The organism is Hydrogenophaga sp. 5NK40-0174, assembly GCF_040372165.1.
In the GTDB taxonomy this organism is placed as follows: Bacteria; Pseudomonadota; Gammaproteobacteria; order Burkholderiales; family Burkholderiaceae_C; genus Hydrogenophaga.
The window spans coordinates 515,840-572,411 of the sequence record NZ_BAABWG010000002.1; the positions used below are offsets into that span (position 1 = coordinate 515,840).

The window sequence follows — 56,572 nt, forward strand, 5'->3', positions numbered from 1 at the left end:
CTGGCGGCCGGGTGAACCCAGGCCTTTCCCGTGTACCACCCGCACGCAGCGAATGCCGTCGCGGTGAGCCTCGTGTATGAATCGGCCCAGCGCCTCCCGGGCGTCGTCAGTGCGTAAGCCATGCAGATCGATCTGCTTCTGCCGACTCCAATGACCCTCGCGTAGTTTGCGCAAAATGTCAGGGCCCAGGCTGGGGCGCCGATAGCTCAGGTGTTCGTCGGTGTGCAGCAAGGTCTCTACGTCGAACTCGTCCGAGAGCGCTTCGCGCATCACCGCCTGCTCATCCTGCTCTTTCTGGCGTGGTCGTGTGGATGGCCTCTCAGTGGGCAGGTGCGCCCGTTGCCGATCGGGCAAGGGTCGCACCGTGCCGATGGCGTCTTGGAATAGTCTTTGCTCGCGTGCCTTTTCCCGTTTGGCCTGTTCAGCGCGCTCGCGCTCCAGCCGCGCCTGCGCAGCGCGCTCGGCCAATGCCTTGCGAATGGTCTTGAGCTCATCGAACGAACGGGCTTTCATGCAGTCATTGTGTCGCATGAAATCGAACGGGTGTCAGACAAGCCCCATTTCCGCCATGGATGCAGCGGTTTCTCGCGTCACGATGAAGTGGTCCAGCACCCGAACATCCACCAGCCCCAGCGCCGCCTTGAGGGACTGGGTCAGCGCCTCGTCCGCACTGGAGGGGCGAGCAATGCCGCTGGGGTGGTTGTGGGCCAGCACCACGCTGGCCGCATGGTGGTGCAGGGCACGCAACACCACCTCGCGCGGGTAGACGCTGGTCTGGCTGAGCGTGCCGCGGAACATCTCCTCCATGGCCAGCAAGCGGTTCTGGCTGTCCAGAAACAGCACGGAAAACACCTCGTGTGCCAGGTGGGCCATGTGAAGCTGCAAGTAGGAGCGCACCGCCTGTGGGCTGTCGAACGCGGCACGTTCTTTCAATTGCTCGGCCAGCGCACGGCGTGACAGTTCCATCACCGCCGCCAGTTCTGCCCGCTTGGCGGGCCCTAAGCCCTTGACGGCTTTGAGCCGGTCGGGTGGCGCGTGCAGCAGACCCGCAACCCCTTCGCACTGCTCCAGCACTTCCTGGGCCAACGCCATCACATGCTTGCCTGCCATGCCTGTTCGGAGCAACAAGGCGAGCAACTCCACATCGCTCAGGGCCTGAGCGCCTTTGGCCAGCAATTTCTCCCTTGGTCTGGCTTCCGCGGGTAGGCTTTTGAGCCCGATGGCGGGCGTGGAAACGGTCATTTTGGATCTCTCCCTGGTGTTTGGCCGGTTTCTCCCGGCGGCTTTCCAAGGTTTTTACAATAGAGCTTTCCCCGCGAGCGCGGGTGCGTCCACTGTCCAGAGGACGCTTTTGGGGGCAACGCCCCGGATCCAAAGGCTTTGAGCAACATGACCCAAGTCCAAGAGGGCTCTTTTCTGACCCTCCACTACCGCATGTCCGGCCCTCAGGGGCAGGTCATCATCGACACCTTTGAAGACAAACCCGCCACGCTGAGCGTGGGGGCAGGCGAGTTGTCGCCCGCGATCGAGGCCAAACTGATCGGGCTTAACGAAGGTGAACACGTGGTTATCGAACTCGAGGCTGGTGAGGCATTCGGCGAGCGCCAGCCTCAGATGGTGCAGTGGGTCGCCCGTTCCCTGCTCAACCAGCTGGGTGACCCGAGCGAGCAATACGCGACGGGGGATGTGGTGCAGTTCCCAACACCTGACGGTCTGGGTTCCTATGCAGGGTCGGTGCAAGAAGTCCGTGAGGACGGCGCTGTCTTGTTCGACTTCAATCACCCTCTGGCCGGTCAGGCGGTGAAGTTTGAAGTCCAGCTGATCGGGGTGCTCTGATGCAGGAAATTGTTCTGGCCGAGCCGCGTGGTTTTTGCGCCGGCGTGGATCGTGCGATTGAAATTGTCGAGCGCGCGCTGGCCAAGTTCGGCCGGCCCATCTACGTGCGCCACGAGATCGTGCACAACACCTATGTGGTCAATGACCTCAAGGAAAAGGGCGCCATTTTCATTGAAGACCTGGACGACGTTCCTGCCGGTGCCACCTTGGTTTTCTCGGCACACGGTGTCAGCAAAGCCGTGCAGGATGAAGCGGCCCGTCGCGGTTTTCAGATTTTCGACGCCACCTGCCCGCTGGTGAGCAAGGTCCATGTGGAAGTCGCCAAACTCCACAAGGAAGGCTACGAATTCTTGATGATTGGTCACAAGGGCCATCCGGAAGTCGAAGGCACCATGGGCCAGCTCGACAGTGGCATCCATCTGGTGGAGGACGAAGCTGACGTGGCGAGGGTTCAACCGGCGCAAACCGAAAAGCTGGCCGTTGTCACGCAGACCACTTTGTCGGTGGATGACGCCGCCGGCATTCTGGCTGCCGTCAAACAACGCTTCCCCAGTGTGCGCGAGCCCAAGCAGCAGGACATTTGCTACGCCACGCAGAACCGCCAGGATGCCGTCAAGGAGCTGAGCCAGGCTGTGGACGTGGTCATCGTGGTGGGCAGCCCCACCAGCTCCAACAGCAACCGCTTGCGCGAGGTCGCCATCAAACGGGGCACACCGTCATACATGGTGGACAATGCGGATGAGCTTCAGCCCGAATGGGTCAGCGGCATGGGGCGTGTGGGCCTCACTGCTGGTGCTTCGGCTCCCGAGTTGCTGGTACAGCAAGTCATCGACCGGCTCAAAACCCTGGGTGCGATCGCCGTCCGGCGCATGGATGGCCTGGAGGAAACCGTGAAGTTTCCGCTGCCCAAAGGGCTGAAGCTGGACGACGGCAGCGCCCCCGAACACATCAAATGAATTGCACTGGTCCGCTGGTCCAGACAAGCCTTCAAAACCCTATCTCTACCCATGCTTGATATTCTTCTCCTCCGCAAGGATCTGGACGCTGTTGTTGCTGGCCTGGAGAGCCGCAAGTCTCCGCAGCCCTACCTGGATGTGGCCGCCTACACAGCGCTGGAAAACGAGCGCAAGACGCTGCAAACCCAGACCGAATCCTTGCAAGCCCAACGCAACAGTGTCTCCAAGCAGATCGGTGCGCTCAAGGGCCAGGGCAAGCACGACGAAGCCGACGCGGCCATGAAGCAGGTCGCCGACATCAAAGACGAGCTCGAGCGTTCAGCGGCGCGCCTCGACGTTTTGCAGGCCGAACTGCAATCCATGCTGCTGGCCGTGCCCAACCTCCCACACGAGTCGGTGCCGGTAGGGCAGGACGAAGCAGGCAACGTGGAAGTGCGCCGTTGGGGCACGCCAAAGTCATTTGACTTTGAAGTCCGCGATCACGTGGACATCGGCGAGAAGCTCGGGCTGGAGTTCGAGACCGGCGCCAAACTGGCCGGTTCGCGCTTCACCTTCATGCGCGGCCCCATCGCCCGTTTGCACCGTGCGCTGGCGCAATTCATGCTGGACGTGCAAACACAAGAGCACGGCTACACCGAATGCTACACCCCCTACATCGTCAACGCCGACACCTTGCGTGGCACGGGCCAGTTGCCCAAATTCGAGGCTGACCTGTTCGCTGCCAACAAGGGCGGACAGGAAGGCGGCGAGGAAAGCCAGGCCTTGTACCTGATTCCCACCAGCGAAGTCACGCTGACCAACACCGTGCGCGATGAAATCGTGGCTGAAGCCGATCTGCCCATCAAGTTGACGGCCCACACCCCATGCTTCCGCTCTGAGGCAGGCAGCGCGGGCCGTGACACCCGCGGCATGATCCGCCAGCACCAGTTCGACAAAGTCGAGATGGTGCAGATTGTTCACCCCGAGAAAAGCTACGAAGCGCTGGAAGAAATGACCGGCCACGCCGAAGCCGTGCTGCAAAAGCTTGGCCTGCCCTACCGGGTGATGAGCCTGTGTACGGGCGACATGGGTTTTGGTGCCACCAAAACCTATGATCTGGAGGTCTGGGTGCCGGCCCAGGGTGTCTACCGTGAAATCAGTTCGGTGTCCAACTGCGATGCCTTCCAGGCCCGTCGCCTGCAGGCTCGCTTCAAGAATGCCAAGGGCAAGAACGAACTGGTCCACACCCTCAATGGTTCCGGCCTGGCCGTGGGCCGAGCCTTGGTGGCGGTGCTGGAGAACTACCAGAATGCTGACGGCAGCGTGACGGTGCCAGAGGCGCTGCGCCCCTACCTGGGCGGGCAGGAGTCGCTCATCCCGGCATGATGCTGGAAGCATTGGTCTGAAACGAAAAAGCCCCGCCAAGCGGGGCTTTTTGCATCTGGCGGAGAGAGAGGGATTCGAACCCTCGATACAGGAGAACCTGTATGCCGGATTTCGAATCCGGTGCATTCGACCACTCTGCCATCTCTCCGGGTCTAACCCGAAATTCTAGCATGTAGCGCCTGTTGTCGGGAAACCGCAGCCAGATGGAGCAGTCGGTGCGACAATGATTTCGGAAAGAACGTTCACACCCGCATGCTAGTCGATACCCAGCCCGCTACGCACCAGCCCGTCCCAGCCAGCCCGGAAGTCCGCGAGCAGTGGGTGGAGTCCCAGTTGATCGGCGTACTCATGGACAGTGCCATGCGGACCCTGGGCATTGCACTGGTGGGCATGCCGGTCATGGTGTACCTGCTGTGGGGCGAGGTCAGCGACGTGGCGCTGCTGATCTGGGTGGCCTGTGCCATCGGGGTGCTCTTGTATCGCTATCGCATCATCGGTGTGTATCGCCTGCTGTTTGACAGCGTGGAAGGCCCGTCGCGGATTGTCTTCATCAATCGCTACAAGTGGACCTGGGCAGCAGTGGGGGTGTTCTGGGGTGCCACCATCGGCTTGACGTTCAGGGAAGCGTCTTTGCCCACGCAGTATTTCTGTCTGCTGCTGGTCCTGGGCCATGGTCTGATGTCGCTCTCGTCCTTCACGGCCTACATGCCGATTCTGAAGGTCTACGTCAACTCACTGGTGCTGTCCATGCTGGCGGGCCTGATCGTGGCGCTGGCCGAGAACTGGGGAGATGGCACGAACACGCGCCTGATCCTTTCCATGGTGTTGTTGCTCGCCGTGTACTGGTACATGTTGCTCAGCGCCGGGGTGCGCCTTTACGAAGTGCACCGCGCCAGCTACGAGCTCCAGTTTTCCAATCAGGAGCTCATCGACTCGCTGACGCAGCAGACGCGGGCATCACTTCGGGCTGTGGCGACCAAGAACCGTTTCCTTTCTTCCGCAGCGCATGATTTGCGGCAACCAGTGCATGCCTTGAGCCTGTATGCAGACTGGCTGGCCACCGAGCCAGAAATGGCGCGCGATATTTCGCCGCGAATCCTGCAATCGACCCGGGCGATCAATGAGCTGTTTGACTCGTTGTTCGACCTCACGCGCATCGATGCCGGCAACTACAAGGTTCGCTTGCAAAACGTCGATGTCCAGCAACTGTTCACTGATCTGGTGATGCAGTTCGAGCCGGTGGCCGCCGCGAAGAACCTCAAGCTGCGCTCGCGCTCTCCCGAGCTGACCGTGTGGTCTGATCCTGTGGTGCTGCGGCGAATTCTGGGCAACCTCGTCTCCAATGCGCTGCGGCATACGCAAAATGGGGGTGTGCTGATCAGCGCACGTCGTCGAGACGACTTGTTGATGTTCGAGGTGTGGGATACCGGTGTGGGCATTGCGCGCCAGCACCAGCAAGCCATCTTCCAGGAGTTCTTCCGCGTGTCGCAGCATCAGGGCACGGAAGACAGCCTGGGCCTGGGCCTGACCATCGTGTCCAAGCTGGCAACGCTGATGGGCTATCAGCTGGCACTGAACTCGGAAGAAGGGCGTGGCAGTGTGTTTCGGGTCATTCTGCCGGCCTTCACGCAAGGGCCTCCACGCGAAGCCCTGCCTTCCATTCCGAACCCGATGAATGGAAAAAAGCCCACCTGAATTGGTTCAGGCGGGCTGATCTTGTTGAGCACAAGCGGCATCGACGGTGATCGACGCCTGCCGGTCAAGCAGCAGGAGGCGTCAGGGCTCCAGCAGCCCGGCAGTGCGTGCCAGGTGGCTGGCCTGAGACCGGCTCTTGACGTTGAGACGGCGGAACAGACGCCACAGGTGGACCTTCACTGTGTGCTCGCTGATCTGAAGCTCTTCGGCAATGTCGCGGTTGGACAAGCCGCGGTCCAGCATGACAAGCAATTGCTTTTGCCGCTTGGACAGCTTTTCCGGAACCGTTGGTGCGTTCTCGTCTTCCGGCTCGTCTGCCAGGAACTCCCGCAAGACCTTGCCGATCTGCGCAGCACCAGCAGACTTCTCCACATATGAGTCGGCGCCCGCCTCGCGAGCGAGATCCTCATAGTCTGATGCGGGCGAAGCCGACAGAACAATGAGCGACGTGTCGGGCAGCATCTGGCGGATCTCGCGCACACCTGACACGCCATTGGTGTCAGGCAGCTTGAGGTCCAGACAGACGAGCTCGGGCTCGCCGTGTTCGGCAATGGCCTTGCTGACCGCGGCCAGCTTTTCCAGTTCCACGACCTGGGTGGAAGACCTGAGGCGACGAAGCAACATGACAACGGCTTCGCGCATCAGGGGGTGGTCATCAATAACAAAAATGCTCATGCTCTTTATGGTCCGTTAACGCTAGATAACCAAGCATATCGGCAAATGTAATACCTGACGATAGAGAAAAATACCGGTCTTGCAAGACTGTTCAACTCTTTGACAGCTTTGTCCACAAGGCGGAAATGCCGTCCATCATGCGGTTGTACGTCATTCTTCTTCCGAAAAAATCGCCAAGGTAGCGGATACGTTTTCCTCAGAGGTATCCAGCGTAACTTTTTCGCTCATCGCTGCCAAGGCCGTTGATCCGAGCGTTTTCAGGTCGCGAATGTGGCCGGCAGCCTCTTTGGGGTCAGAAAAACCGGTACTGTGCAGAACCAAATCGCCGCTGGCGGTGGTCAGCTTGAAATAGAAAAGCCCGTCTTTCTCACGGTACTGCTTGAACGTCGGCATGGCGCTTCTGGTTTTCTTTTTGTCGCTGTCCTGACCAACGCTCAGATCGGACAGGGCCCGGATACCGACCGCGTGGCGCACACGCTGAGTGAAAGGGCCACTGATGGCGCGTGCTTTGCGGGCGCCCGCCAGCAGGATGTCCTCGATGTCTGCGGGGCGCTTCATCAATTCGTCATAGCGTTCGCGCATGGGCGCAATTTCCTGATTGAGGCGGGCAAACAGCTTGTCCTTGACCTCACCCCATCCGATGCCTTCCGCATACGCCTGTGCCAGCGCAGCGGTTTCCTCAGCGCTTGCAAAGGCCTGATAGAGCTGGAACAGCGCCGAGCCTTCCGTGTCTTTGGTCTCTCCTGGCGCACGCGAGTCTGTGACGATGCCCATGATGAGCTTGCGCAATTGCGACTCCGGCACGAACAGGGGTATCGTGTTGTCATAGCTCTTGCTCATCTTGCGACCGTCCAGACCGGGCAGCGTGGCCACATGTTCTTCCACCAGGGCTTCGGGCAGCGTGAAATGCTCACCATACAAATGGTTGAAGCTCGACGCCATGTCGCGCGCCATTTCGATGTGCTGGATCTGATCGCGGCCCACCGGCACTTCATGTGCATTGAACATCAGGATGTCAGCTGCCATGAGGACCGGGTACATGAACAGCCCAGCGGTCACTCCAGTGTCCGTGTCCTCGCCGGCAGCGGTGTTCTTGTCGACAGCCGCCTTGTAGGCGTGAGCACGATTGAGCAAGCCCTTGCCGGTGATACAGGTGAGGAACCAGGTCAGCTCCGGAATCTCCGGGATGTCCGACTGGCGATAGAACGTCACTTGCTCCGGGTCGAGCCCGCATGCAATCCAGGTGGCTGCAATTTCCTGGGTGGAGCGCTGTACACGCAGTGGATCCCCTGTCTTGATCAGGGCGTGGTAGTCGGCCAGAAAGTAGTAGCTGTCGACATCGGCCAGTTTGCTGGCACGAACGGTGGGGCGCACGGCGCCCACATAGTTGCCCAGGTGAGGAGTGCCGGAGGTGGTGATGCCGGTCAAAACACGCTTTTTGGTGGTCATGTCGAAGTGGAGAGCTTGAGCAATTGGTGTGTAGAGGCGATGGCGGGCTTTTCGCTGAAGCTCAGCCAAACAGCCATTGCAAGGGGGCTGTGAGCAGCAGCAGCATCTGCTGGGCGAGTCCGATCAAGGGTAGGAGCCACCACTGGGCGAGGATGCCCGTGTACAGAAGCGCAATCACGATGAAAAAGCCATAAGGCTCGATTCGTGCCAATCCCACAGCAGGACCCGGCGGGAGAAGTCCCACCAGGACGCGCCCACCGTCCAGCGGAGGCAGAGGGAACAGGTTGAGGGCGAACAGCACCAGATTGACGATCACGCCCGCTTCGCAAACCTTGAAGAAAAAGGGCTCGCTCAGCCCGACGCCTGAAAGCACGATGGCAGCCATCAGCCAGGCCAGGGCCTGAGCGAGGTTCGACATGGGGCCGGCCAAAGCGACCCACATCATGTCGCGGCGAGGGTTGCGCAGTTTCGACATTTGAACCGGGACGGGCTTGGCATAGCCGAACACGAACGCGCCCTTGGTCAGGAACAGTAGCAACAGTGGCATCACGACCGTGCCGATCGGGTCGATGTGCTTGAAAGGGTTGAGCGAGATGCGCCCAAGCATCTCGGCAGTGGGATCGCCCAGATGGCGAGCTGCGTATCCGTGCGCCGCCTCATGAATGGTGATGGCGAACAGGACGGGAATGGCGTAGACCGTGATGGTCTGAACAATGCTGGCGAGATCCATGAGAGAGAGCGCTAATCAGACGGCAGAGAAGACTATTGTCCCTGATTGGCCGCGACTGGCTCATGCAAGACCCAGATCCTCCGGTGAGCCGCCACCGCGGCGGATGATCTCAGGCTCGTCCCCATGCCCCATGGGGGTCAGATCCACCACCGTGGTGGGCGCCAGACTGCAAGCTCCTGCGTCGATGACAGCGGCCAGCTCATGCTCAAAGCGGTCACGAATCTCAGCGGCGTCGTTCAGCGGGTCGCTCTCGTCAGGCGGAATGAGGGTCGTGGCCAGCAAAGGAGCCCCGTGCGCCTCCAGCAAGGCCAGTGTGACCCTGTGGTCGGGCACGCGCAAACCCACGGTCTTGCGTGATGGGTGGCTTACCCGGCGAGGCACTTCCTTGGATGCTTCAAGGATGAACGTGTACTGACCCGGCGTGGCCAGCTTGAGCAAGCGGTATTGTCGGTTGTCGACTTTGGCGTAGCTCGACAGTTCACTCAGGTCACGGCACAACAACGTGAGGTGGTGTTTCTGATCCATGCCCCGTATGCGTCGCAAATTATCGGCCGCAGCTTTGTCATCCAGGTGGCAGACCAGCGCATAGCTCGAGTCTGTCGGAACAGCCACGATCCCTCCGCGCTGCAGCAGCTGGGCTGCTTGCGACATGAGCCGTGCCTGAGGGTTCTCGGGGTGAACTTCAAAGAACTGGGACATGCGTCAGGGATAAGGGAAGAAGGATGAGGGGCCGAGCATCACAAGGTCGATCGCATCAGTGCATCTTGTCTTCCAGCCGCTCCCAGATGGGCGTGACTTTCGCGGGCAGTTCCGGGAGGCTGCCCAGATCACACCGGCTCTCTTCCGGGCTGTGGAAATCGCAGCCACGCGAGGCGTACAGGTCAAATTCGCGGCAGAACTCTGCGTATTTGACAACCTCGCTGGCATTGTGAGCGCTTGTCTGCACCTCAACGCCTGCGCCGCCGAGCGCCTTGAATTCGGTGAAGAGGGCGTACTCCTCATTGGCGGTAAAGCTGTAGCGGGCAGGGTGCGCGATGACGGCCAGTCCTCCTGCTCCGTGAATCCAGTCCAGCGCATCGGACAGTTTGGCCCACCGATGCGGCACGAAGCCAGGCTTGCCGTCTGCCAGGTATTTGCGGAACACCTCGTTGGTGTCGCTGCAATGGCCGGCTTCGACGATGTACCGGGCGAAGTGGGTCCGGGAGATCAGCTCCATGTTGTCGACATACTTGAGCGCACCCTCGAAAGCGCCGGGAATACCCACTTTGGCCAGCTCCTCCGCCATTTCGCGCGCGCGAGCTTCACGGCCGCCTCGTGTCCCCTTGAGCCCGGCCACGAGTCTTTCGTTGTGGTGATCGAACCCCAGACCAACGATATGCACTGTTACCCCGGCAAAGGTCACCGAGATTTCGGTTCCTGTGAGGTATCGCATACTGTGGCTCTGTGCTGCGGTGATGGCCCGGTCCTGACCGCCCACTTCATCGTGGTCGGTCAGGGCCCAAAGCTGGACGCCATTGGCTTTGGCGCGGGCAGCCAGCTCCTCTGGTGTCAGGGTGCCATCGGAGACCACGGAGTGGCAATGCAGGTCGGCGTTCAATGTACGGCTCATGACGCCATTTTAGGTGCCCGGTGCACCTTCGCGCGTCACAGCGGGAGACTGCGCCTGCAGTAGGGGTAAAGAAGGCCCCCCTCACCCAGGGCACGGCAGCCCTTTACTGGGAGGAGCCTTCGGTCTGCGGTCGTCAGCCCGTATTGCGAATACCGGCCGCGATGCCATTGATTGAAATGTGGAGGCCGCGCCGCACCTTGTCAGTGCGGTCTGCCTTGCTGGCGCCTGCCCGGTAGCGACGGATCAGCTCCACTTGCAGGTGGTGCAGCGGATCGATGTAGGGGAAGCGGTGGCGAATCGAGCGCTGCAATGCAGCGTTGTTGGCCAGGCGCTGGCGGTCACCCGTGATCAGTTGCAAGGCCTGTCCGGTACGGTGCCATTCTTCCTCGATGGCGGTGAACACCTGCTTGCGCAGGCGACTGTCCTCCACCAGTTCCGCATAGCGCGAGGCCAGAGCCAGGTCACTCTTGGCCATCACCATGTCCATGTTGGAGAGCAGGGTGCGGAAGAACGGCCACTGCTTGGCCATGCGCTGGAGCAGTTGTTTGCGACGGGCCACCCCTTGGCGGCCTTCCATGTTCAGGAACTCGTGTACCGCCGTGCCGAACCCGTACCAGCCGGGCAGCGTCAGTCGACACTGCCCCCAACTGAATCCCCAGGGAATGGCACGCAGGTCTTCGATGTTTTGCCCGGGTTTGCGCGAGGCAGGTCGAGAGCCAATGTTCAACTCGGCGATCTCCCTGATCGGTGTGGCGGAGAAAAAATATTCGCCGAATCGAGGGGTTTCATAGACCAGCGCACGGTAGGCAGCCATGCTCATGCGCGAGAGGGACTCTGCCGCTTCCATGAAGCTTGCAGGTGCATCGGTGGTTGGTTGGAGCAGTGTCGATTCCAGCGTGGCGGCCACCAGTGTCTCCAGGTTGCGCCGTCCGATGTCAGGGTTGGCGTATTTGGAGCCAATCACTTCCCCCTGCTCGGTCAGGCGGATCTGCCCGCGCACTGTGCCCGGAGGCTGCGCCAGAATGGCGTCATAGCTGGGTCCGCCCCCTCGGCCGACAGTGCCGCCCCGGCCATGGAACAACCTCAGTCGCAGCTGACGGTGGGAAGACACGACTTTGGCCTTGCCGCCCCTGGCGCGTTTGGCGGGCTTCGCTGCCTGGTTCAACTCGTCGAACAGGGCGACCAGCGCCGTTTCAGCCTGGTACAGCTCCCAGTTGCTGGTGAAGATGCCGCCATCCTTGTTGCTGTCCGAGTAGCCGAGCATGATGTCCTGCTCGCAGTAACCATCGGCTTGGCTGGCATCGATCATCGCGCGAACGCCGGGCAATGCGTAGAAGTCGCGCATGATGGGGGCCGCATTGCGCAAGTCCTCGATGGTTTCGAAGAGCGGCACCACAATCAGGTCGCATTGGGCCTTTTCGCCCAGCACACCGGTGAACAGGCCGGCCTCCTTTTGCAGGACCAGCACTTCCAGCAGGTCACTGACCGCTTCGGTGTGGCTGATGATGCTGTGGCGGATCATCTGTTCACCGTATTGCTGCCGACCCACGCGAGCCTGCTCAAAGATGGCCAGTTCACTCTTGAGGTGATCGGAATACCCGGCGCCAGGAATACGCAATGGGCGGGCATCGCGCAGTTGATCGAGCAGCAGTTCGCGCTTGGCGTCTTCGTCGAGTGCGCTGTAGTCGGCCTCGATCCGGGCCTTGGCCAGCAACTCGGCCACCACTGCCTCGTGCTTGTCCGAGCTTTGGCGCAAATCCAGCGTTGCAAGGTGAAATCCAAAGACCTCGATGGCGCGCATCAACGGACGCAGGCGGATACGCGTCAATGCAGCGCCGTGATTGAGGCGCAATGAGCCGTCGATGACCTTGAGGTCGGCGAGGAACTGCGCAGCAGAGCTGTATGGGTCCTGGGGCGCCACCGCATGCCTGGCGGCCTCTGTGCCTGTCAGTGTCTGCAAGGTGGCCGCCAGGCGAGCGTAGATGCCTGTGAGGGCCAGCCGGTAGGGCTCGTCCTGTCGGTGTGCATTGGTGTCTGGAGAGCGGTCTGCCAGGGCTTGCATGGCCTTGTCGACCTTGACCAGGGTTGCCGACATGGACAGTTCGGCGCCCAGCTGGTGGACTTCACGCAGGTAGTGCCTGAGCACCACTTCTGCCTGACTGCGCATGGCTTGCTTGAGCGTGGCCGCATCCACAAAGGGGTTGCCGTCACGGTCACCGCCAATCCACTGCCCCATGCGCAGAAACGGCGCAACATGCACTGTGTCGTCATGGCGCGTCGCGCCGGGCGTCAGGGCTGCTTCCAGATCGCCATACAGGCGCGGAATCTGCGTCAGGAAGGTGGATTCGTAGTAGCTCAGCGAGTTCTCGATTTCGTCTGAAACGGTGAGCTTGGTGAAGCGAAGCAGGCGCGTCTGCCAAAGCTGCGTCACACGGGCGCGGATAAGCGACTCGTTGTCCGATTTTTCCGCGGGCACCAGCTGGTCGCGTTGAGCCAGCAAATGCGCGATGTCGCGCTCGGCATCCAGGATGCTCTTTCGCTGAACTTCGGTGGGGTGTGCTGTCAGAACCGGCGATACGTGACTGTGGGCCAGCGCTTCAATGACCGCAGCAGGCCGGATGCGAGCCTCTTTCAAGCGCTGCAAGGTCATGGCCAGACTGCCTTCCTGTACGTGACCTTCGCGTGCATGGTGGGCTCGCCGCCGGATGTGATGGCGGTCTTCTGCCAGGTTGGCCAGGTGACTGAAGTAGGTGAAGGCGCGAATCACGCTGACGGTCTGCTCACCGCTCAGCCGTTTCAGAAGCGCCTTGAGGTTGCGGTCGGCTTGCCGGTCGTCGTGCCGGCGAAAGGCCACCGAGAGGCGTCGAACCTGTTCGATCAGTTCATACGCTTCTCGGCCTTCCTGTTCGCGAATGACGTCGCCCAGGATTTTGCCCAGCAAACGGATGTCGTCGATCAGGGGTTGGTCTTTTTCGTTGCTTCGCTTGGATGCGGATTTCGCAGGTGTTTTGTTGGCCATTCGGTCTTCGATCCGGACAAGGGGCAGTCGGTTGCAATCAAAAGTGACGCGCAAGTTACACGAGGGTATCCCATGCTAGCATCGATGGTTGCCGGCAAGAGGTATGCCAAGGCGCATTCGCCGGTACATTCTTGCTCTTGCTTCGGTCTCTATTGTTCCATTGAAAGATTTGCCACTGTGACCGTCACATCCAGTGCAGCCGGCGCGCTGTCCATTGTCATTGCTACCCGTGAAAGCCGTCTGGCGCTTTGGCAGGCAGAGCATGTGAAAGCTTTGCTGGAGCAGCGTGGCCATCGTGTGACTTTGCTGGGCATGACGACCAAAGGCGATCAGATTCTGGACAGAAGCCTCTCCAAAGTGGGCGGCAAAGGCCTTTTCGTCAAGGAGCTTGAAGTCGCGCTGGAGCAGGGCAAAGCGGACATCGCCGTTCATTCGCTCAAGGATGTGCCCATGGATTTGCCACAGGGCTTCGAACTTGCGTGTGTGATGGAGCGCGAAGACCCACGCGATGCCTGGGTGTCGCCGTCCTGTGACGGTCTGGCAGATCTGCCTGCACAGGCCATCGTCGGTACAAGCAGTCTTCGTCGGCAGGTGCTTTTGCGTGATGCGCTGGACAAGCTGGGTCGGCACGACGTTCGCATTGAACCCTTGCGTGGCAACCTGGATACGCGATTGCGCAAACTCGACGAAGGGCAGTACCACGCCATTGTCCTTGCTGCAGCCGGGCTCAAGCGACTTGAACTGAGCCATCGCATCCGCCACATCTTCGAACCAGAGGAATCACTTCCTGCTGCGGGGCAGGGTGCTCTGGGCATCGAAATCGTCAGCGGTCGCCCGGATCTGGCTGAGGCGCTGGCTCCCTTGACGCACATGCCGACATGGCTGCGCGTTGCCGCCGAGCGAACGGTCTCCCGCGGCATGGGAGGAAGCTGCTCAATGCCTTTGGCCGCCTATGGCCGATGGGTTCATGATGCAGGGGACCACTTGCAACTCGAAGCCGCATGGGGTGATGTCGATGGTGTTTCGCCATTGATACATGTCAGCGAGTCGGCCACGGTGTGCACGCTCGAAGATGCAGAGGCACTGGGTGCCAAGGCCGTCCAGGCTTTGCTGGATGCGGGTGCGCAACCGGCTTCATCCTGATCGTTCGTCGGACAGACGCTCGGCGCATGGACCAGCACTCGTCCAGAACCATGACGAATGACCGGAGAACGCTGCTGCTGACGCGTCCCCTGACAGAGGCTGTCGAATGGGCAACGTCCCTGAGGTCGGCAGGCTACAGGGTCGAGCAACTACCCTTGATGGAGACCACGTCGCCGACGAACGCAGAAGACATTGAATCGCTGGACCATTGGCGGCGGCACTGGTCCTCCGCGAGTGCCATCATGATGGTCAGTCCGGCGGCTGTGCGCTGGTTTTTCGGTGGTTCGTCTGACGTCACCCCGCTGGTGACGGATGAGCGACAGGTTGACTCGCAGACCCGTTGGTGGTCGCCCGGTCCTGGAACGGCGAAAGTGCTGACCCGGTTACTGGCCGAACGAGGCCTGGACGCCCGGTGCGTCGATTCCCCACCAAATGACGCACAACAGTTCGATTCGGAAGCCCTGTGGGCTGTTGTTTCTGCCCAGGTGAAGCGAGGGAGCCATATTCTCGTGGTCCGGGGAAGAAGCCGGCTGCAAGCCGAAGTGCCGGCCGATGCATCAGCCAATCCAGGTGGTGATGGCCGCCAGTGGCTGCTCGATCAGTGCCGGTCCCTGGGCGCCAAAGTGAGCACCTGCGTGGCGTACGAGCGGCGGCCTGCAGACTGGTCGGCTGAGCAGCTGTCGCTTGCCGCGGCAAGCGACCATCCGCAAACGGCCTGGTTGTTCAGCAGTGGCGAGGCAATCGACATGCTCAGGCGCCGGATGCCCGATCACGACTGGGCCAGTGCGGTTGCATTGACCACCCATCCCCGTATTGCAATGGTTGCCAAGCATCTGGGGTTCGGAACAGTGCTATCTTGCCGACCCGGCTTGCCGGATGTCCTCGCGGCCCTAGAATCACATTGGAGCCATATCCAATGAACGAACAAGACAAATCCTCTTCACCTGCACCCTCAGCTTCTTCCGCGTCACCCTTGCCGGCCCCGGAGCAGCCGCCAAAGCCGCGTCCCGCCAAAGAGCAGGCGGACGCGGAGCCGCTGGTGGTGGATGCAGCCGTGAAGGAAAAGTCCACGCAAAAGTCCCCCAGAACCGGCGGAGGATGGGTTTCGACTTCACTGGGCCTTCTTGCTCTGCTTGTGGCCGCTGGTGCAGGCGCTGGCGCGTTTCATACCTGGCAGCAACTCAACGGAGCCAAAGAGGCGCTGGCGCGACAGACTGAAGATGTGAGGCTGGCCGTGACAGAAGCGACGCAGACGGCCAATTCCTCGGATGCACTGTCAAAGGAACTGCAAGCCCGGTTGACAGTGGCGGAAGTCAAGCTCTCCGAAGTGAGTTTGCAGCGCAGTCAGCTCGAGGAGCTGATGTTGTCTTTGTCGCGTTCCCGTGATGACAACCTGGTCCAGGACCTGGAGTCCTCCATCCGGCTGGCTCAGCAACAGGCGGTTCTCACAGGCAGTGCGCAACCATTGATTTCGGCGCTTCAGGCGGCTGACCAGCGGATCGCACGAGCAGCGCAACCGCGACTCAACCCTGTTCAGCGAGCCATCGCAAGGGACATCGAAACCATTCAGGCCGCCACGCTTGCAGACATTCCTGCTCTGGTGGTCAGGCTCGATGAAATGGCGCGCTCGGTGGACGAGTGGCCCGTGCTCAACGAAGTGGGGCCCTTGGCAACAGTTCAGCCGGGAGCGGCAAGCCGGGTGACCACCGATACCGGGCCAGAGCCTGCCTCCGAGGCGCAGGCGCCGTCGTCAGATGTATCGTCTACAGCGGTCGGTGACGCTACGTCGGCCGTATCAGCGTCGGGTGACCGATTCTCTGAGCTGATGAATGCCTTGTCTGCCTTTGGTGGCAAGGTCTGGGATGCCATGAGTGAAAAAGGGCGTGAACTGGTCAGGGTCAGCCGAGTGGATCGCCCGGAAGCGGCTTTGCTGGCGCCTGAACAGGCGTTCTTCCTGCGCGAGAACACAAAACTGCGCTTGCTCAATGCCCGGCTGGGTTTGCTGGCCAGGCAAATGGACTCGGCACAAGCTGACCTGCAGTCTGTCGAATCCTCTATCGACCGCTACTTTGACAGCTCGTCGGCACCGGTCGCGCAAGCCAAGCAGATGCTTGCAGAGCTGAGGCAAGAAGTGGCCACGACCGGCATGCCACGGCCTGAAGAGACCTTGACCGCTTTGGCGACTGCCGCAGGAGGCCGGTAATGCGTCATCAGCGTCAACGCGGAGCAGTCCGCAGTGTCATTTGGCTGCTGGCACTGACTGGCATCGCCGTCGGCCTTGCCCTTTTTCTGGGACGAAACCAGGCCACCGTGACGCTGTTCTGGGCGCCATACAGGTTCGACGTGTCGTTCAACCTCGTCTTGCTCTCGCTGGTGGTGGGTTTTCTGTTCCTGTATGTCGCATTGCGCGGCATTGCTCGTTTGCGGTCCATGCCGGAACGGGCCCGTCGCTGGCGCGAACTGCAAGCCGAGCGGTCGGCGGTGGGGTCTTTGCTGGACGCCTTGTCGCACTTGCTGGCGGGACGCTTTGTGCGTGCGCAGTCTGCTGGCAAGGAGGCTGTCTCGCAGATCGAGGGGCTGAATGCTCGCCAATGGGGGCACAGGCGCCAGGCCTTGTTGCTGTCGCATTTGCTGGTGGCCGAAAGCGCTCAGTCGTTGCGCAAGGAAGGGGAGCGAGATGAGCACCTGGAGGCTGCGCTTGACCCCGCCCTGACCAAAGCCACGCCGGAGTCACAGGAGGGCGTTTTGCTTCGTTCTGTTCGATGGGCGATTGAAGACCGCGATGTCGATCTTGCTCGTGCCCGGCTGGACCGTTTGCCACAAGGCGCGGCACGTCGCATTCAGGCGTTGCGCTTGAAGTTGCGCATCGCCCGCCTGGCCGGCGAATCGGGGGAAGCGCTGGAGGTGGCCCGTCTTCTGTCCAAGCACAAGGCGTTTTCTGCCGAGGCAGCGCGTAGTGTTCTTCGTGGACTGGTGCTCGACGCGATCAAGGCATGCCATGACATGCAGCAGTTGCGGGGCATATGGAAGGGCCTGGATGCCAAGGAACGATCCATGCCCGATATCGCCCTGGCGGCCGTCAACCGCGCAGCCGCTCTTCAAGCACCCGGCGCAGCAGCAGAAGGCGTCAACATGGGACGACTTGTTCGAGACTGGCTTGAGCCCGTCTGGTCGGATTTTGGTGAACTCAGCGAATCCCAGCAATTGCGATTCGTGGGCGCGCTGGAGAAAGGCCTGACGGACATGGATGCAGACATGCTTGGGCGCATCGAGCGAACCTTGCGCGAGCACCCCAACAACGCCTTCTGGCAGTACCTTGCGGGTCAGGCTTTCATGCAGCGGCAACTCTGGGGCAAAGCCGCCCAGTTGTTGGGGCAGGCCAGTCACCACCTGCCGGAAGGTGACCTGTTGCGCCGAACCTGGTGTTCTTTGGCGGTTCTTGCCGAAGAGAGAGGTGATGACGCTGAGGCCAGCCAGGCATGGAAGAAGGCGGCACAGATGGGTTGAATATCTGTGGTGTCCTGACGAGATGCCTTTGGTTCGCAATGAAAAAGCCGGCAAGTTTGCCGGCTTTTTCGTTGCACTCATCTCGTGCTGCGGCCGATTTCACCGCGCCACTGTGTAAACAGAAGCTTCAGGCCTCAAAAGGCAGCTTCACCTCACTCAGGTCTTTGCGGGTTTCGACAAGAATCAAGGGGCCTTCATCGAGGACCACCACAGGTTTGGGTTCGCGAGGCACATGCACGGGCTTGGGTTCGGCTGCAATGGCTGCCTGAACCTTGGCGACCTTGTCTGCATCCGAATTGACCCATTGCAAACCGGCTGCGCTGGCCACCTCGTCCAGTGCGGCAAGATCCAGTTTGTATTCGGCCACTGCCGGCATGCCAAGGTCTTGCTGCTCAGTGGAGGGCTCTTGAACAGATGGCTCTGCGACAACCGGTGATTCGACTGCCAGCACCACTGGCGCAGGTTCAGCCGTTTGCTCTGACATGTCTGCATCAGCGGTTTCGGCTTGCGTTGCTGTAGGCGAACCGCTGTCCACAGGCATGGTGAAGTAGCTACGGGTGCGCACTGGCGCCGCTTCCGCTTCCGCAGCTTGCAGCGGCTCGGCAGCAGCCTCGGGTGTGTCCGTCGATGCTTCTTCCGTCACTACGGGGTTGGCCTGTCGCTCACGACGGTCTCTGCCGTACCGGTCGCGGCTACGGCGCTCGCGTTGCGGCTTGGCCTGCTCAGAGGACGGAGATGCCGAGTCGCCCGGCGTTCCAGAGGCCTCTGAAGTGGCAGTGGCACTCTCAGGCGCATACGACGCATTGTCTGCCTGCAGATCGCCTTCGTTGCCCACGCCTTGCTGTTCCCGCTGTTGCGCCTCGTCCCCACTGTTGCGACGCCGTGAACGGCTGCGGCTGCGGCGGGAACGCTTGGGTGCACCCTCGCTACCTGGCTCGCGGGTATCTCCAGCTCCTGGCAGGTTCTGGTTGGCGCTTTCGGCCACCTGTGCGCTTTGCTCTTCATTTGCCTCGGCGTTCTTCTGAACGTCTTTGGCCTGCTTTGCGCCGTCACTGTCCTGTTGACGCTGGCCACGTCTGCCGCCTTGTCCGCGACGCGCTTCGCCGGCCCTCTCTCCGGATTTTGTGCCGCTGCGGCCTTCAGCGCGGCCATTGCGACCACGTCGACCATTGCCGCTCTTGCTGCCATCTTTGTCTTTCGCGGCAGCGTCGCGCTGGCCTTTGGCGCCAGTGCCACTGTTTTGCTCGGGGGCCTGTGAGTTGGCGTCTGCGGCAGCAGGGGTCAGGCCCAGCAGCGACTTGAACCAGCCGAGGAAGCCTTTTTCAGCTGCGGGCACCGCTGCTGCTGCCGTTCGTGCGGCCTGTTGCGCTGGCTGGTGAGCTGGCTGTTTCTCTGCCTGCACGGGCTTGGGCGGCACCGCCGGTGCCGGACCGTCTGGCAGCACGCCTTTGATGACGGGCTCTTGCCGGTTGGTGCGCTCCTGGCTGCGCCGGGTGACACTGGTCGTGTCTTCAGCCTCGTCTGCCATCTTGTAGCTGGCATCGAGATTGTCCAGGCGGGGGTCGTCGTGTTTGATGCGTTCGAGCTTGTAGTTGGGTGTCTCGAGCGATTTGTTGGGAACGAGCAGCACGTTGATGCGCTGCTTCAGTTCGATTTTGGTGATCTCATTGCGCTTTTCGTTCAGGAGGAAGCTGGCCACTTCCACAGGCACCTGTACGAAAACGGCGGCTGTTCCGTCCTTGAGCGACTCTTCCTGAATGACGCGGAGAATCTGCAGGGCGGAGCTTTCTGTGTCGCGGATGTGGCCTGAGCCACCGCACCTTGGACAAGGAATGGAAGCGCCTTCGCTCAGCATGGGCTTGAGACGCTGGCGGCTCATTTCGAGCAGGCCGAACTTGCTGATGGAGCCGAATTGCACACGGGCGCGGTCCTGTCGCAGGGCATCGCGCAAGCGGTTTTCGACTTCGCGGCGGTTTTTCGACTCATCCATGTCGATGAAGTCGATCACGATCAGGCCGCCGAGGTCGCGCAGGCGCGCCTGACGGGCTACTTCGTCTGCCGCTTCGAGGTTGGTACGTGTTGCTGTTTCTTCAATGGCGCCGCCCTTGATGGCGCGGGCCGAGTTCACGTCCACTGCGACCAATGCCTCGGTCTGGTCGATCACAATGGCGCCGCCACTTGGCAACTGCACAATCCGGCTGTACGCAGTTTCAATCTGGTGCTCGATCTGAAACCGCGAAAACAGAGGGGCGTCGTCACGATAGCGCTTCACGCGATGGCCGTGTTCGGGCATCACATGGCTCATGAACTGGTGCGCCTGCTCGTAAATGTCGTCCGTATCGATGAGGATTTCGCCGATATCGCTGTTGAAATAATCGCGAATGGCGCGGATGACGAGGCTCGATTCCTGATAGATGAGGAAAGCGCCTTTGCCAGCTGTGGCTGCGCCGTCAATGGCATCCCAAAGCTTGAGCAGGTAGTTCAGGTCCCATTGCAATTCGGCTGCGTCGCGGCCAATGCCTGCGGTGCGAGCGATGATGCTCATGCCCTTGGGGTATTGCAATTGATCCAGGGCAGCCTTGAGTTCAGCCCTTTCTTCTCCCTCGATTCGGCGGCTGACACCACCGCCACGCGGGTTGTTGGGCATGAGGACCACATATCGGCCGGCCAGGCTGATGAACGTGGTCAGCGCAGCACCTTTGTTGCCGCGTTCTTCCTTTTCCACCTGGACCAGCAATTCCTGGCCCTCTTTGATCACGTCATTGATGCGTGCCTGGGAAGGTGAAACATTTCCCTGGAAATACTGCTTTGAGATTTCCTTGAACGGCAGGAATCCATGCCGCTCCTCGCCGTAGTCAACAAAACAGGCTTCCAGCGAAGGCTCGACTCGTGTCACCACGGCCTTGTAAATATTCCCCTTTCGCTGCTCCCTGCCTTCAATTTCGATTTCGTAGTCGAGGAGTTTTTGTCCGTCGACGATGGCCAGGCGGCGCTCTTCGGCCTGCGTGGCGTTGATCAGCATACGCTTCATGTTGCGTCTTCCTTTGCGTGTCACTCATTGCGTGGACACCCGTCCTTTCGGGCAGGCACCGGTCTGCCGGGAACCAGCAAAAAAAGAGGCAAACGGGGGAGGGAATTGCCGGAGAGCTGTGGGCAGGTCAGTGCGGCACCGGGCATTCGCTCCCGAAGGGGCGAACGGTGCTCGCACGCGAGCTCAAAGCGTAGGCGCGTGGAAAGGGGTGATTCACGGGGGAGCAGTGCCGGCCATGAGGCCAGTTGCGTCCGTACTGCGTAAGCTTCTTCACTCGATTCCTCGGCCAGTTTCACGGGGCTGGACCTGCCAGCCACCGCCAACTGACCGATTGGGGTATTCCGTTAGCGGGTTTGCGTTCTTTTGGTACAGGTTCGCCCGTGCATCTCTTGTGCGAGACAGGCAAGCGGTTGTTCACACGCTCAAGCCGTCTCTGAGCACACGTCACATGCACGGTTGGCAATGTGTCTGGGCCTGCCCGGAGCCATCGCTCCCACGGGCTGACTGTGCCTACTTGACGTAAACTCAAAAAAATCAAGTACTTACAGTCTGCACCAGACAGCCCGATTATAGTGCCGCAATTGTTCTTGCGGTTTTTTTCTTTTCCTGCTTTGAATTCCTCCAGCAATCAGTCCGCAGCGCTATCAACAGTGCAGCACCTCGTGGTCGGCGAGGAGTCGGAAGGCCAACGGATCGACAACTTTCTCATCCGCTGTCTCAAAGGCGTTCCGAAATCCCACATCTACCGCATCATTCGCTCCGGGGAGGTTCGCCGCAACAAGGGGCGGGTTTCCGCCCAGGACCGTGTCGAGGTGGGGGACGTCATTCGGGTGCCGCCCGTTCGGGTTTCGTCCAGGCCAGATGCAGACGTTCGCGCGCCGGCAAGAGACTTCGCGATATTGTTCGAAGATGATGGCTTTCTGGCGGTAGACAAACCTGCCGGTGTGGCGGTGCACGGCGGCAGCGGGGTGAGTTTTGGCGTTATCGAGCAATTGCGCCAGAGCAGGCCGCAAGCCCGCATGCTTGAACTGGTTCATCGTCTGGACAGGGAAACCAGCGGCCTTCTGCTGGTGGCGAAAAAGCGGAGTGCGCTCCGGTCGCTGCAGGAGCAGTTCAGACAGCGATCGACCGGCAAAACTTATCTGACACTTGTTGCAGGGCATTGGCCGCAAAACCTGAAGGTCCTTGATCAACCCTTATACAAGTACCTTCAGGCCGATGGCGAGAGGCGGGTTCGGGTTTGTCAGGCAGGAGATGAAGGTGCCATGACGGCGCTGAGTCTGGTGAAAGTGGCGCAGCGTTACACACTGGGTGAATTGCACTTTTCTTTGCTTGAAGTGACGATCAAGACTGGCCGGACACACCAGATCCGGGTTCATTTGTCGTCTGCCGGTTATCCAATTGCGGGCGATGACAAATACGGACAATTTGACCTGAATAAACGACTGGCCAAGTTGGGGTTGAAGAGGATGTTTCTTCACGCTTGGCGCTTGCGGCTGATAAACCCTTCCACTGATGAGTCCCTTGAGTTACATTCCGAATTGTCGGTTGATTTGAGAGACTGGCTCAATACACTTGGGGAGCAATAAGAACTGAACGCAAACTGCCAGAGACGCGGCCCGCCTGAATTAATTCGATGGAAATGGGTCTTGTGTGGCTGCAGTTGACCTGTGCTTTGAAAAACTGAAAAGGGCAAAACATGGCTTCTTATGATGAATTGATGGCGCAAGCCAAAGCGCTGATGGAACAGGCAGAGCAGGCACGAAAGAACGAGCTTGCCGAAGTGATTGCCGATATTCGTGCCAAGATGAAACAGTATGGAATCACTGTGGAGGATCTCGGCGGCGCCACGCGTGGCCGAAAGCCTGGCAAAGCCAAGGCACCGGCCAAATACCGCGGCCCCAATGGTGAACTGTGGGCAGGTGGCCCTGGCCGCAAGCCAGAGTGGGTTCGATCCGTTCTGGCATCGGGCAAGAGCATTGAAGATTTTCGAATCTGAAGCCCTTTTCGCTGATGACTGCATGAAAGGCACCCCCGGGGTGCCTTTCTTTCGTCTGGGCACCCATGCGCCGCGCGCAAATCTTGCAGCGAGGTCATAATCTGCGCCATGCCAAAACGCCAATATGACCTGATTGCATTCGACTGGGATGGCACTCTGTTTGACTCCACAGCCATCATCACTCGCTGCATTCAACTGGCAGTGGCCGATGTGGGTGGAAGTGTGCCCACGGATGCCCGCGCCAGCTATGTCATCGGCATGGGCTTGATGCAAGCCCTGGCCCATGCCGCGCCCGACGTCCCGCAGGACAAGTACCCTTTGCTGGGTGAGCGGTACCGGCATCACTACATGGCGCACCAGCACGACATCACGCTGTTTGAAGGTGTTTCCGGCCTGCTGGCAGAACTGAAGTCCCGGCATTACTGGCTGACCGTGGCGACAGGCAAGAGTCGCAGAGGACTCGATGAGGCTCTGCACTCGTCGGAGCTCACCGGTGTTTTTGACGGATCGCGGACAGCGGATGAAACCGCGGGCAAACCCAGCCCCTTGATGCTCAACGAACTGATGCGGGAATTCGGTGCGGCACCAGAGCGAACGCTGATGATCGGGGACACCACCCACGATCTGCAGATGGCGTTGAATGCAGGATGCGACAGTCTGGGTGTCAGTTATGGGGCTCATGAACCCGACAGCTTCGCGTCCCTGTCGCCGAGGGCGGTGCTGCACTCTGTGGACGAGCTCAGGCAGTGGCTTCTTGCCCATGCCTGAAGAGCGAACTTCATTCGTGGATCGAGGCCGGCTGCCATGACGCACCCGTCTGTCATTCCGCCGCCAGAGCCAGCGCCTGACGACCCCAGAATTGCCTTGTGTCGCTCGGCGGATCTGGTCAACAGTGGTCGGGCTGTGGGCTTTGACGTGATGTACGGTGGCCAGACATGTCGGGCATTTGCCATTCGGTATGAAGGCAAGGTGTACGCTTATCTCAACCGGTGCAGCCACGTGGCCATGGAACTGGATTGGCAGCCCGATCGTTTCTTCGACGATACGGGCAAATGGCTGCTGTGCGCTACTCACGGCGCCCGCTATCGGCCGGATTCAGGTGAATGCACAGGTGGGCCCTGCCGTGGCGGGCTTGTGCAAATAGCACTGATTGAGACAGGTGATGTGGTTTACTGGCAGTCACATTATTTGCTCAAGCCCGTGGCGTTCTGAGGTGAAACGACACCTGTTTGCACTTACATTTGTCTTCAGCGAAACAAGAGGACTACTGAAGAAAGAGAAGCATGGCCAACCCAATGGAAGACGCCCAACGACGCGAACCGTACATTGCTGACGGAAAGGCTGCTGTTCCCTGGGAGCGCGAACTGGTGGAGAAGCTGGTGTTGGCGCAACTGCGTGAACAGAAAGCAGTTCGACGTTGGCGGATATTCAGCAGGCTCTTGTGGCTCTCGATCATCGGTGCTTTTTTGTGGCTCATGTTTTTTTCCGAGCAGCTCAGGCCCTCTGTCAAGACGCCTCACACGGCCGTGATCGAGATTCGTGGTGAGATTTCTGCGGGCGCCGAAGCGAGTGCCGAGAATGTGTTGGCATCGCTGCGGGCAGCCTATGACGACGAAGCCGCCAAGGCGGTGGTATTGCTGATCAATTCTCCTGGCGGCAGCCCGGTTCAGGCAGGCATCATCAACGACGAAATCGTTCGTTTGCGTGGATTGCACCCCGACAAGAGGGTGTATGCGGTGGTACAAGACTTGTGTGCTTCAGCTGCCTACTACATTGCAGCGTCCGCAGACGAGATTTACGTTGACAAGGCAAGCCTGGTAGGGAGTATCGGTGTATTGATGGACGGCTTCGGCTTTACCGGCCTGATGGAGAAGCTGGGCGTCGAACGCCGCTTGCTGACGGCTGGTGAGCACAAGGGCATGCTCGATCCATTCAGCCCCCAGGATGAAGCCGAGCGCGCCTACATTCAATCCATGCTGACCGAAATCCATACGCAGTTTATTGATGTGGTGAAAGAAGGTCGGGGTGACCGCCTCAAGGAAACACCCGAGACATTCAGTGGGCTGGTCTGGAGTGGTCAGGAAGCGGTGGAAATCGGCTTGGCCGACGGCCTTGGCAGCCTCGATCAGGTGGCCCGTGAATTGGTCAAGGCGGAAGAAGTCGTTGATTACACCCAGCGGGAATCGGTTGGCATGCGACTTGCACGAGAGTTGGGCATGAGCATGGGGCGAGGCGTTTACGAGGCAGCGACTGCTGCTGGCATGAAGATTCGTTGAGTGGCGTCTGGCGCCGCTCCGACCCCGCTTGAGGGTCGATATCTGTTAGGAGGTTGAAAGTTGCAAATCAAGAAAGCTGTTTTTCCCGTCGGTGGCATGGGAACCCGATTCCTGCCTGCTACCAAGGCTATTCCCAAGGAGATGCTGCCTGTCGTTGACAAGCCTCTTATCCAGTATGCAGTGGAGGAAGCTTACGCAGCTGGAATTCGGGAGATGATTTTTGTCACTGGCCGTCACAAGAGGGCGATTGAAGACCATTTCGACACCGCCTATGAGCTCGAAGCCGAGCTGGCGGCTGCCAACAAGAACGAGTTGCTGGATCTGGTGAACTCCATCAAGCCGGAAGACATGAACTGCATTTATGTCCGGCAACCAAAGGCGCTCGGTCTGGGGCATGCAGTGATGTGCGCGGAGTCTCTGGTGGGCGATGACCCTTTTGCCGTTCTTTTGGCCGATGACCTCATGCTGGGTGCCGAGCAGACCAAAGGCGGGCCGACGGTGTTGCAGCAGATGGTCCAGGCATATGAGTCTCAGCCAGGCATTGTTCTGGCGGTGCAGGACGTACCCAAGGAAGACACCAAACGGTATGGCGTGGTGGATGTGCGCGGCGCTGATGCGAGGCAGGCTGAAGTCTTTGGCATGGTGGAAAAGCCTTCTCCCGAGAAGGCCCCTTCTACGCTTGCTGTCGCTGGGCGCTACATTCTCACACCAAGCGTTTTCCAGAGCGTGCGTGAGCAACCTCGGGGCGCAGGTGGAGAAATTCAGCTGACCGATGGCATTGCCGCACTGATCGGCAAGGAAAAGGTCTATGCGTTCCGCTACGACGGTAAGCGATACGACTGCGGCAGCAAGGAAGGCTTCCTGCAGGCGACCGTAGACCTGGCATTGGCCAACCCCGAGTTGAGCACTGCTTTGCGCGCGCACCTGGCGACGCTCGGCTGAAGCGGGGCGGGCTCCTGTGGTCAGTCATTCATGGGTGGCCGCCGCACCCGGCACCTCTTGGCTCCCTTATCGCCCGATCAGGAAGACGGTCGGCAGTTTCGAGGCCAGCGGGTCAACCGAACCTGCCAGCTGCACCTGCTTGCGCCACTGTGCAACAGAGCGACTCTGGCACTCTTCCACACCGGTGATGGTCAGTCCGCTGCAAGTGGCCAGGCGTGTCTCTGGAGAGAGCGTGTGCAGTGCAGTCTCTAGCCACGCCTTGTTGCGGTAGGGTGTTTCTATGCACACCTGGGTTTGACCGGACCGGGTGGCGAGTTGCTCCAGTTCCTTCAACCGCTTGGCTCTTTCGGCTGGCTGCTGCGGCAAGTAACCGACAAAGGCGAATTGCTGGCCATTGAGTCCGCTGGCGGCGAGCGCCAGCATCAGTGAAACAGGGCCGACCAACGGAACCACTTTGGCGCCCATGTCGTGCGCAGCGCGGACAAGAGAGCTCCCCGGGTCGGCAATGGCGGGCATGCCCGCCTCGCTGACCAGGCCCATGTCTTCCCCTGCAGCCAAAGGGCGAAGCAACTCTGCCACGGCGTTGCGGTCGACCTGTTCCGGCAGATGATCGCCTTTCTTGTGGGTTTGCCTGGGCAAGGACTGGATATTCAGGGCCTGAATAGGCAACGCCAGTGGACAAGCGCCTTCTACCCGCTTGAGGAAAGCACGGGTGGACTTGGCGTTCTCCGTGATCCAGTGTGTCAGGCCCGCCGCACGTTGCAGCGTCGCGAATGGCAGTACCTGATCGATGGAGCCGCCATCTGGCTCACAACCGAAGTCCAATGGGGTCGGAACCAGAAAGAGCTGACCGATCTGCTTATCGGTGTGGGTTGAATTCATGCCCATCTCGACGTTCAATCTGTTTGGGTGGCGGGCAGCAGCCGGATGCCTGCCTCGCGCAGCATGCGTGCTGTCCGTATGAGTGGGAGTCCTATCAATGCCGTTGGATCGTCATTGTCGATCCGGTCAAGCAAGGCGATGCCCAGCCCTTCGCTTTTGGCGCTGCCTGCACAGTCGTAGGGCTGCTCCGCCCTGAGGTAGCTCTCGATTTCTTCGTCGGACAGCGATCGGAACACCACTTTGACGGGCGCCAGCTCGATCCGCTCATACCCCGTGGCAGCGCAGACGACGGCAACAGCCGTCTGGAAGATGACGGTTTGACCGCTCATGCTTTTGAGTTGTGCCGTCGCTCGTTCATGCGTGCCAGGTTTGCCAAGCGGATTTCCTGCCAGGTCTGCGACCTGATCTGAGCCGATCACCACGGCCTCGGGGTTCCGGCTGGCTACATCGCGGGCTTTTGCCAATGCCAGCCGGACGGCAAGGCGGTCCGGCGCTTCCCCGGAGCGGGGCGATTCATCGACATCCGGCGCTACGGTATCAAAGTCGAGATGAAGCCGCGAGAGCAACTCCTTTCGATAACGGGATGTCGACCCCAGAATGAGTGGTCGAGCGTTGCATGTGTGATGTCGGGCGGTTGGATCCAGTGCATTCATGGGGCCATATTGTGGTCGGTTTTTGGCTCAGGTGCGTGTGGAGGCTCACGAGCTTTGCAGGGCATTGGCTTACACTCTGCCCATGAGTTCAACCGAATCTGAGAGCGCTCGCCGCTGGAATCTCCGCCGCTTGGATGTGCAGGCGTTTGCGCGGGCTGCGGTAGTGCTGGATGGCGAAAGCCCACTGTCGGATTTCGAGCGGCTGGTAGAGGATACGGTCGCGGTACTGGAGTCGCAGACAGTGAAATGGTCCCTGCGGGGCGAAGTGCGCAAAGACGCGAGCTCCGGGGAGGCCTCCGTCTGGCTGCTGCTGGCAGCCGAAACCTGTGTGGCACTGAAATGCCAGCGCTGCCTGGAGCCTGTTGCTCACCCTCTTGGTTTTGAGCAGTGGTTCAGGTTTGTTGCTACAGAAGACCAGGCAGCGATGGAGGATGAAGACGCTGAGGAGGATGTGCTCGCGTGGGACCCCAGGCCAAACCTCTTTGAGCTGATGGAAGACGAGCTGCTCATGGCCATGCCGATGGTGCCGATGCATGACACGTGTCCTGTACCGGTAAAATCCCAAGCTGGCGAGGAAGAGCTCGAAGACAAGGTGGTTGCTGCGACCGAAAAGCCACACCCCTTTGCGTCTCTGGCGTCATTGAAAAAGCCGCATTGAGCGAAAATTGCCAAGGGCCGCTTGACACGCTATAATCTCAGGTTTTGCGCAAGCGCCTAAAGCGTCGGCAAGGATTTGGCCCAGCTGCTGGCCGGGTCAACGGTCCTTTTCCGCCCACGAAGCATCGATATCTGTCCCTGTCTTGGACGGTGTCGCGAATGCTGAGTCTTGAGGCATCTGCGCTTGTGTGTCCAACATTTTCGGCCTGGATAGAGAACTGGCGTTCGCGCGGTGTTTCAGGCTTTTTACGATCAGACGATCACAAGGAGCCCATCATGGCTGTTCAGCAAAACAAAAAGTCGCCTTCCAAGCGCGGCATGCATCGCTCTCACAATGCTCTGACCGCGCCTGGTATCGCTGTCGAGCCAACGACTGGTGAGGTTCATCTCCGCCACCACGTCAGCCCCAACGGTTTCTACCGTGGCCGTCAGGTTCTGAAAAAGAAGTCTGACGCCTGATCTGGGCCGAAATTCGAGAGTGGGTGTTGCTGCGTTTTACGCAGCAAGCTGATTCTCTCGTGGCTTGGCTGTCGAAAAGACCCGCATGCACTCATGCGGGTTTTTTTTCGATCTGCCTGTCGGGGAAATCTGGCCGCGAAGCCGGTACCGATCCAGCTTGTTTGATCAAATCCGGAGCCTGGCGTGACTGGCAGGCGACAATCAGGCCAATGAGCAGAAACTGGTCTGAAGAATGTTACTGTCCTGGTTGGTGGCGAAAGCCATGGGTCAGGTGACTAATCTATGGACATGATTACGATAGCTGTGGATTGCATGGGCGGCGATGCCGGGCCAGCCTCCACCATGCCTGCGTGCCGGGCTTTTCTCGCGTCTCACCCCAATGTGCGGTTGCTGCTGGTAGGGCGGGGCGAAGCCTTGCTGTCGGAAGCTCAGTGGCGCGATTTGCTCAATCACGAGCGATGCGAGCATGTGGAGGCCTCTGAAGTGGTTTCCATGGACGATGGCATCGAGGTGGCTTTGCGCAAGAAAAAAGACTCCTCGATGCGCGTGGCGATCGCACAGGTCAAGGATGGCAAAGCGCTGGCGGCGGTCTCTGCCGGCAATACGGGAGCGCTGATGGCCATCGCGCGCTATGTGCTCAAGACCATGGATGGTATTGATCGCCCGGCCATTGCCACACAGATGCCTAACGCCAAAGGTGGTGCCACGACGGTGCTGGACCTTGGGGCCAACGTGGACTGCACGGCCGAGCACCTTTTGCAGTTTGCCGTCATGGGGTCTGCGCTGGTGGCTGCGGCCTCTGGCAAGGAGGCGCCATCGGTCGGGTTGCTCAATGTCGGGGAAGAAGTCATCAAAGGCAACGAAGTCATCAAAAAAGCTGGCATCTTGCTTCAACATGCTGCCAAATCTGGGGATTTGAACTTCCATGGCAATGTCGAAGGCAATGACATCTATGCCGGCAGCGTTGATATCGTTGTTTGTGATGGTTTTGTCGGGAATGTGGCCCTCAAGGCCAGCGAAGGTGTGGCTGCGATGTTGGCCGGCTTTATCAAGCAGGAGTTTTCTCGCAGCATCTTCACGAAAGTTGCAGCTATCTGCGCTTATCCGGTATTGATGGCATTCAAGAAACGGGCTGACTACAGACGCTACAATGGCGCAGCCCTGCTCGGATTGAGGGGGCTGGTGTTCAAGAGCCATGGTTCCGCTGACGCCTTTGCGTTTGAGCAGGCCTTGGCCAGAGCCTATGATGCCGCGGACAATCGGCTGCTCGAAAACGTCAGGGGGCGAATTGCTCATGCGGCACCTCTGATGGCTCCGGCACCCACAGGTGTCCCGGCAGGAGACGAATTGCCTTCGCCGGCCAGTTGACTCAATCAATAAATAGGCGTCCCTTTTCCGCTTTTCTGCTGAATGACCCAGTTTGCGCGTATTTCCGGCACGGGCAGTGCGCTGCCGCCGAAGCGGTTGACCAACGCCGATATGGTGGCAATGCTTGCTCCCCGTGGTGTTGAAACCAGTGACGACTGGATTGTCGAGCGCACGGGCATCCGTGCTCGCCACTTTGTCGATGAGGGTGTGTTTGCCAGCGACCTGGGCGCAGAAGCGGCCAGGAAAGCGATGGCGGCTGCCGGTGTTGCGGCAGCCGAGATCGATCTGATCATTGTTGCCACGTCGACGCCAGACATGGTGTTTCCATCGACAGCGGCCATCATCCAGCACAAGCTTGGCATTTCAGGATGCCCGGTCTTTGATGTACAGGCGGTGTGTAGTGGCTTCGTCTACGCGTTGACCGTGGCTGACGCCATGATTCGGACGGGGTCGGCCAGGAAAGCGCTGGTGATCGGCTCTGAAGTTTTCTCCCGCCTGCTGGATTTCGATGACCGAACCACCTGCGTCCTGTTTGGAGATGGCGCAGGTGCAGTGGTGCTTGAGGCATCGGAAACGCCGGGCATTCTGGCTTCAGACCTGCATGCAGATGGCAGGTACGTTGATATTCTGTGTGTTCCCGGGCATGTACAGGGTGGCCAGGTTCTCGGCGACCCACTGCTCAAAATGGATGGCCAGGCTGTGTTCAAGCTGGCGGTGGGCGTGCTGGAGAAAGCGGCCCGTGCAGTGCTGGACAAGGCAGGAAAGACCGAGGCAGACATTGACTGGCTGATTCCGCATCAGGCCAATATCCGCATCATGCAGGGCACAGCCAGAAAGCTCAAACTGCCGATGGACAAAGTCGTGGTGACGGTCGATCAGCATGGCAATACCTCTGCCGCGTCCATTCCCCTGGCGCTTGATCATGCGGTTCGCCATGGACAGGTCAAGAAGGGTGACACCCTGATGCTCGAAGGCGTTGGGGGCGGGTTCACGTGGGGTGCGGTGCTGGTCGATTTCTGACCGGATGACCTGCACCTGAAGTTGTGATTTGGAAAGATTGAACAAGACATGAGTGCATTTGCCTTTGTTTTTCCCGGCCAGGGCTCACAGTCGGTTGGCATGCTCGACGTTTGGGGTGAGCATCCCGTTGTCAAGGAGACCTTGGCTGAGGCGTCTGAGGCATTGGGCGAAGACGTTGCTGGCTTGATTCAGAACGGCCCCAAGGAAGCGTTGGCTTTGACCACCAATACCCAGCCCGTGATGCTGGTGGCCGGCGTGGCCGCCTGGCGCGTGTGGCTCAGCGAGGGTGGCCTCAAGCCGGATGCCGTTGCCGGTCACTCTCTGGGTGAGTACAGTGCTCTGGTGGCCGCAGGTGTTTTGACACTCGCTCAGGCCGCGCCATTGGTGCGCTTTCGTGCTGCCGCTATGCAGGAAGCCGTGCCGGTCGGTACAGGGGCGATGGCTGCTGTGCTGGGAATGTCCGCGGACAAGGTGCAGGCTGGCTGTGCAGAAGTGCAGGCGATGTTCGAGGCAGGCAGTGGTGAAGTGGTTGAAGCGGTCAATTTCAACGATCCCATGCAAACCGTCATCGCTGGCAGCAAGGCCGCAGTGGAGAAGGCTTGCGAAGTTCTCAAGGCCAATGGCGCCAAGCGCGCACTCGGCCTGCCTGTGTCTGCGCCTTTTCATTCCAGCCTGATGAAACCTGCTGCCGAAAAGCTGCGAGTCAAGTTGGCTGAAACCAGCTTTGCTGCGCCAGAGATAGCCGTTGTCAACAATATTGATGTGGCGGTCGAGCAGGATGCAGACAGGATTCGCGATGCCTTGTATCGTCAGGCCTTTGGTCCGGTCCGTTGGGTTGAGTGCATTCAGGCCATCAAGGCCCGCGGAATCCATCACGTGGTCGAGTGCGGCCCTGGCAAGGTGCTCGCAGGCATGACCAAACGCATTGACGGCGAGCTCAATGGCGCGCCGCTGTACGATCCCGCCACGTTGGCAGAGGTCAAGGCGCTGGTACAAAGTTGAGTGAGGTTGGTGCCGTCCTGGCAACCCAGCCGCACCACCACAGATGAGGAAGAGAAAACATGTCGGATAAGGTACCCACAAAGCAGGTGGCACTCGTGACGGGCGCGTCCCGGGGCATCGGGGCTGCCATCGCAGCGGCTTTGGTCGCCAAAGGCATGGTCGTCATCGGCACGGCCACGTCGGAAGAAGGGGCGGCACGCATCACTGACGCGCTCAGCTCTGTCGCAGGGGCAGCCGAAGGCTGTCGAGGTGTCAAGCTCGATGTCAATGACGCCGAGGCGGCCGAGAGCCTGGTGGAAGACATTGCGAAGGCTGAAGGTGGTCTGCACGTGCTGGTCAACAATGCCGGCATCACCCGCGACATGCTGGCCATGCGCTTGAAGGATGAGGATTGGGATGCTGTACTCAATACCAACCTGAAAGCCGTTTTCCGGATGAGCCGTGCCGTCATTCGTCCCATGATGCGGCAACGCTACGGGCGCATTGTGAGCATCACAAGTGTGGTGGGCGCGTCAGGTAACCCGGGGCAGGCCAACTATGCTGCGGCGAAAGCCGGCGTGGCCGGTATGACTCGGGCCTTGGCCCGTGAACTCGGCGCTCGCAACATCACGGTCAACTGTGTGGCGCCCGGTTTCATCGAAACGGACATGACCGCCAAGCTGCCGGAGGAGCAACACAAGGCGCTGCTGACCCAGATCCCGCTTGGACACCTGGGGCAACCGGAGGATATTGCACATGCAGTGGCCTATTTGACCAGTGCAGAGGCGGCCTATGTGACGGGGCAGGAGTTGCACGTCAACGGTGGCATGTTCATGGCCTGAAGCCAGCATTCGCCGAGTCAGACATTTTTATCAAACCAAGCGCCGTTTCCACCGCCCGGCAGGCCAGTTAGGGTTCCGACTCTAGCCCGGCTAAAATGGCGGTTTGTATTTCAACCACCCTTAGAGGGAACTATGAGCGATATCGAAGCACGAGTGAAGAAAATCATTGCCGAACAACTCGGCGTGGAAGAGAGCCAGGTGACCAACGAAAAGGCTTTCGTGGCCGATCTGGGCGCTGATTCACTCGACACCGTTGAGCTGGTGATGGCACTGGAGGATGAGTTCGGTATCGAAATCCCGGACGAGGACGCAGAGAAGATCACCACGGTTCAGAACGCCGTCGACTACGCCGTCGCCAACCAGAAGGCCTGACGGACAGATGAGTCGTCGTCGAGTCGTCGTTACCGGGCTTGGATGCATCAGCCCCGTGGGAAACACGGCTGCTGAGTCCTGGACCAATCTGCTGGCAGGCCAGTCCGGTATCGACCTGATCACCAAGTTCGATGCGTCAGCATTTGCGTGCAAGTTCGCAGGCGAAGTCAAAGGCTTTGATCTCGAGTCCTACATCGGGTCCAAAGAGGCGCGAACGATGGATACATTCATCCATTACGGCGTCGCTGCAGCCCATCAGGCGGTGGTCGATTCAGGGCTTCCCACAGGGGATGACCTGGACGAGGAACTGGCGACTCGGATCGGTTGCATTGTCGGGTCCGGTATCGGCGGCTTGCCGCTGATTGAAGACACGCATTCAGAACTGACCAATCGGGGTCCCCGGCGGATTTCCCCTTTCTTTGTTCCGGCTTCCATCATCAACATGATCTCCGGTCATGTCTCGATGCGCTTTGGATTCAAAGGCCCCAATCTGGCAGTGGTGACGGCCTGTACGACAGGCCTCCATTGCATCGGAGAAGCCGCACGCAAGATCGAGTACGGTGATGCCGACGTCATTGTGGCCGGTGGTTCCGAGTCCACGGTTTCGCCGCTGGGCATTGGTGGCTTTGCCGCGATGCGTGCGCTGTCTACCCGTAACGACGACCCCAAGACTGCCTCCAGGCCTTGGGACAAGGATCGCGACGGGTTTGTGCTGGGCGAGGGCGCTGGTGTCATGGTGCTCGAGGAGTATGAGCATGCCAAGGCTCGTGGCGCCAAGATCTATGCGGAAGTGGCTGGATATGGCATGAGTGCTGATGCCGGCCACATGACGGCACCCAGCATGGACGGACCGCGTCGCGCCATGGTCAATGCGCTGAAGAATGCTGGAATCAATGCCGATCAGGTGGACTACCTGAATGCGCATGGAACGTCGACGCCGCTGGGCGATATCAACGAGACGAAGGCCATCAAGGCGGCGCTCGGCGATCACGCAGGCAAGATGGTGGTGAGCTCGACGAAATCCATGACGGGACACCTCCTGGGTGGTGCAGGTGGCATTGAGAGTGTTTTCACGGTCCTGGCCGTGAAGGAGCAGAAATGCCCACCAACCATCAATATCTTCGAGCAGGATCCTGAGTGCGATCTGGACTACTGCGCCAATACTGCACGCGACCTCAAGATTGATGTGGCAGTGAAGAACAACTTTGGTTTTGGCGGCACCAACGGAACCCTTGTGTTCAAACGTGCCTGATCTGCTGCAGGATTGCAGCTCAAGACGCCTGTGAAAAGCGCCCCGTCGGTTCAATACCCGGTGGGGCGTTCCCCTTTCTATGGGGTGGTGCTTGTTGCGCTGGCCATGGTGCTGCTTCTGGCGTGGGGTCTGTGGCTGTCGTCGACGGGAACGTCAGCTCATGTGTCCGAGATAGCTGGAGCGGGCTTTCTGGCCTGGGCCGGGTGGTGCTGGTGGGCATGGCGCCACTGGAATGGCTCCCTGACAGGCGTGTTGCGCTGGACGGTGGCCGATGAATCGCGGGTGAAGCCCGAAGCTGCCTCCACCAAAGCGGGAGGCGACTGGCTTTGGGCGTCCAGTGAAGGCAAGACGCATGTGCTTGATCAAGTGAAAGTTGTCGTTGATCTTCAAGGGACTGTCTTGGTGATGCTCCGCTCAAAGCGGCACGGCCGGATGCCGACGCACATCTGGCTGCACCGGAGCAGTGAGCCGTCGCGATGGCTGGAATTGCGTCGGGCTCTGGTCGCGCATGCTGAATAGGCCGTGTGGGGCTTCAGGTATATTGTGCGTGCACCAGACATAGCCAGATGAATCAAGCGATACCTCCGGACCAACCCCAAGCCGCCTCCAGCGACACCATACTGGTGCAACGAACACTGGCGGGAGATCAGCGCGCATACGAACTCCTGGTGTTGAAATACCAGCGCCGCGTCGAGCGTCTGGTAGCGCGCATGGTGCGAGATGTCGACTTGGTGCCGGACATCACTCAGGAGACGTTCATCCGGGCGTACAAGGCACTTGCTCAGTTTCGCGGCGAAGCCCAGTTCTATACCTGGCTGTACCGCATCGCGGTCAACACGGCCAAGAAACAATTGCTGGAACTCAAGCGGGATCCTCTGGTCTACCAATCCCAGCTGGCAGGTGCAGACGATGATGAAACCGCAGAGCAGCGGCGAGAAGCGGCGTCACAAGCATCGGATGAAGCAACGCCTGAAGCCATGTTGGCGAGCAAGGAGATTGCCGAGGCGGTGAATACGGCGATGGAAGCGCTTCCGGAAGAATTGAGAATGGCCATCACGCTGCGCGAGATTGAAGGGCTGAGCTATGAGGAAATTGCGCAGGCACTGGATTGCCCTATCGGGACAGTGCGAAGCCGCATCTTCAGGGCCCGCGAGGCAATTTCGAACAAAATCAAGCCCATGCTGGACCGCCAAGGTGGTAAGCGATGGTGAGGTGTCAGCAGTGAGAAAGTACACGGTTGTGGTCAGGTCTCGATCTCTGTTGCCAATATCAGAGAACCAAAACCAGAAATCTGGATCACACAGGGTGCTTCTCCAGGAGTAATTGTCATGAACGAACGCGCAAAGCTCTCCAATGCCCAGTCAAATGCCCAGGCAGCTCCACTTTCTGGAGCCATTGGCGCTGAGGCAACGCTCGAGCTGCTCTCGGCCCTGACCGATGGGGAACTGGATGAAAAGGAGGCCCGGTGGCTGTTGTCTGCCGGCGAGCCTGATGAGAATGTGCATGCCAGGTGGACCTCGTATCACCTGATTGGAGACGTGCTTCGTGGGCAGTCTGATTTATCCGTGGTCAGCAGCCCGCAGTCTCTCCTGACCGCGGTGCGTGCCCAGGTGGGCGAATCGTCAGGGCATGCCTTCGAAAGTCCGGAGGCGAAGCCTCATGGGCATACCGAGCTGGCCCACAGCCGTACGACTACCAGTGCAAACGATGCCACTTATCGCTGGAAGCTGTTGGCTGCCGCCGCGTCAGTAGCGGCTGTGGCAGCTGTTGGCTGGAACGTCATGAGTGCCGTTGCTGGCTCAGGTGATCTGGCCGATCCCCCCGTGACCATGGCTGAGCGGCTGATTTCGCCTGCAGCTGTGAACGGCACCTCACCTGTGCTGGTGAAGACCGAAGTGGGCGCAGTCATTCGCGACCCCGAACTGGAGCGCCTGCTTGCCGAACATCGCAGCCATGGCAGCATGTCTTCTCTGCAAATGTCCGCCGGCTTTTTGCGCAGTGCCACGCAGGAAGCGCCCCGTCCACCCTCCGCCCGATGATGATGTTGCAGCCTTTCATGCGACGTCAGTCGCGAAACATTGCCGCACTGGTACTTGCCTCGACCGTCAGCGCCATGGCCATGGCGCAGTCGGAGCCCTCTGGACAGCGCTCCATAGGGGACTGGTTGAACCGGGTTCACCAGGCTGCTGTAGGCCGTGCCTACACAGGGACATTGATCGTTTCCGCCGGGAGTGCGATGTCGACCTCCAAGGTGTGGCATGTCTGTGATGGCAACGACCAGATGGAGAAGGTCGAGACCTTGTCCGGGGCGCCGCGCACCACGATTCGGCACAACAGTGAAGTGATCACTTTCGACCCGGGGACGGGCAAGGCATTCAGGGAGAAGAGAGAGTCACTTGGCCTTTTCCCCGAGCTAATGAAGGTGCCCAATGGTTCACTGGAGCGTTTCTATCTGCTGGAGCGGCAGGGGGAAGACAGGGTTGCGGGCCATATGGCCGACGTGCTGACACTGCTTCCACGGGACGATTTGCGCTTTGGCTACAAGATCTGGGCCGAACAGTCGACCGGACTGGTGGTCAAGTTGCAGACACTGGGAGAAGGCAGGGGCGTGCTCGAGCAGGTTGTTTTCACTGAGCTCAATCTCAATGCGCCGGTCGAACATGCGACGCTTGCCGCACAGATGGTGGCGACCAGTGGATTTCAGGTTTTTGAGCCCAAGCTCGCCAAGACAACCGCGGAAGAACAGGGTTGGCGCCTATCCCATCCGGTGCCCGGCTTTGTGCCGATGGGGTGTCATGTCAGAGCCGATGAAGCGGGTAACGCTGTCTCAGGTGCACCCATGCAGTGGGTGTTTTCAGATGGCCTGGCTTCCGTGTCGCTTTTCGTGGAGCAGTTCGACCCGGCCAAACATCAGCGTGAAGGCGCTGCTGTGATGGGGGCTACCCATTCGCTCTCACGTCGCCTGGGTGAGTTCTGGCTGACCGTGCTGGGGGAGGTGCCACCGCTGACTCTGGCCAGGTTCGCTCAGTCCCTGGAGCGCCTTCCCTGATGTGATTGCCGGGTGAGTAACCTAGGGTATGAGGTAAGTGCCGCCGCACTGCAACAGTGTTTCGGACGTTGGAAGCTGAAAGATGTGTTCATTTGATTGAGCGGGAGTTGAAGATGAAGTTGGTGAAGCTGCCAGTCAGGTTTTCTCATCGGTTTTTGCAAGTGGCAATGGCTACCGCCGTGTTGGTGTCTCCAGGGGTGATGCCCCAGGCCGTCGCTGCACAGAGCGGGACAACTGCCGCTGTTGTCCAAGGGCTTCCGGATTTCACTGGGCTGGTCGAACTGGTCGGACCTTCAGTCGTGAACATCCGGACCACCGAGAACGTTTTGCTTGGCGCGCCTGATGGCGCCGACGAACAGATGCGCGAGTTCCTGCGGCGCTTCGGAATCCCCGTCCCCCCAGAGGCCATGCCCAGAGGGCCCAGGCAGCCTGGGCCCGGTGGCAATGGCCAGTCTGTGCCTCGCAACCGGGGAATCGGCTCCGGCTTTGTCCTCAGCGATGACGGCCTCATCATGACCAATGCGCATGTTGTTGACGGAGCGGATGAGATCATCGTCACGCTGTCTGACAAACGCGAATTCAAGGCGAAGCTGGTCGGTGCAGACAAGCGAACCGACGTGGCGGTACTGCGAATAGAGGCGTCTGACCTGAAAGCAGTGAAGATCGGCGATATCGAGCGTCTTCGGGTAGGCGAGTGGGTCATGGCCATTGGTTCTCCGTTTGGACTGGAGAACACGGTGACGGCCGGCATCGTCAGTGCCAAGCAGCGAGAAACCGGCGATTTTTTGCCGTTCATTCAGACAGACGTCGCCATCAACCCAGGTAACTCTGGTGGCCCTTTGATCAATTTGCGCGGTGAAGTGGTAGGCATCAACAGCCAGATCTATTCGCGCTCCGGTGGCTTTCAAGGCATTTCGTTCGCCATCCCCATCGATGAAGCGATGCGCGTCGCCGATCAACTGAGCACGAGTGGCAAGGTCACCAGAGGCCGTATTGGTGTACAGATTGATCGGGTTGGCCCTGACGTCGCCGAGTCGATCGGCCTGGGCCGGGCGCGAGGGGCTCTGGTCAGAGCAGTGCAGGCTGATTCCCCGGCAGCTGCCGCCGGTGTCAAGGCCGGTGACATCATTCTCAAGTTTGACGGTAAGCCGGTGGGACAGGTTTCTGATCTTCCCAGGATTGTTGCCAATACTGACCCCGGTCGCACCGTCTCCATGGATGTGTTTCGTCAGGGCACTTCGAAGCAGCTGTCCATCCAGGTAGGTGTCATGGAGGCGGACGGGCAGCCGCTTGCTCAGACACCAGACAAACCAGCGAAGCCCGCAGGTGTGCGGGAGTGGGGCATCACAGTCAGCCCTCTGCCGCCTGAGACGCGGCAGGAGCTCGGTGTCGACCATGGTGTTGTCGTCACCGATGTGGAGAGCGCTGCTGCTCGAGCGGGTGTTGCTCCCGGGGATGTGATTCTCTCTATCGGCAACCGGGAAATCGCAGACATAGCCGCGTTCGAGAAAGTCACTAAGGAGCTCTCCAAGGCTCGTAACGTGAGTGTGCTGCTTCGTCGAGGTGAATGGGTGCAGTACGTAGTGATCCAGCCCTGACCACTCTTTCTGCCTCCTGCCAAATCCGCAGGGAGTTTTCAAGTAACCCCCAGTCCTCACCGGGATTAGGGGGTTATTTTCTGGGCCGACGACCGGTCGATATGTGGGGGTGTTGTGCCTGAACCATGTTCATGATTTTTCTGTAAGTTAGTGCTCGCAAACCATTGTGGTGATCCAAGTTCCAAATTTGGATAAAATCATGATGATTCTGCCGATGCAGGTCCCTTTGAGAGAGGGATCAGTTCACGATGCAGGATGTACACAGTTTGCCCCAGAGTCCTCCACAGACTTGTTCTCATGGAAGCGACAAAATCTGTGGATAAGTTGTGAGTAACTTTTTTGTTGCCGCGCTGCTACATGCGAAATCTGGCGACGTTGGGATGTGCGCTCTGGGCTTTTTGCCTACAATGAAATCCCAACTATCGCAGTTGCCAAAGATTGTTGGTTATGGGCGCGTCAACACCTGACGCGCCCTTTTTTATGATTCGCAGCATCGCTGGCCGTCGCGATGCTGCTCTCTGCTGATGCCTGGCGCCGAAGCCCGAACTTCCGATGAAGCACATTCGCAATTTTTCGATCATTGCGCACATTGATCATGGCAAATCCACGCTCGCCGACAGGATCATCTCCCGCTGCGGAGGCCTGACCGCGCGTGAGATGAGTGAGCAAGTTCTTGACTCCATGGAGATCGAGAAAGAGCGGGGCATCACCATCAAGGCACAGACAGCGGCTCTTCAGTACAAAGCCAATGATGGCCAGATCTACAACCTGAACCTGATCGACACCCCGGGACACGTTGACTTCTCTTACGAAGTGTCCCGCTCGCTGTCTGCATGTGAAGGTGCCTTGCTGGTGGTCGATGCCAGTCAGGGTGTCGAGGCTCAGACGGTCGCCAATTGCTATACGGCACTGGACCTTGGCGTCGAGGTGCTGCCGGTTCTCAACAAGATGGACCTGCCTCAGGCCGATCCGGAGACGGCAAAGCAGGAAATTGAAGATGTCATCGGTATCGACGCATCTGAGGCCGTTCCCTGCTCAGCCAAGACAGGCATGGGTGTGGATGAAATCCTGGAGATGATCGTGGCGAAGGTGCCGGCACCCAGGGGTGAGCCTGAAGCGCCTTTGCGAGCCATGATCATTGACAGCTGGTTTGACAACTACGTCGGGGTGGTGATGCTGGTGCGGGTGGTTGACGGTGTGCTCAACAAAGGCGATCGCATCAAATTCATGGCGACCCAATCCGAACATTTCGCCGACAAGCTTGGCGTGTTCACGCCGGGCAATGAGCCAAGGCCTTCGCTGAGCGCGGGAGAGGTCGGGTATATCATCGCCGGCATCAAGGAGCTGGCATCGGCCAAAGTGGGTGACACTGTCACGGCAGTCCGGTCAGGCAAAGGGGCCAACCTTGTGGCGGCCACCAAGGCGCTCCCGGGCTTCAAGGAAGTCAAGCCTCAAGTCTTTGCCGGACTCTATCCGACCGAGTCGAGCGAATACGATGCCTTGCGCGAGGCACTGTCCAAGCTTCAGCTCAACGATTCGGCCTTGCGGTTTGAACCCGAGGTCTCGCAAGCCCTTGGCTTTGGTTTCCGCTGTGGATTCCTTGGACTGCTCCACATGGAGATCGTTCAGGAACGGCTCGAGCGCGAGTTCGACCAGGACCTGATCACGACAGCCCCCAGTGTGGTCTACGAAGTGGTCAAGGCAGACGGCGAGCTGATACAGGTTGAGAACCCGTCCAAGATGCCGGAGCCGGGGCGCATTGAAGAAGTTCGGGAGCCTATCGTGACCGTTCACCTCTACATGCCGCAGGAGTATGTGGGCGCCGTCATGACGCTGGCCAACCAGAAGCGCGGTGTGCAGATCAACATGGCCTACCACGGCAAACAGGTCATGTTGACCTACGAGATGCCACTGGGAGAGATCGTCCTCGACTTCTTTGACCGGCTCAAGTCCGTCAGCCGTGGTTACGCATCCATGGACTATGAGTTCAAGGAGTATCGCAAGGCGGATGTGGTCAAGGTGGATATGTTGCTCAACGGCGAAAAAGTCGACGCACTGTCCATCATCGTTCACCGGAGTCAGGCACAGTATCGTGGTCGTGCGGTGGCTGCCAAGATGCGGGAAATCATCAGTCGCCAGCAGTTCGATGTGGCCATTCAGGCTGCCATTGGCGGCAACATCATTGCCCGCGAAACCATCAAGGCCTTGCGCAAGAACGTGCTGGCAAAATGTTACGGGGGAGACATCACCCGGAAACGCAAGCTGCTGGAGAAGCAGAAGGCGGGCAAGAAGCGGATGAAACAGATTGGGTCAGTGGAGGTGCCGCAAGAGGCATTTCTGGCCATCTTGCAGGTGGACGAATAATGCAGGCTTTCATGAGCACGATCACTGGCGCTGTCCTGGCGGCGTTCGCAGGCTATACCCTTGCTTGGTACACAGGATATGTGGAGGGCAATTTCGCCCTTCTGCTGATGATTGCCACAGCAGTCACTGGCCTCTACTGGGTGGCGGAGAAGCTCTGGTTCCTGCCGCGCCGACGTGCGCAAGCCAAAGATGCGGTTGTTGAGCAGGTGCGTCGCCAGCAAGCGCTGGCAGAGCAAGGCTTCAGCGATCCATCGCAAATGGCACCGGAGGCGAGAGAGCACGAAATTCTGGCCCAGCCCTGGTGGCTGGACTGGACGGCGGGGCTGTTCCCGGTCATTCTGGCCGTCTTCCTGCTGCGCTCCTTTCTGTTCGAGCCTTTCAAGATTCCTTCCGGCTCGATGATCCCGACGCTGCAGATTGGTGACCTCATTCTGGTCAACAAGTACCACTACGGCATCCGTTTGCCAGTGTTCAACACCAAAGTCTGGGACAACAACCAGCCTGAGCGGGGAGACGTGATGGTGTTTCGCTATCCGTTGCAACCCAGCCTGGATTACATCAAGCGCGTCATTGGCGTTCCTGGTGATGAAGTGGCCTACCTCAACAAGCAGTTGACCGTCAACGGAGAGGCTGTGCCCAAACTGCCCAAGGCGGACTATTTTCAGGGCGAGGCCATGCGATATGCAAAGCAATTTGAGGAGTCGCTGGGCGACAAGACCTATCGAACCCTGAATATCACGGGCCGTTCAGCGGGAATTCCGTCACCATCCGATTTCGGGTTTAGGGAGAACTGCCGGTACACTGTAGAGGGCGTCGTCTGCAAGGTGCCGGAAGGTCATTACTTCATGATGGGTGACAACCGCGACGACTCGCAGGATTCACGCTATTGGGGGTTCGTGCCCGAAGAGAACATTGTGGGCAAGGCCTTCTTTGTCTGGATGAATTTCAGCGATTTCGGTCGCATTGGATCGTTTGAGTAACTGGGCTTCTGGAGGGAAACCGTGAAGATGAAAATGCAACAACGTGGTATTACCTTTGTCGGCCTCTTGGTCGTAGGCATTTTGGTGGCGCTGGCAGTGATTGTTGTTGCTCAGATCGTGCCTACCTATACGGAGTACCTGTCGGTGAAAAAGGCGGTGCGACTGGCTGCGGCAGAAACGACGGTAACCAATGTGCGAGCTGCTTTTGACAAGCAAGCTCTCATAGATCAAGTCAGTTCAATCGAATCAAGGGATCTCGAGATCACCAAAGTCGATGGTGAAGTGGTTGTTGAGTTCGCATACGACCGCGAGATTCATCTTGCAGGACCCGCGTATCTGGTGATGAAGTACTCAGGCAGTTCGAGTGACAAATGACCTTGCCGTGAGCGTGACATCGATGGGGGCGTGTGTTGTCCTCAGGGCTTGAACAGCTGCAGCAGCGCTTGCAGTACGTGTTTGTCGACACTGGACTGTTGCAGCGGGCAGTGACCCACCGCAGCTTTTCCAGTGATCACAACGAACGACTGGAGTTTCTGGGTGACTCGGTTCTCGGGCTGGCTGTGTCGAGCCTGCTCTTTGAGCGGCTGGCGGACTTGCCCGAAGGGGACCTCTCGCGTATCCGTGCCAATTTGGTCAAACAGGAAACGCTGCACCAGCTCGCATCTGATCTGGGCATTGCTTCTTGTATGCGCTTGGGCGAAGGTGAGAGAAAATCAGGTGGCCACAAGCGCCCCTCCATACTCGCCGACGCCATGGAGGCCGTGATCGGTGCTGTGTATCTGGATGCCGGGTTTGAAGAGGCCCAGTCCCTGGTCCACCGCCTCTACAAGGATGTCGAGATCAGTGCGCGCATGCATGCACTGGGCAAAGATGCGAAGACCGAACTGCAGGAGTGGCTACAGGCCCGAAAGCACCCGTTGCCCAAGTACACGGTCATCGCCACCATGGGGCAGGCGCATCAACAGACGTTTGACGTCGAGTGCCAGATAGTGGATCTTGGCCTGACCGAGCGTGGCATGGGCAGCTCCCGGCGTGCGGCGGAGCAGGTGGCTGCTGCTGCGGTGCTTCAGCGCCTGCCTCAGTCCTGATTCGGGCCACCAATCGCTGACACCTGGAGACGTTTCGAATGAGCCCATCACCCAAGCGCAATGACCGTTCGGCCCGGCAGACAGCTGGCCAGGATCGAGTCAACGAGGGCCTGGACGCCATGCTGGCCAAGGCGCTCGGCAAGCCTGTCGAGGAAGCCGTTGGCGACCAGGATATTCCGGAAACGGAGATTCCAGCTGAAGAAGAGCAGCGTTGTGGATTTGTGGCCATTGTGGGCAAGCCTAACGTCGGAAAGTCCACCTTGCTCAACGCATTGGTGGGCCAAAAGATCAGCATCACTTCGCGAAAGGCCCAGACCACCCGCCACAGGATCACAGGTTACCGGACCATTGATCGCTCGCAGTTCGTGTTTGTGGACACTCCTGGGTTTCAGACTCGCCACGGCAATGCCCTGAACCGCTCCCTGAACAAGACTGTCCTGGGGGCCGTCAGCGACGTGGACCTGGTTCTGTTTGTTGTGGAGGCTGGGCGTTTCAATCTGGCAGATGCCAAGGTGCTGGAACTGTTGCCGCAGTCGGTGCCTGTGGTTCTGATTGCCAACAAATTTGACCTGGTGCACCGGCGAGGAGAGTTGGCGCCATGGTTGCGCTCCATGCAGGAAAGGCGCGCGTTTGCCGAATTCGTGCCCATGTCCGCCAAGAATGCCAGGGATGTCACTCGGCTGTTTGACATTTGCGCCAAGTACTTGCCGCAGCAACCATGGATGCACGACCCCAAGGACCTGACCGATCGGAGTGAGCGGTTCATGGCGGCGGAAATGGTGAGAGAGAAGCTGTTCCGCCTGACTGGTGACGAACTGCCTTACACCTCGACCGTGATCATCGACAAGTTTGAGCAAGACGGAGACCTCAAGCGGATCGCCGCATCCATTGTGGTCGAGCGGGATGGCCACAAGGGTATGGTGATTGGCGAAAAAGGTGAGAAGCTCAAGAGAATCGGCACGGAAGCCAGGCAGGAGCTGGAGCGGATCTGGGGTGGCAAGGTGTTTCTTGAACTCTGGGTGAAGGTGCGTTCTGGCTGGGCGGATGACGACGCGCGCGTCCGCTCGTTCGGCTATGAATAGCCACGCTGTACTGCTGGCCAGGCAGAACGTGACACTGTGCTGAACGGGCATGGCGACACGGCGCACTTCTGAAGAGCCAGCATTTGTTCTCCACAGGTATGACTGGAGTGAGACCAGTCTGGTGCTGGAGGTGTTTTCCCGGCATCAGGGCCGGATTGCGCTTGTTGCCAAAGGTGTGAAGCGGCCGACCTCCCAGTACCGTTCGGTGCTCTTGCCTTTGCAACCTTTGGCCATTTCCTGGTCAGGCGATGCTGAGGTCCGTACGCTCAAATCTGCCCAGTGGCAGGGCGGGCACGTCATGCCGACGGGAGAAGCCCTGATGGCGGGCGCTTACCTCAACGAGTTGCTGATGCGGCTGCTGGCGCGGGATGACCCGCACCAGAGCCTGTTTGATCACTATGCCATGGCCGTATCCTTGCTGGCCGACAACCCGGAAGCTCAGCCTGCCATCTTGCGCGCTTTCGAACTGGTGTTGCTCAAGGACGTCGGGTTGCTGCCTGACCTGACGGTTGAAGGTCAGTCGTTGGCGCCTCTGGGGGATGACGAGATGTATCAGCTCATGCCCGAAGGGGGACTGACGCTGGCCATGGAAGGCGAGCCCCAGGCCTTGAGGGGTTCCCGGTGGAAAGCCCTGGCCGACGCCATGTCCGACGCTGCACCTTTTGTCTCCTGCATGCTGGCCAGCGGCCCTGTGGTGGCCAGCTTGCGCCACCAGGTCAGCCGTATGTTGCACTATCACTGTGGCGTGCGACACTTCAAGACCCGCCAGCTGATGCTGGACGTTCAGGCCATGTCCAGACCAAGGCAGTCGACCGAAGGTGACTGACCGGAAGTTGCCTTGCGTGGTGGTATGCCACTGCCTTTTTTCCTGTTGACCTGCTCGCGCCCTGAAGAGAAACCTCTGCAATCCGACTTGCATCATGTCCACTGAACTTCGTCACCGTTTCACGGCCTTGTCCGTCAACCTCAACAAAGTCGCCCTTGTCCGCAATACGCGGCATCTTGGTATCCCCAGCGTGGTGAAAGCGGCTGCCATGTGTCTTGAAGCGGGGGCACAAGGCATAACGGTGCACCCGAGACCCGACCAGCGTCACATACGCACGCATGACGTTTTTGACCTGGCAGAAGAGATGAAGGCTTGGCCGGATCGGGAGTACAACATTGAGGGAAATCCGACCCACAACCTCATGCGACTTGCGCGTCAGCTTCATGAGCGAGGAATGCCGTTGCACCAGTTGACCTTCGTGCCGGATGGCGAAGGTCAGTTCACCAGCGACCATGGCTGGCGATTTCCTGATGACCTGGAAACGCTTGTGCCCCTCATCGAAGAGGGCAAGGCAATGGGTGCTCGAGTGAGTCTGTTCATGGACGCGGAACCGGCGCAGATGCGGGCGGCGAAGGAGGCGGGCGCTGACAGGGTGGAGCTTTACACAGAGCCATATGCAGCGGCTTGGGCCACGCCAGACCAGGACATCCAGACAAAGCGATTTGTCGCCGCAGCCCAGGCTGCTCTGGAGGCAGGGCTGGGAGTGAACGCAGGACATGATCTGAACAGAAGCAATCTGGGCCACTTCCTCTCCAAGGTGCCTGGCGTCAGCGAGGTTTCGATTGGTCATGCGCTGATGGCTGATGCACTGGAGATGGGGTACGGGGCCACAGTCAAGGCCTACCGCGCGTGCATTGAGGCTTCTGGCGAGGTGCTGGTGTGATCCTGGGAATCGGTACAGACATTTGCGACATCAGGCGCGTCAGGGCAACCTGGGAACGCCAGGGCGAACGTTTCGCCGAGAAAGTCCTGGGAGAGGCGGAGCTGAAAGTGTGGCGTCAGCGCAAGACCCGATGGCCCGACAGAGGGTTGAGATATTTGGCGACGCGCTTCTCGGCCAAGGAGGCGTTTTCCAAGGCAATCGGCCTGGGCATGCGCATGCCCATGACTTGGAGGAACTGCGAAATTCTCAACCAGGCCAGCGGCAAGCCTTACGTTCAGCTCCATGGTGAGCTGGCCCGGTATTGTGCTGAACACCACATGTCGGTCCACGTCACGGTGACTGATGAGACGGACTACGCAGCCAGCTTTGTAGTGATTGAGCGTATGTCCGTTGATCCAACGGCTTGACCTGGCAAGAGGAGAAGAACATGCATGCACCCTTGATGATCGACGTCTCGGGAACCGAGCTGACCGAGGCGGATGCGAGGCGCCTGGCGCACCCACTGGCGGCAGGCGTGACGCTGTTTGCCCGCAATTGGTCTGACCGGGCTCAACTGAGCGCCTTGTGCGCCCAAATCAAGGCTGTTCGGGAGGACCTCATCATCGCCGTGGATCATGAAGGGGGCCGGGTTCAGCGTTTTCGCACGGACGGATTTACCGTCTTGCCGCCCATGTCCGTTCTGGGTGACATGTGGATGCGACCTGCGCGCTCAAGTGAGGCTGAGGGTGCCCCCGCCCTGCGTGCCATGAATGCCGCCACGGCTTGTGGTTATGTCATGGCAGCGGAACTCAGGGCATGTGGGGTCGATATGAGCTTTGCCCCTGTACTGGATGTCGAGCGCGGTATCAGTCAGGTCATTGGCGATCGTTCATTTGCCAGAGACCCGCAAGTGGTCGCAGCGCTGGCACAGTCAGTCATGCACGGGATGCGCCAGGCTGGCATGGCCAACTGCGGCAAGCATTTTCCGGGACATGGGTATGTCAAGGCGGATTCTCACGATGCCATCCCCGTGGATGACCGTTCGCTGAGCACGATACTGGCAACTGAAGCCACGCCGTATCAATGGCTTTCGGCCAGCCTGGATGCTGTGATGCCGGCGCACGTGATTTACAAGAAGGTCGACAGGCGACCAGCAGGCTTTTCTGCCCGCTGGCTGCAGGAGATCTTGCGGCATCGGCTGGGGTTTGTGGGGGCCATTTTCAGTGACGACCTGAGCATGGCCGCCGCACGGCAAATCGATGGCGTTGAAGTGCGCTTCAGCGAGGCTGCATTGGCGGCGCTGGACGCAGGCGTCGATCTGGTCGTTGTATGCAATCAGTCCATTGAAGATGGAGGCCGACCTCTGGACGAGCTCATCGATGAGCTTTCCAAAGCCGTGGTTCAGGGCCGTTGGCGAATGAGTGAGGCCAGTGAGGAGCGTCGTCGCAGTTTGTTGCCGGTGGCGCCGGCATTGCCCTGGGACGCCCTGATGACGAGTGAACGCTACATGAGCGCGCTTGGCCTATTGCCCTGAGGCCTTGTTGAGGCCCAGCTTTTCCAGCAGGTCCGCCACCAGTTCCAGGCGAACCATCGGGTTGTCCAGCGCCATGAGCTTTTGCTTGAGATTGGCCGGCACCGGCAGGAGCTCCAGCCAGCGATTGGAGACCCAGCTGCTGCTGTTCCAGTCCGCGTCCGTTGACGGTGGGATGGCGGCCTTTTCGGCTTCGCCACCTTCGGCTTCGATACGCAAAAAAACGGTCCGCAGAGCATCACGCGTGGCCAGTAGGTGCTCCGGAACTTCGATGCCAGCGTCAGACGGGCGCAGTTGAACATCGGCAACCCACAGTCCGTGCTGCAGCTTCTGCTTTCGCTCGATGCGAAAGCCGGATTGTCCCTGACAGTGAACCAGCAGCAGGCCGGGCTGTGGCCGCTCGATGTGCTCGATGGAAGCCAGAGTGCCAACGCTCTCGAATTCCTCGACGACGAACTGCTCTCCAGCCTCGGGGTTTTGAGTGCGTTGAAGGACTTCGCCCCCCTGGGTCAGCAGCACGACGCCGAATGGTGCGCCGGCGCGCTCGCACCGGTTGATCATGTCCAGATAGCGGACCTCAAACACCCGAAGGCTCATTCGCCCACCGGGGAACAGCACTGTCTGGAGAGGGAACAGTGGAAGCTGCGCCAGGCGCAAAGGTGTTTCGGTCTCTGTCTGGGTCAATCCGTTACCACCGCATCTGCGCTCAATCGCTGCAACATGGCCAGTGAAGTAGCGACCTGTTCACGCAACGCACGCCTGTCGCAAATGAAATCCACGGCACCTTTGGTCTGGAGGAATTCGGCTCGCTGGAAGCCTTCCGGAAGCTTGACCCGCACTGTGTTTTCGATGACGCGCGGACCTGCAAAGCCGATCAGCGCCTTTGGCTCGGCAATCACAATGTCGCCCATGAACGCAAACCCTGCCGAGACTCCGCCCATGGTCGGATCTGTCAGGACACTGATGTAGGGCAGGCCCTTCTTGGCCAGGCGAGTCAATGCTGCGTTGGTTTTGGCCATCTGCATCAGTGACAGGAGGCCTTCCTGCATGCGCGCGCCACCGGTGGCCGTGAAGCAAACGAAAGGCACTTTCTGGGAAATGGCCTCTTCGACGCCACGCACAAACCTTTCACCGACGACCGAACCCATCGAGCCACCCATGAAGTCGAACTCGAAGCAGGCAGCGACCAGACTGATGTCATGAACGGCACCGCCCATGACGACCAGTGCATCGGTTTCGCCAGTGGCTTCCAGTGCCTCTTTGATCCGCTGCGGATACTTGCGACTGTCCTTGAAACGCAAGGGATCCACGGGCACCACTTCCTGAGCAAGCTCGTAGCGACCTTCGGGATCGAGGAAGGCATCAAGTCGGGCGCGGGCACTGATTCGATGGTGGTGATCGCAGTGCGGGCATACGTTCAGGTTCTTCTCAAGGTCGTTCTTGTAGAGAACCGACTCGCAACTGGGGCATTTGAACCACAGGCCTTCGGGCACGCTGCGACGCTCAGTGGGATCCTTTTGCGAGATCTTGGGCGGCAGCAGTTTTTCAAGCCATGACATGGTGTTGTTCCTTTCGTCTTGGTCGCGCCTTGGGCGTACGACCAAAAGCCTCCCCCAAAGAGGGGGAGGGGTTGCACGACATTATGCGTCGAGCGCTTTTCGTATCGTGCGGAGAAAACTCATCACCACGGGGGTGACCTTCTCAAAGGGCTCATCTTCGATCAGCTGGATGATGCGGGTTCCGATGACGACTGCGTCAGCCGTCTTTCCGATCGCCTGGGCCGTTTCTGCGTCGCGAATGCCAAATCCGACGCCGACCGGAATCTCGACGTGTTTCCGGATGCGAGGCAGCATGGCCTCGACCTGCCCGACGTCGAGTGTGCCAGCACCGGTCACACCCTTGAGGGACACGTAGTAGACATAGCCGCTGGCGACTGCTGCGACCTGCTGCATGCGTTCGTCGGTAGAAGTGGGCGCCAACAGGAAGATGAGATCCATGTCCTTGGCCCTGAGGGCGCTGGCGAAGTCGGCACACTCCTCGGGCGGGTAATCCACGACCAGAACCCCGTCCACACCTGACTCGGCCGCATGGGCGACAAAGCTGCCCTCGCCATGCTTCTGGTCGTAGCGCTCGATGGGGTTTGCGTACCCCATCAATACGACAGGTGTGGTGCTGTTGCGCTCGCGAAAGCGCTTGACCATGGCCAGAACCTGAGCCAGCCCGACGCCCAGTGCCAGGGCGCGATCCCCCGCGCGTTGAATCACCGGGCCATCGGCCGAAGGGTCGGAAAAAGGAACGCCCAGTTCAATGATGTCGGCACCTGCTTCGACCATGCCGTGCATGAGGTCGGGCGTGATGTCCACATAGGGGAATCCGGCGGTTACGTAGGGGATCAAGGCCTTGCGGTTGGCAGCCTTGAGCGCGGTCATTGCGGTTTCTATACGACTCATGTTCAGACCGATTTGGTTGCTTTGGTCTTCGCCGACGGCTTGGCGTTGGCCGCCGACTTGGGCACTGCGCGTCGTGGTGGCTCGACCGGCGCCTCGGCACCTTTGACCGACTGGCCCTGGCAGCTGGGTCGGCAGTAGAAATCAGCCTTGGAGAGGTCTGCCACTGTCCCGATATCCTTGTCACCCCGACCAGACAGGTTGACCAGAATGGATTCGGAGGGTTTCATGGTCTTGGCCAGCTTCATTGCGTGCGCAATGGCATGACTCGACTCCAGCGCAGGGATGATGCCCTCAGCCTTGCAAAGGTAGTGGAAAGCGTCGAGCGCTTCCTTGTCGGTGATGCCGACGTAGTCGGCCCTGCCCGTGTCTTTGAGGTGGGCGTGCTCCGGACCAACGCCAGGGTAGTCCAGGCCAGCGCTGACGCTGTGGGTTTCTGTGACCTGTCCGTTGTCATCTTGCAGGACATAAGTCCGGTTGCCGTGCAGGACGCCAGGGCTGCCCTTCTGCAGAGAGGCCGCATGCTTGTCAGTCTCAAGACCGTCGCCTGCCGCTTCAACGCCAATCAGTCGCGTTTTCTCATGCGGAATGTAGGGATAGAAGATGCCCATGGCATTGCTGCCTCCGCCAACGCAGGCAACGACGGCGTCCGGCTGTTCTCCGGTGCAACCGGCTTCGGCCAGCATCTCGGGCATTTGCTTGAGGCATTCCTCGCCGATGACGCTCTGGAAGTCGCGCACCATCATGGGGTATGGGTGCGGGCCAGCCACCGTCCCGATGATGTAGAAGGTGTTGTCAACGTTGGCCACCCAGTCACGCAAGGCTTCATTCAGTGCGTCCTTCAGCGTCTTGCTGCCGCTGTCCACTGGCACCACCTTGGCGCCCAGGAGGTTCATGCGATAGACGTTGGGGCTTTGGCGTTTGACATCCTCGCTGCCCATGTACACGATGCACTCAAGTCCATAGCGCGCGCAGATGGTTGCCGTGGCCACGCCGTGCTGGCCTGCCCCGGTCTCGGCGATGATCCTCGGCTTTCCCATGCGCTTGGCCAGCATGGCCTGGCCGATCACATTGTTGATCTTGTGGGCACCGGTGTGGTTGAGATCTTCGCGTTTGAGAAAGATCTGGGCACCACCCATTTCCCGGCTCATGCGATCGGCATGGTAGATCGGGCTGGGGCGGCCGACATAGTGCGCCAGCTCCTTGCGGAACTCCGCCTGGAAGGCGTCATCATGCTGGTACTTGGCGTACGCGGCTTTGAGTTCGTTGATGGCGTGGGTGAGCGTCTCGCTCACAAAGCTGCCGCCGTATTTGCCAAAGTGGCCGTTGACGGTCGGTTGGTCGTATTGGTTCATGAAACTGGCTCTCTGGATAGACGCCTGTCCCGGACGGCACAGTCCTGAGCGATCAGGATGGGTCAGCCGGAGGAAGCGTTCAGTTGCGTGTCTGCTGCCTTGACGGCAGTGATGAAGTCGTGAACCCTCTGGGCGTCCTTGATACCCTTGAGTGCTTTGCCATTGCTGTCAACGGCTTCCACACCCGAGCTCACGTCAACGGCCCATGGCCGTACACGCAAAATGCCATCGATCACGTTTGCAGGCGTGAGTCCACCAGACAAAACGAGGCGAGAGCTGGCGTTTAGTTGTGGATGTGACCACGGAAATGCTGTCCAGTCAAAAGATTGTCCGCCACCCCCATAACCATCGACCTGGGCGTCCAGAAGGATGGCTTGGGCGGCAGTGAAGTCGATCGCATATTTTACGAGATCAAAGCCTTTTCCAGCATCCCCCATGGGAATTCTGGCCGCGCGAATGTAGGGTCGACCCGCCGCCGCGCAGTCGGGAGGGGATTCGTCACCGTGAAACTGAAGCAATGCATTTGGTACCGCCGAGCACGCGTTGGCAATTTCATCAGGCGGGGCATTGACCATCAGCAGGACCGGCGTCACAAAGGCTGGCAAGCGTCTGGCGAGCTCGGCGGCCCTTTGTGGCTGGACATACCGGGGACTTTTTCCGTACAGGACGAATCCGATCGCATCAGCGCCTGCCTGAACGGCGGCGTCGACATCCTGTTCCCGGGTCAGGCCACAGATTTTGATGCGTGTGCGATGAGAGGTCATGGTGCTGGCGTTTAGGCTCAGGGGGGGGGTGTTCTGCGCCAAGGGCGGCATCACGGGAGCCAGTCAAATGCGGGTGTCTGCAGCGGCAGCCCCCATTGGTCATCGTACACCGGACCCAGAAAATACAAGCCAGCGGGGGAAAAAGTCGGCGCGGCTGCGTCGCGGCTGCGTGCGGCGATCACTTCGGACATCCACTGTGGCGGGCGGTTTCCGCTGCCAATGGCGATCAGGCAGCCCATGATGTTGCGAATCATGTGGTGAAGAAATGCGCTGGCCTCAAACTCGAATTTCCAGTAACTGCCTCTTCGTGCAATGTCGACACGAATCATGGTCTTGATGGGCGTGTGCGCCTGGCATTGAGCTGCGCGAAATGACGTGAAGTCATGTTCACCCAGAAGATGCTGGGCCGCCTGCTGCATGGCCTCGATATTCAGCGGCCGAAATACCCAGCCCACCTGGCCAACGTCGACACTCGGTCGCACGGGGGATTCGAGCAGCACATAGGCGTAGCGCCGGCTCTTTGCGCTGGCGCGCGCGTGGAAGTCCTGGGTCAGCACTCTCGCCCAGTGCACGGCGATATCGTCGGGCAAGTAGGTGTTGGTGCCCCTCACCCAGGATGTCTCCACGCGATCGATGATCGTATCGAAGTGAACCACCTGCATCAGGCCATGAACACCCGCATCGGTCCGGCCTGCACACAGGGTATTGACTGCGCTCCCGTCATTCAGAAAGCGGCCAATCGCTTTTTCAAGCTTGTCCTGAACGGTGTTGCCGGACGGTTGGCTTTGCCAGCCGTCATATTGGCGCCCGTTGTATGAGACGCCCAAAACAATGCGGCCGCCCGGGGAGGGCGGCTGCATGTCAGGCGTCGAAGCGTCGCTGTTGTCTGGCACGGCCATGCGGCCTGGGCCGCTTGCGCGGCTCAGGGTCAGGACAGGTCAGCCAGGAAGGCGGTTGCCTTGCTCTTGAGAGCGCCGTCAGCTTCGGCAACGACTTCCTCAGCCAGAGAGCGAGCGCCCTCCATATCGCCAATCGCCCGGAATTCTTCCGCCAGAGACAGCTTGGTCTCCAGGGGGTTTTCCTGCGTCAGCGTATCGCCTTCGTCGACTGCAGGTGCGGCTGCTTCTGCTTGTGCGCCACTCAAGTCGAGCGATACACCGTCAAGGTCCAGCGACATCATGCTTGAATCCGAGGCCTTGGCTTGCGCTTCTTCGCCGGCGTCCAGGAGCTCACCCGGCTTGGAAGGGAAGTCCAGGTCGAAATCCATGTCGGCAGGTGCCGAGGCAGCTGCGTCCTGAGCTTGTGCTGCCGGCGCCTCAACGGGAGCCGGTGCGGATGCCGCTGCATCACTGGTGAGCTGCTCGGTCAGGTCCAGATCAGCCATGCCTGACGTCATGGATGCCTTGAACTCCGGCTCTGGCGTCAGTGGCATGCTTGCCGATGGCTCGCCCGTGGTCACGTCAAGGTCCAGATCGAGGTCGAGGCCAGGTGCGCTGTCTTTGTCCGCCTCGGTGTCCTGCTGCGTGCTGGACGTGAATGGCATGGTGTTGACCAGGCCACCCGTTCCGGAATCACTGACAGGGGCCTTGATCTCTGGTGCGCCACCTGGCTGATACAGCTGGTTGTTGGCATCGAGCTCGCGGCCCATTTCGCATACTTGCTCCCAGTCAGGGCCCTGGCCCTGTGTCAGGCCATAGGTTTCGGTCGCCAGCACCTCGAAAGCCTTGGCGTCGCGGCGTTTTGCGTAAATTTCCAGGAGCTTGGTGTGGATGGCCACGCGCGTCGGAGCGCTGCGCATGGCTTCCTTGAGAATTTCTTCTGCCTGCAGGTCGCGCCCGTAAGCGAGGTAGACATCGGCTTCGGCGACAGGGTCAACATCACCGGCCGCATCCAGCTGGCTCGGGGAATAGACCATGGACGAACCGGATGCCTGCGCGTCCTGGGTATCGATGCGCTGGCCACCACTGGCTCCGAAGAAGGAGTCGGGCTGCAAACGGCTTTCCAGGAATGAAGAGTCGACCGGTGCGTCCTTGTTGCCCTTGCGAAGGCGGAAGAACGCCAGACCACCCAGTGCGGCCAGAACCAGAGCTCCAACAGGCAACAGCCAGGGTGAGCCGGTGATCTGGTCCATGAAAGATGTCTCGACTGCTGGTGGCGCAGGCAATGGTGCCGGTGCAGGCGCTGGGGCAGGCGGTGGTGGTGGAGGCGCTGGAGCAGGCTCAGGCGCTGCTGCAGGTTCCGTCGGAGCCGTTTCAGCGGCTGGGGTGCCTTCTTCTGCTGCTGGCGCTCCCGCAGGGGTTTCTTCGCCTTCGGCAGCTGGGCTTGTTCCTGTGACACCAGGGCCTTCGGCCGACGGGGTCTCCGAGCCAGTCACGGCCGGCGAACCTTCGGGGGCAGCTGGCGCTGCAGGTGTCTTGGTGTTCTCGGCGACCGGCTGCAGGTCCTTGAGCTCTTCAATGTTCTTCTTGAGCTCTTCGGCACGTGCCGCAGCCTCATCTTCCTTGATCTGCTTGGCTATGCGGTCGGCCCTGGCGTCGCCACCAGCGGCTGCCTGGCCCTTGGAAAGCTCAAGGCGGTCTGGTGCTGTGGCTTCTGGCTTGTTCTCTTCGACCTGGGTTTCCACCTTGCCAGTCGCTTCGCGAGCAGCTTCGCCCACACCCGCGTCCGGAATGGCGCCGGCCAGGCGCTCACGATAGGCATTGAAGTCCCTAGCTTGCGAGACGATCATGCGGCGAGCTTCGCCGCGGGACAATCCCTGGGCTTCTTCTGCCGTCGGCATGTCCAGAATCGCACCCGCTTTCAGGCGGTTGACGTTGTTGTCAATGAATGCATTCGGGTTGGCCCGAAGCATGGCCACCAGCATTTGGTCCAGGGACACGTTGGCGGGCAGTGCCGAGCGGGCGATAGCCCCGGCTGTGTCGCCACGCTTGACTGTGACCTGGCCACCTTCAGCCTCCGCTGCACTGGCCGCCGGTGCGGCTGCCGGGGCAGACGCCTTGGGAGCGGATGGGGCCGCCGTCGCAGGGCTTGGAGCTGCTGCTGGCTTGGTCTTGGGCGTGTCAGCTGCCGCTGCAACTGGCTCTGGCGCAGCTTTCTTGGTTCTTGGTGGGTCAAAAAGCAGCGTGTAGTCACGAACAATCTTGCCGGATGCCCAAGTGGCCTCAATGATGAGGTCCATGAAGGGCTCGGTGACAGTCCTGCTGCTGGTGACCGACAGATACGAGGCGCCGGAAGCCGAGCGCTGCAGTTTGACTTCGGCGGTACCGAGGGCAGGGTTGTACTCCATCCCCTTGGCACCAAAATCAGCCGGATTGCCCAGCTTGACCTTCAGTGATGCCGCTTCGTCCGCAGAGATCTGAGGGACAGCAATTTCGGCGCGGAGTGGCTCGCCTAGCGCCGATTTCACGGCCACGCGGCCCAGTGCCAGCGCATTGGCGTCCTGGTGTTGTGCCAGGCCTGTGATCAGCATCACGGCAGCGGCAACCGCATGCATCCGGACAAGGCCTCGAGAACCGCCGCCCTTTTGGGCCTCAGTCTGTTGGAATTGGGGGTGGCGGAACTGTTTTGGCACGTGAACCTCGAAGCTTGTAAATCCGGGAAATGACCTTAGCATCAACGCATTAGAGTGACAAGCTGAGAATTCGCTTGAGTTTCTTTTGCTGCTTTTTACATACTGTAGGAAGCCATTTGTCGTTGCGGTTGCGCAACGACAAGGGGCCGAATGGTCCGGCCCCTTGTGAAGTCCTGATTATGAAAACTTGCTGATCAGGCGTCTAGCAAAATTCGCAGCATGCGGCGCAGTGGCTCTGCGGCTCCCCACAGCAACTGGTCGCCAATGGTGAATGCGCTGAGGTATTGAGGGCCCTGGGCGAGCTTTCGGATGCGGCCCACAGGGATCGTCATGGTGC

Annotated in this window: 55 protein-coding genes and 1 tRNA gene (2 of these 56 cut by a window edge); 36 read left to right on the forward strand and 20 right to left on the reverse strand. The window is 59.7% G+C overall.

Features of this window, described 5'->3' with window-relative positions:
* Positions 1-513 carry the 5' portion of a Smr/MutS family protein gene (locus ABWV89_RS08060; RefSeq protein ID WP_353395727.1) on the reverse strand. 132 nt of this gene lie to the left of the window's left edge, so the window shows 513 of its 645 coding nt (coding positions 1-513); the start codon lies at positions 511-513; its stop codon lies beyond the left edge, outside the window.
* A gap of 33 nt (positions 514-546) precedes the next feature.
* Positions 547-1,221, reverse strand: a complete 675-nt coding sequence (gene radC / locus ABWV89_RS08065; protein WP_353396066.1) for a RadC family protein — start codon at positions 1,219-1,221, stop codon at positions 547-549.
* A 168-nt stretch (positions 1,222-1,389) separates the two neighbouring features.
* On the opposite strand from radC, the gene ABWV89_RS08070 reads away from it, so the two are divergent.
* Genes ABWV89_RS08070 through serS form a run of 3 tightly spaced genes read left to right on the forward strand, consistent with a single transcriptional unit; the run spans position 1,390 to position 4,157 of the window.
* Entirely contained in the window at positions 1,390-1,836 is a 447-nt protein-coding gene (locus ABWV89_RS08070) for an FKBP-type peptidyl-prolyl cis-trans isomerase (protein WP_353395728.1), read from the forward strand.
* A complete protein-coding gene (ispH, locus tag ABWV89_RS08075) occupies positions 1,836-2,792 on the forward strand; it encodes a 4-hydroxy-3-methylbut-2-enyl diphosphate reductase (protein WP_353395729.1) in 957 nt (318 codons plus the stop codon). Before ABWV89_RS08070 ends, ispH begins: the two co-directional genes overlap by 1 nt.
* Positions 2,793-2,843: 51 nt before the next feature.
* Positions 2,844-4,157 (forward strand): serine--tRNA ligase, encoded by a 1,314-nt coding sequence (gene serS, locus ABWV89_RS08080; protein WP_353395731.1) that lies wholly within the window; start codon positions 2,844-2,846, stop codon positions 4,155-4,157.
* Between the two features lie 56 nt (positions 4,158-4,213).
* On the opposite strand, the gene ABWV89_RS08085 is transcribed toward serS, so the two are convergent.
* A tRNA-Ser gene (locus ABWV89_RS08085) sits at positions 4,214-4,305 on the reverse strand.
* Between the two features lie 104 nt (positions 4,306-4,409).
* Here ABWV89_RS08085 and ABWV89_RS08090 point away from each other — a divergent pair.
* Positions 4,410-5,852 carry a sensor histidine kinase gene (locus ABWV89_RS08090; RefSeq protein ID WP_353395732.1) on the forward strand — a complete coding sequence of 481 codons (1,443 nt, stop codon included), beginning with the start codon at positions 4,410-4,412 and terminating at the stop codon, positions 5,850-5,852.
* Between the two features lie 81 nt (positions 5,853-5,933).
* On the opposite strand, the gene ABWV89_RS08095 is transcribed toward ABWV89_RS08090, so the two are convergent.
* The 6 genes from ABWV89_RS08095 to ppc all read right to left on the reverse strand — a co-directional run bounded on the left by ABWV89_RS08095 (position 5,934) and on the right by ppc (position 13,334).
* The gene (locus ABWV89_RS08095) at positions 5,934-6,527 is read right to left on the reverse strand and encodes a LuxR C-terminal-related transcriptional regulator (protein ID WP_353395733.1); all 594 of its coding nucleotides are present in this window, start codon (positions 6,525-6,527) and stop codon (positions 5,934-5,936) included.
* Positions 6,528-6,677: 150 nt separating this feature from the next.
* Complete coding sequence (locus ABWV89_RS08100; protein ID WP_353395734.1) at positions 6,678-7,976, reverse strand: tryptophan--tRNA ligase; 1,299 nt, start codon at positions 7,974-7,976, stop codon at positions 6,678-6,680.
* Positions 7,977-8,037: 61 nt separating this feature from the next.
* A complete protein-coding gene (locus ABWV89_RS08105) occupies positions 8,038-8,706 on the reverse strand; it encodes a site-2 protease family protein (RefSeq protein WP_353395735.1) in 669 nt (222 codons plus the stop codon).
* A 60-nt stretch (positions 8,707-8,766) separates the two neighbouring features.
* Positions 8,767-9,405, reverse strand: coding sequence for an L-threonylcarbamoyladenylate synthase (locus tag ABWV89_RS08110; protein ID WP_353395736.1), 639 nt, complete (start codon positions 9,403-9,405; stop codon positions 8,767-8,769).
* A 55-nt stretch (positions 9,406-9,460) separates the two neighbouring features.
* Positions 9,461-10,315: a 3',5'-nucleoside bisphosphate phosphatase gene (locus tag ABWV89_RS08115; protein WP_353395737.1), complete on the reverse strand. Its 855-nt coding sequence runs from the start codon at positions 10,313-10,315 to the stop codon at positions 9,461-9,463.
* A gap of 133 nt (positions 10,316-10,448) precedes the next feature.
* Positions 10,449-13,334, reverse strand: coding sequence for a phosphoenolpyruvate carboxylase (ppc, locus tag ABWV89_RS08120; RefSeq protein WP_353395738.1), 2,886 nt, complete (start codon positions 13,332-13,334; stop codon positions 10,449-10,451).
* A 177-nt stretch (positions 13,335-13,511) separates the two neighbouring features.
* Here ppc and hemC point away from each other — a divergent pair, with 177 nt between their 5' ends.
* Genes hemC through ABWV89_RS08140 form a run of 4 tightly spaced genes read left to right on the forward strand, consistent with a single transcriptional unit; the run spans position 13,512 to position 17,984 of the window.
* Complete coding sequence (hemC, locus tag ABWV89_RS08125; protein ID WP_353395739.1) at positions 13,512-14,477, forward strand: hydroxymethylbilane synthase; 966 nt, start codon at positions 13,512-13,514, stop codon at positions 14,475-14,477.
* A gap of 26 nt (positions 14,478-14,503) precedes the next feature.
* Positions 14,504-15,397 (forward strand): uroporphyrinogen-III synthase, encoded by an 894-nt coding sequence (locus ABWV89_RS08130; protein WP_353395740.1) that lies wholly within the window; start codon positions 14,504-14,506, stop codon positions 15,395-15,397.
* Entirely contained in the window at positions 15,394-16,680 is a 1,287-nt protein-coding gene (locus tag ABWV89_RS08135) for a uroporphyrinogen-III C-methyltransferase (RefSeq protein WP_353395741.1), read from the forward strand. Before ABWV89_RS08130 ends, ABWV89_RS08135 begins: the two co-directional genes overlap by 4 nt.
* On the forward strand, positions 16,680-17,984 hold the full coding sequence (locus ABWV89_RS08140; protein ID WP_353395742.1) for a heme biosynthesis HemY N-terminal domain-containing protein: 1,305 nt from the start codon (positions 16,680-16,682) through the stop codon (positions 17,982-17,984). Before ABWV89_RS08135 ends, ABWV89_RS08140 begins: the two co-directional genes overlap by 1 nt.
* A 127-nt stretch (positions 17,985-18,111) precedes the next feature.
* Here the strand turns inward: ABWV89_RS08140 and ABWV89_RS08145 are convergent, their stop codons facing one another.
* Positions 18,112-21,015 carry an Rne/Rng family ribonuclease gene (locus ABWV89_RS08145; protein ID WP_353395743.1) on the reverse strand — a complete coding sequence of 968 codons (2,904 nt, stop codon included), beginning with the start codon at positions 21,013-21,015 and terminating at the stop codon, positions 18,112-18,114.
* A 572-nt stretch (positions 21,016-21,587) separates the two neighbouring features.
* Here ABWV89_RS08145 and ABWV89_RS08150 point away from each other — a divergent pair.
* From ABWV89_RS08150 to galU, 6 genes are all read left to right on the forward strand, one after another.
* Entirely contained in the window at positions 21,588-22,604 is a 1,017-nt protein-coding gene (locus tag ABWV89_RS08150; protein WP_502903173.1) for an RluA family pseudouridine synthase, read from the forward strand.
* Positions 22,605-22,714: 110 nt separating this feature from the next.
* On the forward strand, positions 22,715-23,014 hold the full coding sequence (locus ABWV89_RS08155; RefSeq protein WP_353395744.1) for an H-NS histone family protein: 300 nt from the start codon (positions 22,715-22,717) through the stop codon (positions 23,012-23,014).
* 108 nt (positions 23,015-23,122) lie between these two features.
* On the forward strand, positions 23,123-23,782 hold the full coding sequence (locus ABWV89_RS08160; protein WP_353395745.1) for an HAD family hydrolase: 660 nt from the start codon (positions 23,123-23,125) through the stop codon (positions 23,780-23,782).
* 36 nt (positions 23,783-23,818) lie between these two features.
* The gene (locus ABWV89_RS08165) at positions 23,819-24,226 is read left to right on the forward strand and encodes a Rieske (2Fe-2S) protein (RefSeq protein ID WP_353395746.1); all 408 of its coding nucleotides are present in this window, start codon (positions 23,819-23,821) and stop codon (positions 24,224-24,226) included.
* A 71-nt stretch (positions 24,227-24,297) separates the two neighbouring features.
* Positions 24,298-25,290: a S49 family peptidase gene (locus ABWV89_RS08170; protein ID WP_502903174.1), complete on the forward strand. Its 993-nt coding sequence runs from the start codon at positions 24,298-24,300 to the stop codon at positions 25,288-25,290.
* A 60-nt stretch (positions 25,291-25,350) separates the two neighbouring features.
* Positions 25,351-26,232 (forward strand): UTP--glucose-1-phosphate uridylyltransferase GalU, encoded by an 882-nt coding sequence (gene galU / locus ABWV89_RS08175; protein WP_353395747.1) that lies wholly within the window; start codon positions 25,351-25,353, stop codon positions 26,230-26,232.
* A gap of 66 nt (positions 26,233-26,298) precedes the next feature.
* Here galU and ABWV89_RS08180 read toward each other — a convergent pair whose 3' ends face one another.
* Together ABWV89_RS08180 and ABWV89_RS08185 are read right to left on the reverse strand one after the other, a co-directional pair.
* On the reverse strand, positions 26,299-27,114 hold the full coding sequence (locus ABWV89_RS08180) for an SAM-dependent methyltransferase (protein ID WP_353395748.1): 816 nt from the start codon (positions 27,112-27,114) through the stop codon (positions 26,299-26,301).
* A 14-nt stretch (positions 27,115-27,128) separates the two neighbouring features.
* Positions 27,129-27,767 carry a Maf family protein gene (locus ABWV89_RS08185; protein ID WP_353395749.1) on the reverse strand — a complete coding sequence of 213 codons (639 nt, stop codon included), beginning with the start codon at positions 27,765-27,767 and terminating at the stop codon, positions 27,129-27,131.
* A gap of 82 nt (positions 27,768-27,849) precedes the next feature.
* Between ABWV89_RS08185 and ABWV89_RS08190 the strand changes: the two genes are divergently transcribed.
* The 22 genes from ABWV89_RS08190 (at position 27,850) to nagZ (ending at position 48,101) form a co-directional block, all read left to right on the forward strand.
* A complete protein-coding gene (locus ABWV89_RS08190; RefSeq protein ID WP_353395750.1) occupies positions 27,850-28,425 on the forward strand; it encodes a YceD family protein in 576 nt (191 codons plus the stop codon).
* Positions 28,426-28,700: 275 nt separating this feature from the next.
* Positions 28,701-28,883, forward strand: coding sequence for a 50S ribosomal protein L32 (gene rpmF, locus ABWV89_RS08195; RefSeq protein ID WP_353395751.1), 183 nt, complete (start codon positions 28,701-28,703; stop codon positions 28,881-28,883).
* Between the two features lie 288 nt (positions 28,884-29,171).
* A complete protein-coding gene (gene plsX, locus ABWV89_RS08200) occupies positions 29,172-30,251 on the forward strand; it encodes a phosphate acyltransferase PlsX (RefSeq protein ID WP_353396069.1) in 1,080 nt (359 codons plus the stop codon).
* Positions 30,252-30,293: 42 nt separating this feature from the next.
* On the forward strand, positions 30,294-31,271 hold the full coding sequence (locus tag ABWV89_RS08205; RefSeq protein ID WP_353395752.1) for a beta-ketoacyl-ACP synthase III: 978 nt from the start codon (positions 30,294-30,296) through the stop codon (positions 31,269-31,271).
* A 48-nt stretch (positions 31,272-31,319) separates the two neighbouring features.
* Positions 31,320-32,273 carry an ACP S-malonyltransferase gene (gene fabD, locus ABWV89_RS08210; RefSeq protein WP_353395753.1) on the forward strand — a complete coding sequence of 318 codons (954 nt, stop codon included), beginning with the start codon at positions 31,320-31,322 and terminating at the stop codon, positions 32,271-32,273.
* Between the two features lie 59 nt (positions 32,274-32,332).
* The gene (gene fabG, locus ABWV89_RS08215; protein ID WP_353395754.1) at positions 32,333-33,094 is read left to right on the forward strand and encodes a 3-oxoacyl-ACP reductase FabG; all 762 of its coding nucleotides are present in this window, start codon (positions 32,333-32,335) and stop codon (positions 33,092-33,094) included.
* A gap of 132 nt (positions 33,095-33,226) precedes the next feature.
* On the forward strand, positions 33,227-33,466 hold the full coding sequence (acpP, locus tag ABWV89_RS08220; protein WP_353395755.1) for an acyl carrier protein: 240 nt from the start codon (positions 33,227-33,229) through the stop codon (positions 33,464-33,466).
* Between the two features lie 7 nt (positions 33,467-33,473).
* Positions 33,474-34,718 (forward strand): beta-ketoacyl-ACP synthase II, encoded by a 1,245-nt coding sequence (gene fabF, locus ABWV89_RS08225; RefSeq protein ID WP_353395756.1) that lies wholly within the window; start codon positions 33,474-33,476, stop codon positions 34,716-34,718.
* A gap of 30 nt (positions 34,719-34,748) precedes the next feature.
* Entirely contained in the window at positions 34,749-35,237 is a 489-nt protein-coding gene (locus ABWV89_RS08230) for a hypothetical protein (protein WP_353395757.1), read from the forward strand.
* A gap of 47 nt (positions 35,238-35,284) precedes the next feature.
* A complete protein-coding gene (rpoE, locus tag ABWV89_RS08235; protein WP_353395758.1) occupies positions 35,285-35,929 on the forward strand; it encodes an RNA polymerase sigma factor RpoE in 645 nt (214 codons plus the stop codon).
* A gap of 117 nt (positions 35,930-36,046) precedes the next feature.
* Positions 36,047-36,757, forward strand: a complete 711-nt coding sequence (locus ABWV89_RS08240; protein ID WP_353395759.1) for a sigma-E factor negative regulatory protein — start codon at positions 36,047-36,049, stop codon at positions 36,755-36,757.
* A gap of 17 nt (positions 36,758-36,774) precedes the next feature.
* On the forward strand, positions 36,775-37,767 hold the full coding sequence (locus tag ABWV89_RS08245; protein WP_353395760.1) for a MucB/RseB C-terminal domain-containing protein: 993 nt from the start codon (positions 36,775-36,777) through the stop codon (positions 37,765-37,767).
* A gap of 167 nt (positions 37,768-37,934) precedes the next feature.
* Entirely contained in the window at positions 37,935-39,365 is a 1,431-nt protein-coding gene (locus ABWV89_RS08250; RefSeq protein ID WP_353395761.1) for a Do family serine endopeptidase, read from the forward strand.
* A 552-nt stretch (positions 39,366-39,917) separates the two neighbouring features.
* Complete coding sequence (gene lepA / locus ABWV89_RS08255) at positions 39,918-41,729, forward strand: translation elongation factor 4 (protein ID WP_353395762.1); 1,812 nt, start codon at positions 39,918-39,920, stop codon at positions 41,727-41,729.
* Positions 41,729-42,709 carry a signal peptidase I gene (lepB, locus tag ABWV89_RS08260; RefSeq protein ID WP_353395763.1) on the forward strand — a complete coding sequence of 327 codons (981 nt, stop codon included), beginning with the start codon at positions 41,729-41,731 and terminating at the stop codon, positions 42,707-42,709. The genes lepA and lepB overlap by 1 nt, the downstream gene beginning before the upstream one ends.
* A gap of 27 nt (positions 42,710-42,736) precedes the next feature.
* Complete coding sequence (locus ABWV89_RS08265) at positions 42,737-43,084, forward strand: DUF4845 domain-containing protein (RefSeq protein ID WP_353396070.1); 348 nt, start codon at positions 42,737-42,739, stop codon at positions 43,082-43,084.
* Between the two features lie 35 nt (positions 43,085-43,119).
* Complete coding sequence (rnc, locus tag ABWV89_RS08270; protein WP_353396071.1) at positions 43,120-43,797, forward strand: ribonuclease III; 678 nt, start codon at positions 43,120-43,122, stop codon at positions 43,795-43,797.
* Between the two features lie 119 nt (positions 43,798-43,916).
* Complete coding sequence (era, locus tag ABWV89_RS08275) at positions 43,917-44,879, forward strand: GTPase Era (protein WP_353396072.1); 963 nt, start codon at positions 43,917-43,919, stop codon at positions 44,877-44,879.
* Positions 44,880-44,928: 49 nt separating this feature from the next.
* The gene (recO, locus tag ABWV89_RS08280) at positions 44,929-45,705 is read left to right on the forward strand and encodes a DNA repair protein RecO (protein ID WP_353395764.1); all 777 of its coding nucleotides are present in this window, start codon (positions 44,929-44,931) and stop codon (positions 45,703-45,705) included.
* Between the two features lie 94 nt (positions 45,706-45,799).
* On the forward strand, positions 45,800-46,588 hold the full coding sequence (locus tag ABWV89_RS08285; protein WP_353395766.1) for a pyridoxine 5'-phosphate synthase: 789 nt from the start codon (positions 45,800-45,802) through the stop codon (positions 46,586-46,588).
* Positions 46,585-46,995 (forward strand): holo-ACP synthase, encoded by a 411-nt coding sequence (gene acpS, locus ABWV89_RS08290; protein WP_353395767.1) that lies wholly within the window; start codon positions 46,585-46,587, stop codon positions 46,993-46,995. The genes ABWV89_RS08285 and acpS overlap by 4 nt, the downstream gene beginning before the upstream one ends.
* Before the next feature lie 20 nt (positions 46,996-47,015).
* On the forward strand, positions 47,016-48,101 hold the full coding sequence (gene nagZ / locus ABWV89_RS08295; protein ID WP_353395768.1) for a beta-N-acetylhexosaminidase: 1,086 nt from the start codon (positions 47,016-47,018) through the stop codon (positions 48,099-48,101).
* On the opposite strand, the gene ABWV89_RS08300 is transcribed toward nagZ, so the two are convergent.
* The 8 genes from ABWV89_RS08300 to asd form a co-directional block, all read right to left on the reverse strand.
* The gene (locus tag ABWV89_RS08300; protein WP_353395770.1) at positions 48,090-48,782 is read right to left on the reverse strand and encodes an LON peptidase substrate-binding domain-containing protein; all 693 of its coding nucleotides are present in this window, start codon (positions 48,780-48,782) and stop codon (positions 48,090-48,092) included. The genes nagZ and ABWV89_RS08300 overlap by 12 nt on opposite strands.
* A complete protein-coding gene (gene accD / locus ABWV89_RS08305) occupies positions 48,779-49,657 on the reverse strand; it encodes an acetyl-CoA carboxylase, carboxyltransferase subunit beta (protein ID WP_353395771.1) in 879 nt (292 codons plus the stop codon). The genes ABWV89_RS08300 and accD overlap by 4 nt, the downstream gene beginning before the upstream one ends.
* 81 nt (positions 49,658-49,738) lie before the next feature.
* Positions 49,739-50,548: a tryptophan synthase subunit alpha gene (gene trpA, locus ABWV89_RS08310; RefSeq protein ID WP_353395772.1), complete on the reverse strand. Its 810-nt coding sequence runs from the start codon at positions 50,546-50,548 to the stop codon at positions 49,739-49,741.
* 2 nt (positions 50,549-50,550) lie between these two features.
* A complete protein-coding gene (gene trpB / locus ABWV89_RS08315; protein ID WP_353395773.1) occupies positions 50,551-51,900 on the reverse strand; it encodes a tryptophan synthase subunit beta in 1,350 nt (449 codons plus the stop codon).
* Between the two features lie 62 nt (positions 51,901-51,962).
* On the reverse strand, positions 51,963-52,664 hold the full coding sequence (locus tag ABWV89_RS08320; protein WP_353395774.1) for a phosphoribosylanthranilate isomerase: 702 nt from the start codon (positions 52,662-52,664) through the stop codon (positions 51,963-51,965).
* Positions 52,665-52,714: 50 nt separating this feature from the next.
* Positions 52,715-53,524, reverse strand: a complete 810-nt coding sequence (gene truA, locus ABWV89_RS08325; RefSeq protein ID WP_353396073.1) for a tRNA pseudouridine(38-40) synthase TruA — start codon at positions 53,522-53,524, stop codon at positions 52,715-52,717.
* Positions 53,525-53,592: 68 nt separating this feature from the next.
* Positions 53,593-56,157, reverse strand: a complete 2,565-nt coding sequence (locus ABWV89_RS08330; RefSeq protein ID WP_353395776.1) for a FimV/HubP family polar landmark protein — start codon at positions 56,155-56,157, stop codon at positions 53,593-53,595.
* 272 nt (positions 56,158-56,429) lie between these two features.
* Positions 56,430-56,572, reverse strand: the 3' end of a protein-coding gene (gene asd / locus ABWV89_RS08335) for an aspartate-semialdehyde dehydrogenase (RefSeq protein WP_353395777.1). Its footprint extends 994 nt past the window's final position; the window shows 143 of its 1,137 coding nt (coding positions 995-1,137); its start codon lies beyond the right edge, outside the window — the gene reads right to left on this strand; it ends in the stop codon at positions 56,430-56,432.

Excerpts from the sequence above, each read along its gene's own strand:
- plsX (WP_353396069.1), top strand. The coding sequence starts at position 29,172 with ATGATTACGATAGCTGTGGATTGCATGGGCGGCGATGCCGGGCCAGCC.
- ABWV89_RS08135 (WP_353395741.1), top strand. The coding sequence starts at position 15,394 with ATGAACGAACAAGACAAATCCTCTTCACCTGCACCCTCAGCTTCTTCC.
- ABWV89_RS08070 (WP_353395728.1), top strand. The coding sequence starts at position 1,390 with ATGACCCAAGTCCAAGAGGGCTCTTTTCTGACCCTCCACTACCGCATG.
- fabD (WP_353395753.1), top strand. The coding sequence starts at position 31,320 with ATGAGTGCATTTGCCTTTGTTTTTCCCGGCCAGGGCTCACAGTCGGTT.
- ABWV89_RS08105 (WP_353395735.1), bottom strand. The coding sequence starts at position 8,706 with ATGGATCTCGCCAGCATTGTTCAGACCATCACGGTCTACGCCATTCCC.
- ppc (WP_353395738.1), bottom strand. The coding sequence starts at position 13,334 with ATGGCCAACAAAACACCTGCGAAATCCGCATCCAAGCGAAGCAACGAA.
- ABWV89_RS08265 (WP_353396070.1), top strand. The coding sequence starts at position 42,737 with ATGAAAATGCAACAACGTGGTATTACCTTTGTCGGCCTCTTGGTCGTA.
- ABWV89_RS08330 (WP_353395776.1), bottom strand. The coding sequence starts at position 56,157 with ATGCATGCGGTTGCCGCTGCCGTGATGCTGATCACAGGCCTGGCACAA.
- serS (WP_353395731.1), top strand. The coding sequence starts at position 2,844 with ATGCTTGATATTCTTCTCCTCCGCAAGGATCTGGACGCTGTTGTTGCT.
- accD (WP_353395771.1), bottom strand. The coding sequence starts at position 49,657 with ATGTCATGGCTTGAAAAACTGCTGCCGCCCAAGATCTCGCAAAAGGAT.
- fabG (WP_353395754.1), top strand. The coding sequence starts at position 32,333 with ATGTCGGATAAGGTACCCACAAAGCAGGTGGCACTCGTGACGGGCGCG.
- ABWV89_RS08095 (WP_353395733.1), bottom strand. The coding sequence starts at position 6,527 with ATGAGCATTTTTGTTATTGATGACCACCCCCTGATGCGCGAAGCCGTT.
- ABWV89_RS08245 (WP_353395760.1), top strand. The coding sequence starts at position 36,775 with ATGCGACGTCAGTCGCGAAACATTGCCGCACTGGTACTTGCCTCGACC.
- ABWV89_RS08145 (WP_353395743.1), bottom strand. The coding sequence starts at position 21,015 with ATGAAGCGTATGCTGATCAACGCCACGCAGGCCGAAGAGCGCCGCCTG.
- ABWV89_RS08115 (WP_353395737.1), bottom strand. The coding sequence starts at position 10,315 with ATGAGCCGTACATTGAACGCCGACCTGCATTGCCACTCCGTGGTCTCC.
- ABWV89_RS08090 (WP_353395732.1), top strand. The coding sequence starts at position 4,410 with ATGCTAGTCGATACCCAGCCCGCTACGCACCAGCCCGTCCCAGCCAGC.
- ABWV89_RS08185 (WP_353395749.1), bottom strand. The coding sequence starts at position 27,767 with ATGAATGCACTGGATCCAACCGCCCGACATCACACATGCAACGCTCGA.
- ABWV89_RS08285 (WP_353395766.1), top strand. The coding sequence starts at position 45,800 with ATGTCCACTGAACTTCGTCACCGTTTCACGGCCTTGTCCGTCAACCTC.
- recO (WP_353395764.1), top strand. The coding sequence starts at position 44,929 with ATGGCGACACGGCGCACTTCTGAAGAGCCAGCATTTGTTCTCCACAGG.
- ABWV89_RS08165 (WP_353395746.1), top strand. The coding sequence starts at position 23,819 with ATGACGCACCCGTCTGTCATTCCGCCGCCAGAGCCAGCGCCTGACGAC.
- acpP (WP_353395755.1), top strand. The coding sequence starts at position 33,227 with ATGAGCGATATCGAAGCACGAGTGAAGAAAATCATTGCCGAACAACTC.
- ABWV89_RS08170 (WP_502903174.1), top strand. The coding sequence starts at position 24,298 with ATGGCCAACCCAATGGAAGACGCCCAACGACGCGAACCGTACATTGCT.
- rpmF (WP_353395751.1), top strand. The coding sequence starts at position 28,701 with ATGGCTGTTCAGCAAAACAAAAAGTCGCCTTCCAAGCGCGGCATGCAT.
- fabF (WP_353395756.1), top strand. The coding sequence starts at position 33,474 with ATGAGTCGTCGTCGAGTCGTCGTTACCGGGCTTGGATGCATCAGCCCC.
- ispH (WP_353395729.1), top strand. The coding sequence starts at position 1,836 with ATGCAGGAAATTGTTCTGGCCGAGCCGCGTGGTTTTTGCGCCGGCGTG.
- ABWV89_RS08140 (WP_353395742.1), top strand. The coding sequence starts at position 16,680 with ATGCGTCATCAGCGTCAACGCGGAGCAGTCCGCAGTGTCATTTGGCTG.
- truA (WP_353396073.1), bottom strand. The coding sequence starts at position 53,524 with ATGCAGCCGCCCTCCCCGGGCGGCCGCATTGTTTTGGGCGTCTCATAC.
- ABWV89_RS08320 (WP_353395774.1), bottom strand. The coding sequence starts at position 52,664 with ATGACCTCTCATCGCACACGCATCAAAATCTGTGGCCTGACCCGGGAA.
- ABWV89_RS08250 (WP_353395761.1), top strand. The coding sequence starts at position 37,935 with ATGGCTACCGCCGTGTTGGTGTCTCCAGGGGTGATGCCCCAGGCCGTC.
- lepB (WP_353395763.1), top strand. The coding sequence starts at position 41,729 with ATGCAGGCTTTCATGAGCACGATCACTGGCGCTGTCCTGGCGGCGTTC.
- ABWV89_RS08110 (WP_353395736.1), bottom strand. The coding sequence starts at position 9,405 with ATGTCCCAGTTCTTTGAAGTTCACCCCGAGAACCCTCAGGCACGGCTC.
- trpB (WP_353395773.1), bottom strand. The coding sequence starts at position 51,900 with ATGAACCAATACGACCAACCGACCGTCAACGGCCACTTTGGCAAATAC.
- lepA (WP_353395762.1), top strand. The coding sequence starts at position 39,918 with ATGAAGCACATTCGCAATTTTTCGATCATTGCGCACATTGATCATGGC.
- ABWV89_RS08205 (WP_353395752.1), top strand. The coding sequence starts at position 30,294 with ATGACCCAGTTTGCGCGTATTTCCGGCACGGGCAGTGCGCTGCCGCCG.
- ABWV89_RS08155 (WP_353395744.1), top strand. The coding sequence starts at position 22,715 with ATGGCTTCTTATGATGAATTGATGGCGCAAGCCAAAGCGCTGATGGAA.
- rpoE (WP_353395758.1), top strand. The coding sequence starts at position 35,285 with ATGAATCAAGCGATACCTCCGGACCAACCCCAAGCCGCCTCCAGCGAC.
- ABWV89_RS08100 (WP_353395734.1), bottom strand. The coding sequence starts at position 7,976 with ATGACCACCAAAAAGCGTGTTTTGACCGGCATCACCACCTCCGGCACT.
- trpA (WP_353395772.1), bottom strand. The coding sequence starts at position 50,548 with ATGAGTCGTATAGAAACCGCAATGACCGCGCTCAAGGCTGCCAACCGC.
- ABWV89_RS08180 (WP_353395748.1), bottom strand. The coding sequence starts at position 27,114 with ATGAATTCAACCCACACCGATAAGCAGATCGGTCAGCTCTTTCTGGTT.
- ABWV89_RS08160 (WP_353395745.1), top strand. The coding sequence starts at position 23,123 with ATGCCAAAACGCCAATATGACCTGATTGCATTCGACTGGGATGGCACT.
- ABWV89_RS08130 (WP_353395740.1), top strand. The coding sequence starts at position 14,504 with ATGGACCAGCACTCGTCCAGAACCATGACGAATGACCGGAGAACGCTG.
- ABWV89_RS08190 (WP_353395750.1), top strand. The coding sequence starts at position 27,850 with ATGAGTTCAACCGAATCTGAGAGCGCTCGCCGCTGGAATCTCCGCCGC.
- ABWV89_RS08240 (WP_353395759.1), top strand. The coding sequence starts at position 36,047 with ATGAACGAACGCGCAAAGCTCTCCAATGCCCAGTCAAATGCCCAGGCA.
- era (WP_353396072.1), top strand. The coding sequence starts at position 43,917 with ATGCTGGCCAAGGCGCTCGGCAAGCCTGTCGAGGAAGCCGTTGGCGAC.
- nagZ (WP_353395768.1), top strand. The coding sequence starts at position 47,016 with ATGCATGCACCCTTGATGATCGACGTCTCGGGAACCGAGCTGACCGAG.